Here is a 55,567-nt window from a genome sequence, read left to right as displayed (position 1 = left end):
CATGCCCGGCGGGTTTTTTCTTTTGGGCTGCCGCTGTGCGGAGGGCGACGGGATCGCTGTCGCCGCGGCTGGCAGGCTGACTGTCCTTGCAAAAACAAAACGCCGCATCCTCTCGGACGCGGCGCTTCCAGAAGCCGGGACGCAGGCGGATCAGTGCGTGACGCGCGTCACGCCGCCGGAGGTCAGCAACCGCACCTGCTCGCCGGGGCGGAACAGTTCGTCGGCTTCCTGCGTGATCGCGCGCATCTCGCCGTTTTCCAGGCGGACGGTGATCTCGAGCGCGCGCCGCTGGTTGACCTTGTTCTCCGTCGCGCTGCCGGCAATGCCGCCGAGCACCGCGCCGAGAATGCCGGCCGCCACGGACCCGTTGCCGCTGCCGATCAGGCTGCCCGCGGCCACGCCGCCAATGGCGCCGCCGGCTAGGGTGCCGGCGCCGGTCTGGCCGCCCTGGATCATCACGTCGCGCACGCCTTCGACCACGCCATAGCGCACGGTCTGTTCGCGCTGTGCCTGTCCGGTCGAGTAGACGCTGTTGGAGTTCGATTGCGTGGCGCAGCCGCTGACCAGTGCCGCGATGGCAGACACGGCGACGACACCGGTTCGGAGCTTGTCGTTCATTTCAGTTCCCGTAAAGGTGCCACGCCCGTGCCGCAGGTCAGGCGTAGCGGTAGCCGAATGCAGACTGGAAACGGTTGCCGATTTCGTCGAGCGGCAAGCCGTGGTTCTGCGGACCCTGCTGCGCGATCTTGAGCGATCCCATCAGCGATGCCAGGCGGCCAGTGGTGTCCCAGTCTAACCCGTTTTCGATGCCGAACAGGAGGCCACCGCGGAACGCGTCGCCGCAGCCGGTCGGGTCCACGATGCGCTCGGCCGGAACGGCCGGGATCGCGTACTGCTGACCATCGGCAAAGATGCTGGCGCCGCGCTCGCCGTGCGTGACGATGAAGGCACGAACCTTGGCGGCAACCTCGGCGCTGGTCCAGGCGGTGCGGGACAGCAGGACCTGCGCTTCGTAGTCATTGACTGTGACGTAGCTGGCGAGTTCAACGAACTGCCGCAGGTCCTCGCCGTTGAAGAGCGGCATGGCCTGACCCAGGTCAAAGATGAACGGAATGCCTGACTCGGCGAACTGGCGCGCGTGGTGCAGCATGCCCTCGCGGCTGTCCGGTGCGACGATGCCGAGCTTCGGCGCCGCGCTGCCGCCCAGCGCATCCTTCACGTTGGAGAGCTGCGACTGGCTCATCGCGCCGGGGTGGAAGGCGGTGATCTGGTTGTTGTCCAGGTCGGTGGTGATCATGGCCTGCGCCGTGAACGTATCGGGCAGCACGCGGATATGCGTGGTGTCGATGTTCAGGTCGCGCAGGTACTGCAGGTAGGGTTCGGCGTCCGTGCCCACCGTGGCCATCACCACGGGCTCGCCGCCCAGCAGCTTGAGCGTATAGGCGATGTTGCCGGCGCAGCCGCCGTACTCGCGCCGCATGCCCGGCACCAGGAACGAGACGTTCAGCATGTGGATCTGGTCCGGCAGGATGTGTTCGCGGAAGCGTCCGTCGAACGTCATGATGGTGTCGTAGGCGACGGAGCCGCAGATCAGGCTGGCCATGCTCTCTCCAGGTACTTTGGGATGGTCGGGCCGCGTGCGGCCCGAGGGGTTTCGTAAAACAGAAGCGGCCGCCCCGGGAATGCGGGCGGCCGGTGCGAGATGCCGGTGCTGCTTATTTCAGTGCGGCGAGCGCGGCGTCGTAGTCGGGCTCGTTCTTGATCTCCGGCACCAGCTGGCTGTACTTGACGATGTTGTTCTCGTCCAGCACCACCACGGCGCGCGCGGTCACGCCGGCCAGCGGGCCGGTCTTGATATCCACGCCGTAGTTGCCCTTGAATTCCGCACCGCGCATCGTCGACAGCGGCACCACGTTGGCCAGGCCTTCAGCGGTGCAGAAACGGCCCATGGCGAACGGCAGGTCAGCCGAGACGGTCAGGACCACGGTGTTGGCCAGGCCGCTGGCGGCTTCGTTGAACTTGCGCGTCGAGGCCTGGCACACCGGGGTGTCCAGGCTCGGTACGATATTCAGCACTTTGCGCTTGCCGGCAAAGTCGGCCAGCGTCACGTCCTTCAGGTCCTTGCCGACCAGCTTGAAGTCGGCGGCCTTGTCGCCGGATTGCGGGAACTTGCCTGCCACTTCAATGGCGTTGCCGCCGAGAGTCACGTTGCTCATCACTGCTCCTTCCTGTTCAGGATCTTCGGGGGGCGCAGCTTGCGGCCGGACTCGATTCGGCCCTTGGCAGCAAGCCTGCGAAATCCAGGGACCGTTCACGGTGAAAGGCATGCGCCGTGGGTGAACAGGCCCTATGGATAGAAAATCAGCACGCGGTAATTGGCCGCCGCCTGCTGAGTCCGGAATCGTACCCGAACCGGCAGCTCCGTGCCCGCGCGAAGGCCATGCGTGGCGAAGGCCTTCTGCGTCGGCTCCAGGTACTCGGATGGCTCCAATACACGCCGCAGCAGCAACTGGTCCTGCAGATCGGTCATGACCAGTTCGATGGCCGGCAGGGCGGTGGTGGCCCGTCCCTGGTTGCGCAGCGTAACCGCGAGCACGTAGGCATCGCTGCCTTCGTCCTGCTTCTGCAGCTGCGAGGTATCGATGCGCAGCGCATCGATGTCGCGCCACGGCGGCACCGTGCAGCCCAGCGGCCCGCACGCGGCTTCCAGTACCGGGCGCAGCACCGGGAACTGACCGGCGAGTTGTCCGCGCAGCAGGTACAGCCCTTGCAGGACTACGCCAACCGCCAGCACACCGGCGGCGATATGCCAGCCGAAGCGCAGGCGCGGCCGTGCCGGGGTCGCGGCGGTCTCGCGCGCGCGTTCGCGTTCTCGCTCGCGGGTCTGGCGCAGGAAATCGGGCGCGAAGGCCGGACCCAATTGCGGTTCCTGGCGTGTCCAGCGCCGCGCGACGTTCTCGCGCGCAATCGCGCCGGCGGTGGCACTGAAGGCATCGCCCGTGCTGGCGCCGCCAGGCCCGTAGCTCGGGCCATAGTTGAGACCGTAGTCGTGGCCCGGCTCGTGCGGCGTTTCGGCGGCGGCTGTTGCCGGCGTGTCCGTCCTGGCGGCCGGAGCTTCGGTGGTGTCACTGGATTCCGCGCGCAGGAACTCGCTGGCGCTGCGCAGCGCGGGTTCGGCGGCGGCTTCGCCTGCCGGTTCGTCCGGCGCCTCGACTGCGTGGGAAGCGGGTGCGCGCGCGGAGGCCTCTTCGTCTCCGAGCGCGGCGCGATCGAGCGTCGGCCACGGCGCATGAGCGGCCACGATGGCGGCCGATGCTTCGTCTGCCTCGTCGGCATGATGCATGCCGTTGGCCGTCGCGACAGGATTGTCGTCGGGGTGGCCTGCAACCTCTTGTGGCGCGTCCGCGGGTCCCGGTTCGGCGTGTTCAGCTGGTTCGGCTTGCGAGGGGCGCGTGTCGTCGGATTCGCCCGGCTCGGCAGGCGTCTCTGCCAGCGCGCTATCGCCATCGGCTGGCACGGCCGCGGAGGCTTGCTGCAGTGCCGGTTGTGCGATGTCTTGGGCGGCGAGCGACGGCTCGATGGAAGCTGCGTCCGCGTCCTGCCTGGCCAGTGCCTCATGCTCCTCCTCGGCGGAAGCATCTTCCTCCTCCGTGGGCATCATCATCATGGTGGGCGAATCGAGCGCGGGCACGTCGTACCCCGGGTCGTAGCCGGGATCGAAGTGATTGGAGGACGAAGCCGGCCTGGCTTCGCTTTCCGCTTCACGTGGTGCAGCGGGCATGGCCGCTGCGGGTCCGGGCGAGGGCTGCGGCGCGCGAGCGGCGGCCGGGGCACCCGGCACCGGCACTTCGATCAGATGCTCGCGTGCATCGAAGACCGTTTCACAGTGTCCGCAACGCACCAGTCCCTGGCGCAGGCGCAACTGGTCGGCCACCAGCCGGAAGGCGGTGCGGCAGGCCGGGCAGCGCGTGACAAGCTTGGCGGCGGCCATCGGCTCACCTCAGGGGCGCGTGCCGTGCAGGCAGACCCAGCCTTCCTCGCTGCGCCAGACCGTCAGCGGCAGCCAGGCGGCATAGGCGGCGGCCACTTCCTCGGCCTGGCGCTCGAGCACGCCGGACAGCACCAGGCGTCCACCCGAGCGCACGCGGGCGCTGAGCATCGCGGCCATCAGCTTGAGCGGGTTGGAGAGGATATTGGCGACGACGAGGTCGTAGGTCGCTTCCGAAACGGATTCCGGCAGCGCGAACTGCGCCTGGACGCGGTTGCGCTCGGCGTTGTAGCGCGACGCTTCCACGGCATTCGGATCGATGTCGATGCCGAGCGTATCGCCGGCACCGAGCTTCTTTGCCACGATGGCGAGGATACCGGAGCCGCAGCCATAGTCGAGCACGGTTTCGCCCGCCTTCAGGTTCTGCTCCAGCCACTGCATGCACAGCCGCGTGGTCGGGTGGCTGCCGGTGCCGAACGCCAGGCCCGGGTCGAGTTCCAGCACCACCGCATCGGGCTCCGGTGCCTCATGCCACGACGGCACGACCCAAAGGCGTTCGCCGACGCGGATCGGCTCGAACTGGGATTGCGTCAGGCGCACCCAGTCCTGGTCCTCGACATCGCGCAGCAGGTAGGCGGGCACCGGATCGATGCCAAGCGTATTCGACGCGGCCGCGACGACGAGCGCCGGGTCGGTGTCGTCACCGAACAGCGCCACCACGCGCGAGCGGTTCCAGGCGAGCCGTGTCGGCTCCATCCCGGGCTCGCCGAACAGCGGCTGCTCGTCCGGCGTATCGGCGTCGGCGTCTTCCACCGACACCGACAGCGCGCCAAGGTCGAACAAGGCGTCGGACCAGGCTTCGGCCCGGTCCTGCGCCACTTCGATCACACATTCCTGAAATGCCACGGGCTTCCTTTTCTACAGCAGTACAGCAGTGCGGCAGTTGCCGCGTCAGGCTTTCTCGCGCTGCGCCAGGCGGTGCTCGAGATAGTGGATGCTGGTGCCCCCTTCGACGAAGTTGGCGTCCATCATCAGCTCGCGGTGCAGCGGGACGTTGGTCTGGATACCGTCCACCACCATTTCCGACAGCGCGATCCGCATGCGGGCAATGGCCTGCTCGCGGGTGGCGCCGTAAGTGATGATCTTGCCGATCATCGAATCGTAATTCGGCGGGACGAAGTAGCCATCATACGCGTGCGAGTCGACGCGTACACCGGGGCCGCCCGGCATGTGCCAGGCGGTGATGCGGCCTGGCGACGGGATGAACTTGAAAGGGTCCTCGGCGTTCACGCGGCACTCGATCGCATGGCCACGGAACTGCACATCCTTCTGGCGGAAGCGCAGTTTTTCGCCAAACGCGATGCGGATCTGTTCCTGCACGATGTCGATGCCCGTGATCATCTCGGTGACCGGGTGCTCGACCTGCACGCGCGTGTTCATCTCGATGAAGTAGAACTCGTTGTTCTCATACAGGAACTCGAACGTGCCGGCGCCACGGTAGCCCATCTTGCGGCAGGCCTCGGCGCAGCGGTCGCCGATGCGCTCGATCAGGCGGCGCGGAATATGCGGCGCGGGCGCTTCCTCGATCACCTTCTGGTGGCGGCGCTGCATGGAGCAGTCGCGCTCGCCCAGCCAGATGGCTTGCTTGTGCTGGTCGGCCAGGATCTGGATTTCCACGTGACGCGGATTCTCCAGGAACTTCTCCATGTAGACCTCGGGATTGCCGAAGGCGCGGCCGGCTTCTTCACGCGTCATGTTGACGGCGTTGACCAGCGCGGCTTCGGTGTGGACCACGCGCATGCCGCGTCCGCCACCGCCGCCGGCGGCCTTGATGATGACCGGGTAGCCCACCTGGCGCGCGATGGCCAGGATTTCCTTCGGGTCTTCGGGCAGCGCGCCCTCCGAGCCCGGCACGCACGGCACGCCGGCCTTGATCATGGCCTGCTTGGCCGAGACCTTGTCGCCCATCAGGCGGATGCTCTCGGCGGTCGGGCCGATGAAGACGAAGCCGGATTTTTCCACGCGCTCGGCAAAGTCGGCGTTTTCCGACAGGAAGCCGTAGCCCGGGTGGATGGCCTGCGAGTCGGTCACCTCGGCAGCCGAGATGATCGCCGGCATGTTCAGGTAGGACAGCGGCGACGGGGCCGGGCCGATACACACGGCTTCGTCGGCCAGCTTGACGTACTTGGCTTCCTTGTCGGCCTCCGAGTACACCACTACGGTCTTGATGCCCAGCTCGCGGCAGGCGCGCTGGATGCGAAGGGCGATTTCACCGCGGTTCGCGATCAGAATTTTTTCAAACATGGTCTCTCTCTGCGAGAACGGGAGCGGTCCCGTCAGGTGCCGCAGCGGCACACCGGGTGCGCGGCCGGCAAACTGGCGGTGCCAGGGGCCGCTTCATGGCGTGGGATGCGGGCCACAACGTGCGAACATCCACGAGATCCGGAGTGCCGCGCAATGTTGCGCGGCACTCCGGACAGCATCAGCCGATGACGAACAGCGGCTGGCCGTATTCCACGGCCTGGCCGTTCTCGACCAGGATTTCCTTGATCACGCCGGCCTTGTCGCACTCGATCTCGTTGAGCAGCTTCATGGCTTCGATGATGCAGACGGTCTGGCCTTCCTTGACGGTGTCGCCCACGTTGACGAACGGCGCGGCGCCCGGCGACGGGGCACGGTAGAAGGTACCGACCATGGGCGAGGTGACCACGTGGCCGGCCGGGAGCTGCGCAGCGGCAGGCTCGGCGGCAGCGACCGGAGCGGTGGCGGCAGGAGCGGCGGCGCCGGGCATGACCGGCAACGCCTGCATTTGCGGCATGGCCATCGGTGCGGCGATGACTTGCGGCGGTTGCTTGACGATGCGTACCTTGCCGTCGCCTTCAGTCACTTCCAGCTCCGAGATGCCGGATTCGGCCACCAGGTCGATCAGCGTCTTCAGCTTGCGCAGGTCCATCTTCTTATCCTCCTGAATCAGGTTGTCCGGGCGTGCCCTGGCGGGGCAGCGGCGGAAAATCGTCGGTACGGCCACCGGCTGTCCGCGTCCGCAGTGCCGTGCTGCACAAACTGCGGGCGCGGCCGCCAGGCGGCGCGCGTCATGTATTCGGGTAAAGCCTTGTATGCCGGTGGGCCTCAGGCCCCTGGCGGCGGCTGCTCCAGCCCGAGGGCATAGTCCAGCGCCATCAGGTAGCCTTGCCATCCCAATCCGCAGATCACGCCGACGGCGAGGTCGGAGAAATACGAATGGTGACGGAAGCTTTCGCGGCGATGCACGTTCGAGAGGTGTACTTCGACAAACGGAATGGCCACGCCGGCCAGCGCATCGCGTATCGCCACGCTGGTATGCGTGTAGGCGGCGGGGTTGATGATGATGAAATCCACCCCTTCCGCGCGCGCGGCATGGATGCGGTCAACCAGCGCGCCTTCATGGTTGGACTGGAACGACGACAACACGATACCGGCATCTGCGGCATGCCGTGCCAGGGCGGCGTCGATATCGGCCAGCGTGGTGTGCCCGTACGTCTCCGGTTCGCGCGTGCCCAGCAGGTTGAGGTTTGGCCCGTGCAGGACCAGCACCTTGCGGTAGCGGGCTGAGCGACGATTGGAGCGGGTTGCAGTCACGGCGGCTCGACCAGTTCAACGAAATTGCGCGGAGATTACCGTAGCTTAGAGCGATTTGTCTAGCGGGCGATACAAGCCTTCACGCCCGGGCATGGCGATTACGCGCCGTTTAAGCCACATTGAGCCATTTCCGGCAATATGCGCCCGGTTACAGTGCATTTTCGGGACGGTTCGGCGAACTTGGGCGAAGAAGCGCCTTATGTCGCCGACTGCACCTAGGAACGGGGCAGAACAGCGCGCAATTCGTCCGACGTGATACGCCCCATCTTGCGGTACTTGACGGAACCGTCAGGGTCGATCACGACGGTATAGGGCAGGCCACCGGCGTTGTTGCCGAAGTTGCGGGACAGCTCCGTGCCCGCGAAGCCAGCCACCGCAAGCGGGTAGGCCACCGGCACCTTCTTGATGAACTGCTGGATGTTGGCGGCGGAATCGATGCCGATGCCGACGAACTCGACCCTGCGGGCCGCGTACTCCGCATGCAAGGCGGTCAGCTCCGGCATTTCTTCCACGCACGGCCCGCACCACGGTGCCCAGAAGTTGATCACCACGGTCTTGCCACGCAGCTTGCCCAGATCGAGATCGGTGCCGCTGGGGTCGGGCAGGCGGGCCTGGAAGAAGGTTTCGACGGCCTGTTCCGACGCGGGTTTCGGCGAGAACACGAAATGACCTGCCAGCGCGCCGCCGGCGCAGGCCGCCACGGCCACGGCAATCCACAGCCACAGGCGGGAACGGTGGACAGGTTTCTGGGTGGTAGCGTTCATGTTGTCTTCAGTAAGCAACGGCGGTATTGGCGCCGATACCGGCAAATGGTGAACTTCTGACCGGTCGGGTGCGCTTCAGTTCGACGTGTCGGCGTTCCCAGGCAGCGCGCGCACGGCTTGCAGGTCGGCCCTGGCCGCACGGCCGCTTGCATCGGTGCGCGCGGCGCCGCGCTCGTCGTCGGCATCATACAGAGCAATATGGATTCCGACCGGCGCGCCCAGTTCGGCGCGTACCTCGCCGGCCAGCAGGCGCGCTTCGCGGCGGTCGGGCCACTGGCCTTTCCACAGGAAGCTCAGGGTCTCCACGTCGCCGCGGCCGGCGAAATGGCGCGATTCGCTGGTCTCGAAGTCGACGCCCGCGTTGAGCAGGTGCAAGGTGGCGTCCTTGGGGCTGTCGCAGAAGCACTGCAGATAGATATCCGAATGCTCGGTGGCGGTGCCGTTGAGTACGGCGCCCACCAGGTATGGCCGGAAGCCGGCGAGGTCCTCCATCGCCAGGATGGCCACCCGGCGCAGCAGCGCCAGGATGCGCGGTTGCGTGTCGCCGTGGAAAAGTGCCTGATAGGCGCGGACTTCGGCCTCGATCATGTCGTTATCGGGCAGCCATTCGCCGGCCACGCGCTGGTCGCCGAGCAACTGGCGCGCGGCCTTGCGCTTCGCGGTGGCGTAGTCGGCGCCGTCTTCGGCAATCATGCGTGCCGCGGCCTGGGCGATCTCCTCGCGCAGGCGGGCGGGGTCGGAAAGGGCGTGTCGGGACATGTCCCGATGATACCGGAGCGGGGCGCGCAGCCGCTGCGCGCAGCGCTGCCGCAGTGCAGCGAAGCGCGCAAGCGCTCGGGTACAATCGGGGCCTTCCTGCCCGGCATGGTCCGCTGGACCCGCGCCGGCATGCCGACCGGCCCGGCCGGTCCCAAGTCTTTCCGGGAACCCCATGCATATTCATATCCTTGGCATCTGCGGCACTTTCATGGGCGGCCTGGCGGTCCTCGCCAAGCAGGCGGGACATCGTGTCACCGGCTGCGACGCCAATGTCTATCCGCCGATGAGCACGCAGCTCGAGGCCCAGGGTATCGAGCTGATCGAAGGCTTCGATCCCGCCCAGCTCGCGCTCGAGCCGGACCTGTTCGTGATCGGCAACGTGGTGTCGCGCGGCAATCCGCTGATGGAAGCCATCCTCAACCGCAACCTGCCTTACGTCTCGGGCCCGCAATGGCTGGGCGAGCACGTGCTGGCAGGCAAGTGGGTGCTCGCCGTGGCGGGCACGCATGGCAAGACCACCACCACGTCGATGCTTGCGTGGATCCTCGAAGATGCCGGCTACAACCCCGGCTTCCTCGTCGGCGGCGTGCCGCAGAACTTCGGCATCTCGGCGCGCGTGACGGAGTCGGATTTCTTCGTGATCGAGGCGGACGAGTACGACACCGCCTTCTTCGACAAGCGCAGCAAGTTCGTCCACTACCGTCCGCGCACGGCCATCCTGAATAACCTGGAATACGATCACGCCGACATCTTCCCGGATCTCGACGCGATCGAAACGCAGTTCCACCACCTGGTGCGCACGGTGCCGGGGCAGGGCAGGCTGGTGGTCAATGGCATCGAACCCAGCCTGGCCCGCGTGCTTGAACGCGGCTGCTGGAGCGAGGTCGAGCAGTTCGGCGTCGGTGACTGGCGCCAGAGCGACGCAGGCGATGCAGGCGGCGACGGCGGCAAGGACGCATTCGACGTCTGGTTCGGCGAGACCGTGCAGGGCCGCGTGACCTGGGACCTGCAGGGCACGCACAACCGCATGAACGCGCTGGCCGCGATTGCCGCCGCGCGCCATGTCGGCGTGCCGCCCGCGCAGGCCATCGAATCGCTGGGCCGCTTCGCCAACGTGAGGCGCCGCATGGAAGTGCGCGGCGTGGCGGGCGGCGTGACGGTCTATGACGACTTCGCCCATCATCCCACCGCGATCCAGACCACGCTGGAAGGCCTGCGCCGCCGCGTCGGTGGCGCGCGCATCCTGGCCGTGCTGGAGCCGCGCTCCAACACCATGAAGCTCGGCGTGATGAAGGCGCAGCTGCCGGCCAGCCTCGAACAGGCCGACCTGGTGTTCGGCTATGGCGCTCCGGGCGGCAAGGACGCGCTCGGCTGGGACCTGGCCGGCGCACTGGCACCGCTGGGCAAGAAGGCCGCGGCTTTCCACGATCTCGGCGCATTGGTCGAGGCCGTGCGTGCCGCGGCGCGCCCAGGCGACCAGGTGCTGGTCATGAGCAACGGCGGCTTCGGCGGCGTGCACCAGAAGCTGCTGGACGCGCTCGGCCAGGGCGCCGCCGGCTGAGGACGCGGACATGCTGCTGTACCTGCACGGATTCCGCTCCTCGCCGCAGTCGTTCAAGGCGCGGCTGGTGCAGGAGCGCATGCGCGAGTGGGGCGTGGGGCGCTACTACGCCTGCCCCTTGCTCAATGTCTCCCCCGCCCAGGCGATCGCCCAGGCCGAAGCCGCCATCAGCGCGGCGCGCGCGGGTGGCGACCAGGAAATCGCAATCGTCGGTTCCTCGCTCGGCGGCTTCTACGCACGCTGGCTCGGCGAGCGCCACGGCTGCCGCACGGTGCTGCTGAACCCGGCCATCCACCCGTGGACCGACCTGCAGCAATACATCGGCGAACAGCCGCTGTGGCACGGCGGTGGCTCCGTCACGGTCGAGCCGCGCCATATGCAGGAACTGATCGACCTGCGCGTGGACACCATTACCCGGCCCGAACGCTATTACCTGATCGCCGCCACGGGCGATGAAGTCCTCGATTACCGCGAGATGGTCGCGGCTTGCGCGGGCGCGCATATCCGCATCCTCTCGGGCAGTGACCACGGCATCGGCGAGTTCGCCAACTACGTCGACGACGTGCTGGCCTTTTGCGGCTACGGGCCCGGCGGCGTAGTGCCGGGCCGCGCGGCATGAGCGCGCAGTTCGCGCGCCGCTGCGGCTGGACCCGCCACCTGCCCTTCGACCCGGAGATCCCGCCGAACCTGCGGCATTGGGTCACGGGCGAAGGTTCGCTGACCGCGCGGCTGATGGCCGCCTCCGAACGCTTTCGCGTGCGCCGCCTGCGGCAGGCTTCGGCGCGGCCTTATCTGGACGAATGGCAGGCGCTCGGTCAATGCGGCCGTGAACCGGCGCTGACGCGCGAAGTGCTGCTGATCTGCGACGAGCAGCCGGCCATCTACGCGCACACCGTCGTGCGCGAGCGCCACGCGCGCCGTGACTGGCCATTCCTGCGCGGGCTCGGCGAGCGCCCGCTGGGCGGCCGCCTGTTCGTGGATCCGGCCGTGCGGCGCGATCCGTTCGAATTCGCGCGGCTGCTGCCGCACCACCCGCTGCGCCAGGCGCTGCAGCGGATCCTGCCGGCCATGGGGCCGGTACCAATGCTGCCGGCGCGCCGTTCCGTATTCCGGCGCGGCGCCGGCATCATGCTCGTGACAGAGGTCTTCTTGCCTGACCTGCTGGCACGGCCTTCACGGGGACCCCGGCAACGTAGCCCATCAGACCGGAGCCCCGACTGACTTACACACTACCCAGAATTACAGAAGAGAAGACATCATGAAATTGCAGGGTCGCGTTGCCATCATCACCGGCGCAGCTGCCGGTATCGGGTTTGCCACGGCCGAGCGCTTTGCCGCGGAAGGCGCCATTGTCATCCTGTGCGACGTCCAGGAAGCGCGTGTGCGCGAGGCCGCCGAGAAGCTGGCCGCCAACGGCGCCGTCGCCAAGGCCTTCCGCGTCGACGTGACGCGCCGTGACGAGGTCGACGCCATGGTCGCCGCCGTGCTGGCCGCGCATGAGCGCATCGACGTGCTCGTCAACAATGCCGGCATCACCAAGGATGCTCGCCTGGCAAAGATGACCGAGGTGCAGTTCGATGCCGTGATCGACGTCAACCTGAAGGGCGTGTTCAATTGCGCGCAGGCCGTGGCCGGCGTGATGACCGAGCAGGGCAAGGGCGTGATCCTCAACGCGTCGAGCGTGGTCGGCCTGTACGGCAACTTCGGCCAGACCAATTACGCGGCCAGCAAGTTCGGCGTGATCGGCTTTACCAAGACCTGGGCGCGCGAACTCGGCCCCAAGGGCGTGCGCGTGAACGCCGTGTGCCCGGGCTTCGTCAACACCGAGATCCTGCAGACCGTGCCGGAGAAGGTGCTCGACGGCATGAAGGAATCCTGCTGGATGCGCCGCCTGGCCGAGCCGTCGGAGATCGCCAGCGTGTACGCCTTCCTCGCCAGCGACGACGCCAGCTACATCAACGGCGTCGCTATCGAGACCAGCGGCGGCATGTCGCTCTGACGTCACCGGACGTCCCCGCCGTGCCCGCCGGCCTGTTCGCCGGCGGGCAGCGGGAACCAGTGCGGTATCATTCTGACTTTGGCACTTGCGGCCAGCCCGCCCGTCAAGGGCGCTCACACTTATCTCCCCGGAACCCGTGTCTTTGCCGCCTGAGCGGCAGGGTTCCCGGCATTTCTGAAAGTACCGATCGATGCAGTTGCTGTTCGAAGAAGGCGGCGAGATTCGCGCCGGCACCGTGCTGACCCAGCAGGGCGAGGCCTACCAGGTCGAATTGCCGGCCGGCAAGCGCACCAAGGTCAAGTCCCGCGACGTGCTGCTGCAGTTTGCGCAGCCGTCGGCGATCGAACTGGTGCGCCAGACCGGCGAGATGACCGCCGAGATCGACCTCGACTTCCTGTGGGAATGCGCGCCCGAAGCCGAGTTCGGCTTTCCCGAGCTGGCCGTCGAATACTACGGCGCGGATGCCGGCCCCGTGCAGCAGGCGGCGCTGGCCATGGCCCTGCATGCCAATCCGGTGTATTTCCGCCGCAAGGGCCGCGGGCGTTACCAGCGCGCGCCGGAAGACCAGCTGAAGGCCGCCCTGGCCGCAGTCGAGCGCAAGAAGCAGCAGGCACTGCTGCAGACCGAATACGAAGACCAGCTCAAGGCGCTGACGCTGCCGGAACCGTTCCGCAACAAGGTGCTGCAACTTCTGTTCAAGCCGGACAAGAACAGCCTCGAATACAAGGCGATGGATGCCGCCTGCACGGCGCTCGGCATGACGCCGATGCGCCTGATGGTGAGCGCCGGCGGCGTGGCCAGCGCGCGCGCGCTGCACGAGGCCAAGTTCCTCGCCGAATGCTTCCCGAAGGGCACGGGCTTCCCGGACATCGACGTACCCGAGCCGCAGGCCGACCTGCCCGTGGCCGACGTGCAGGCGTTCTCGATCGACGACGTGACCACCACCGAGATCGACGACGCGCTGTCGGTCACCGAGCTGCCGGACGGCAACCTGCGCGTGGGTATCCATATTGCCGCGCCCGCGCTGGGCATCCGCCGCGGCGATCCGCTCGACGTGATCGCGCGCCATCGGCTGTCCACGGTCTACTTCCCGGGCGACAAGATCACCATGCTGCCCGACGCCGTGGTCGAGCGCTACACGCTGCAGGAGGGCCGCCAGTGTCCCGCGCTGTCGCTCTACGTGACGGTCGAGACACAGTTCTGGCAAGTGGTGGGCAGCGAGACGCGCGCCGAGATGGTCATGATCGCGGCCAACTTGCGCCACAACCTGCTCGATGACGTTATCACCGAGGCGTCGCTGGCCGACGGCACCGGCGACTATCCGTTCCGCGCCGAACTCACGCGGCTGTGGCACTTTGCCGGCGCACTGCACGACGAGCGGCAGAAAGCCCGCCTGGCCAGCGGCCTGCGGCCCGAATCGCACAGCCGCGCGGACTTCAACTTCTACCTGGACGACCAGGCCGATGGCAGCCAGCGCGTGCGCATCGAGCAGCGCAAGCGCGGCTCGCCGCTGGACAAGATCGTGGCCGAGCTGATGATCCTGGCCAACAGCACGTGGGGCAAGCTGCTGGCGGACAACGGCGTGCCGGGTATCTACCGGACGCAGAAGGCCTGGGGCATGCACCGCACCCGCATGCAGACCTACCCGGCGCCGCACGAAGGCCTGGGCGTGGCGCAATACGCATGGAGTACTTCGCCGCTGCGCCGCTATGTCGACCTGGTCAACCAGTGGCAGATCCTGGCGGTGGCGCAGCATGGCATCACGGCCAAGCTGGTGGCGCCGTTCAAGCCGAAGGACGCCGACCTGCTGGCCGCGGTGGCGGATTTCGAAGGCACCTATGCGGCTTATGCCGACCACCAGTCCACCATGGAGCGCTACTGGTGCCTGCGCTGGCTGCAGCAGGAAAAACGCGAGCGCATGATGGCCAGCACGCTCAAGGAAGGCGCGGTGCGCTTCATGGAGATCCCGCTGGTCACGCGTGTGCCGGAACTGATGCAAGCGCAGCGCGGCACGCAGGTGCTGCTGGAGATTGGCGCTATCGACGAGATTTCGCTCGATGTGTCGTGCCGGGTGCTTGAAGTGTTTGCCGGGGAAGGCGCGTTGCCCGAGGAAGAACTTGAAAGCGACGAGGAAGCCGCTGAAGTCTCGGCGGAAGCCGCAGCCGAGATGGCGGCCGAAAACGCGGCCGAGCAGTCCGCGGAAGGCGCCGAGCCTGCCGCGGGCGAAGCCGGCGAGCCGGCCGGAGAGGGCAGTGGCGACGCGGCGTCTGCCGCGCGCGACACCATTTCGCCCGGCCAGGGCTGATCCCTTCGGAAAAGCTGGCGGCTCACATACAATGCCCTTCTGGCCCGGTGCCGCCACCGAGCCGGGGGCGCGTGGCTTCATGCTGCCCTGGCGGCTATTCCAAGCGATTTCCCCCAAGCCATTACCAGCCAGCTCTCCATCGTGAACGCCGCTCTCGTCGATCCCCGCCACTGGTGGCACGCCAGCAATACGCTGGTCAAGGCGCTGGCCATCTCGGTCGTCGTGCACCTGGTGCTGCTGATGGTACGGATCGCGGCGCCCGAGGTGTTCGAGATCAAGCGCACGGACGCGCCGCTGGACGTGGTGCTGGTCAATTCCAAGTCCGCGCAGAAGCCGCGCAACCCGACCGTGCTGGCGCAGGCCAACCTCGATGGCGGCGGCGACCACGACCAGCAGCGCGCCACCACGCCGCTGCCGGCGCAGACCGTGTCGCAGGACGGCGACCTGGTGCGCCAGGTGCAGCGCCGCGTCGAGCAGCTCGAGCAGGAACAGCAGCGCCTGATGACGCAGACGCGCGAAGCCGCCCCGTCGGTGCGCAGCCAGCCGCTCAAGCCGGGCGAGCAGCGCCAGGACACGCCGTTGCGCGGCCAGGACGAGCGTACCTCCACGGACGAGATGGCCAAGCTGGAGGCCGAAATCGGCCGCAACCTCGAACAGTATGCCAAGCGGCCCAAGCGCTACCAGCTCACCGCCACCAGCGCGCGCGAAGTCGACTACGCGCAGTACTATGACCGCCTGCGCCACCGGATCGAGGCGCGCGGCACCAGCGATTTCCCGCAGCGCAACGGCAAGCCGCTCTATGGCCAGCTGATCCTGGTGATCAACGTGAACCGCCTGGGCAAGCTTGGCTACAACCGCGACGGCTACAACGTCGACGCCATCGACGTGGTCAAGAGCTCGGGCGATCCGGCGCTGGACCGCCAGGCCGTTGCCATCGTCCGCGCTGCCGCGCCGTTCGGCCCGTTCACGGCCGAGATGGCGGCACGCCAGGACATCCTCGAAGTCATTTCCACATTCAAGTTCTCGCGCAGCGGTCTGGAAACCCGCTTGCAGGCCCGCTGATGACATCCACTGAATCCTCCCAGCTGGCCGACCGCTACGTCGTGGTCGGCAACCCGGTTGCGCACAGCCGCTCCCCATTCATCCACGCCGCGTTTGCGCAGCAGACCGGCGAGGCCGTCGAGTACAGCCGGCTGGAAGCACCGCTCGACGCGTTCGCCGAGACCGTGCGCGCGTTCCTGGCCGGCGGCGGCCACGGCTTCAACGTGACCGTGCCGTTCAAGCTGCAGGCCTATGACCTGGCCGATCGCCTGACGGAGCGTGCGGAAGCCGCGGGCGCGGTCAACACGATGTGGATCGAGGACGGGCTGATCCACGGCGACAACACCGATGGCATTGGCCTGGTGCGCGACATCCAGGACAACCTCGACACGCTGCTGGAAGGCAGGCGCGTGCTGTTGCTCGGCGCGGGCGGCGCGGCAATGGGCGCAATGCTGCCGCTGCTCGAATGCCGGCCGTCGCGCATCGTGGTGGCCAACCGCACGGCTTCGCGCGCGAGCGACATGCTGGAAGAGTTCGTGGAAGCCGCCGATTCCTTCGGCGTGGAGCTGTGGGGTGGCGGTCTCGATGCGCTGGAGCACTTGTCCGAGGACGAGGCCTGCGACGTGGTCATCAATGCGTCGTCCAGCAGCCTGCATGGCGAACTGCCGCCGGTGCCGGATTTCCTGCTTGGCCAAGGCGTGCTGGCCTACGACATGATGTACGGCGCCGAGCCGACCGTGTTCCTGCGCCATGCCGCGCAATGCGGCGCGCGCACGGCCGACGGGCTCGGCATGCTGGTCGAGCAGGCCGCCGAGGCCTTCTACATCTGGCGCGGCGTACGTCCGCGCACCGCGCCCGTGCTGGCCGACCTGCGCGCCGCGCTGCAGGCCGAGCGCAAGGGCTGAACCAACGCCTGCGCCCGTGGCCACCCCACAGCGCACCGTGCGCGCCGCCGGCACGGCATTCGCCCCGATGCGCTGGGTTGGCTACCTGATCGCCTGCGTAGCGGCCGGCATCCTGGCGATGCAGGCCTACTTTTTCCTGCAGATCGCGGCCTGGCAATACGTGGCGCCTTCGTCCACGTCATTCATGCGCGCCGAGCGCTGGCGCCTGTGCGGCTTCAAGCTCTGGAACTGCGAGATTGACCGCCGCTGGGTGCCGTACGACCAGATCTCGCGCAATCTCAAGCGCGCGGTCATCGCCAGCGAGGATGCGGACTTCGTCAACCATCCCGGCTACGAGATCGACGCCATGCTGGACGCCTGGGAGCGCAACAAGAAGCGCGGCCGCGTCGTGCGCGGCGGCTCGACCATCACGCAGCAACTCGCCAAGAACCTGTTCCTGTCGCCCGAGCAGCATTACCTGCGCAAGGGCCAGGAACTGGCCATCACGTGGATGCTCGAGTTCTGGCTGGACAAGCAGCGCATCTTCGAGATCTACCTGAATTCCGTCGAGTGGGGCGAGGGCGTATTCGGTGCCGAGGCCGCGGCCCAGCACTATTTCCGCACCAGCGCGGGCAAGCTCGGCGTGGGCCAGGCCGCGCGCCTGGCGGCAGCGCTGCCGGCGCCGAAATGCTTCGACAAGAAGCAGTACTGCGCGAACGTGCGCGTCAACTTCAAGGTGAAGGCGGGGATTATTGCGCGGCGGATGGGGGCCGCGACGCTGCCGGATTGAATCCGGTCGCGTAACGCGGCTTCTCAGCCAAGCCATCCCTTCCTGCGGAAATACACCAGCGGAATCGCCGCCGACACCGCCATCAGCGCGATCGCCCACGGATACCCCGCAGCCCAGTCCAGTTCCGGCATGAACTTGAAGTTCATTCCGTAGATGCTCGCGATCAGCGTGGGCGGCATCAGCGCCACCGACACCACCGAGAACAGCTTGATGATCTTGTTCTGGTTGATGTTGATGAAACCGACGGTCGCGTCCATCAGGAAGTTGATCTTGTCGAACAGGAAGGCGGTGTGGTTCTCGATCGAGTCGATATCGCGCAGGATCTGGCGCGCCTCGTCCTGCTGCTCGGCTGACAGCAACTGGCTGCGCATCAGGAACGACACCGCGCGGCGCGTGTCCATGACGTTGCGGCGGATGCGGCCGTTAAGGTCTTCCTCGCGCGCGATGGTTTCCAGCACGTCGGCGGCGGCAGCGTCGGTCACGTTCTCGGCCAGTACGCGGCGGCTCGCTTCTTCCAGGCGTTCGTAGACTTCCTCGATCGAGTCGGCCGAGTATTCCGCGTCCGTCGCGTACAGGTCCATCAGCACGTCCTTGGCGTTGCGCACCGAGCCCGGGCGCATGCGCGCGCGCAGCCGCACCAGGCGGAACACCGGCAGGTCCTCGTCATGGATGGAGAACAGCACGTCACGCGTGAGCACGAAAGCCACGCGCACGTTGCGCGACGCCTCTTCCTCATCGAGCAGGAAGTCGGTGCGGATATGGATGTTCTCGTCCTCGCCTTCGAAATAACGCGCGGACGCTTCCAGGTCGCCCAGGTCTTCCAGTTCCGGCAGGGCTACGCCGTAGGTTTCCTTGATCCAGGCAAGTTCCTCGTCGTCGGGGCTGACGACGTCGATCCAGATCGGCTTGTGCTGAAGCAGCTCGCTGCGCTCGTCGACCTGCTCCTGGGCAAGCCGGCCTTTTTGCAGGACGAACAGGTTGATCATCCCCGGAATTCCTTATTGCTAATGCTGATTGCGACGAAAAAACAATGACAAGCGCGAAGACAAGCGCAGGCAGGCTCGCCGCATCCCAGGTGGTCCGGACCGGTTCAGTGCGGAATCACGGGCAAGCGTGATCGCGCTGCGCGGACGGCATCAGGCCGGCGGGCGCAAGGCGATGGCGTTTGCCTGGGGTGGCTGGCAAGCCGGGAGAGGGAAGATCCGCAATGGCACGGCACGCGCTTCGGTGGCCGTCGGCGATACGGAAAAACACTCGCCCGCATGGATTCTGCGGGCGATGCGACGAGGCGGGAGCGCGTGGCGGCTCCGGCGGTTCGTCTACGCAGCCCGCAGTGACATGGCATCCGACGAAGCTGCGTTAACGGCATCAACTGCGTTATCGCGGCAACTCGAACACCCGATGCTACTGCCCACGTAGTTTCTCCGGGATTGTGATGGCCGCGAGTGTAGCCCAACGCGGGGGGGCTTGTTAAGTGAAATCTCCACGCGCGGCGCCCGCCTGCAGGCGTCGCCGCAACAGTGGCACCAGCATCACCGACGATAGTGCCGCGAACATCAGCGCAATCGCCGTGTAGTCCTGCCAGTGCGGCTGCTCGCCGAGCATCCACATGCCTGAAAACACGCCGACCACGGGAATGAACATGACCGACAGGCTCGATACCACCGGCGGCAGGTTGCGCGCCAGCGCGAACCAGACCAGGTGGCAGTAGGCGAATACCACCACGGCGTTGTAGGCGATGGCACCCCATTCGGCAGCATTCGGCATGCGCCAGCCGGTCTCCAGCAAGAGCGTGCCCGCGGCCAGGAAGGGCAGGGTGACCGTCAGCATCCAGAACGTGAGCGTGCCGATCGGGATGTCGATTTGCGTGCGCTTCATGAGCTGCGTGCCGAAGCCCCAGCCGGCTGCCGCCGCGAGCATCAGCAAGGTGCCGGCCGGGCTGCCGGTCAGCGCGCGGATCTCGCCGGACAGCAGCAGGACGGTGCCGGCCAGCGCGCAGCCGATGCCGACCCAGGCCGACGCGCCGATGCGGTCACGGTACAGGACCAGCCCCCACACCACGGCCCAAATCGGCATGGTGTAGCCGAGGATCGCGGCGCGTCCGGACGACAGCATCTTGACCGCGCAGATTGCCAGCAAGTGCCAGAACACCATGTTCGGGATGGCCAGCTTGACGATGGTGGCCCATTGCGCGCGCGGCACGCGCAGCGATTCACCGCGCACGCGCAGCGCCAGGCCCAGCGCCACCACGCCGCCGGCCATGCAGAGCAGCCGGAAGCCCATGGCGGGGAAATGCGCCACGCCGATTTTCATGATGGGCCAGTTCACGCCCCAGGCAATGGTCAGGATGACCAGCAGGATGAGGCCGCGGCGATCGAGAGACATGTCGTGAATGGCGGCTGCGTGTCACGCCGCTCTTTGTTTTGACTTTGAGCGCGAAACGATAGCATGCAGCGGGTAAAATTGCCGGAAACGACATATGCTGCGTACAGGAGGGGCCTATCCGTCCCAGCGCCCCAGCCCGCAGCGACCGGTCGCCCGCCCCGTGCAGGCGGCGCCGGAGCCAACAGGATATCGAGTAGCCCATGACCTTTATCGAGCAGCTGTCTGCCGCCTGGCAGCGCAACGATTCCCTCCTCTGCGTCGGACTCGATCCCGATCCGCAGAAGCTGCCGCTGTCCCTGACCGGGGCGGGCGGCGCCATCTTTTCCTTCTGCCGCGAGATCGTCGACGCCACCGCCGACCTGGTCTGCGCATTCAAGCCGCAGATCGCCTACTTCCATTCGCAGCGCGCCGAAGACCAGCTCGAGCAGCTGATTCACTATATCCATGACGCCCATCCGGGCATCCCGGTGATCCTGGACGCCAAGCGCGGCGACATCGGCTCGACCGCCGAGCACTATGCCAGCGAAGCGTTCGAACGCTACAAGGCCGATGCGGTGACCGTCAGCCCCTACATGGGCTTCGACTCGATGCAGCCGTACCTGGCCTATCCGGACCGCGGCGTGATCGTGCTGTGCCGGACGTCGAACCCGGGCGGATCGGATGTGCAGTTCCTTCAGGTGGATGGTAAGCCGCTTTATCAGCTGGTGGCCGAGGCGGCCAGGGAGCGGTGGAACACCACGGGGCAAATGGGCCTGGTGGTCGGCGCAACGTTCCCGAACGAGATCGCGCGCGTGCGCCAGATCGTCGGCGATATGCCGTTGCTGATCCCGGGCATTGGCGCGCAGGGCGGCGATATCGAGGCCACCGTCAAGGCCGGCCGCACGGCGGATGGCACCGGCATGATGATCAATTCGTCGCGCGCCATCCTCTATGCCAGTCGCGAAAAGGACTTCGCGACCGCGGCGCGCAATGTGGCGATGCAGACGCGGGATGTCATCAATCGCTATCGCCACGGCTAAACCGCGCCGGGCAGGCGCAAAACGTCGCGACAACTGAAAAGGCCGCGCCCCAACGGGCGCGGCCTTTGTCGTTTCAGGCTTCGTTGCGCACCAGGTCGAGCAGGCCGCGCATGGCGTGCTCCGCCGCCTGGCGGCGGATCTGCGCGCGGTCGCCCTTGAAGCGCTGGGTCTCGGTGCGCGTGGTAATGCGGTTGCTCCAGCCGAAGCAGACCATGCCGACCGGCTTGTCGGCGGTGCCGCCATTGGGTCCGGCCACGCCCGTGATCGACAGCGATACTTGTGCGCGGCTGTTGAGCAGCGCGCCCTCGGCCATCGCCCTGGCGACTTCCTCGCTGACGGCGCCGTGGTCGCGGATCAGCTTGGCGGGCACGCCGATCATCGTGCTCTTGGCCTCGTTCGAGTACGTGACAAAGCCGCGCTCGAACCATCCTGACGAGCCGGAGACATCGGTGATGGCCGCGGCCACCAGCCCGCCGGTGCAGGATTCGGCCGTGGCCAGCGTCAGCGATCTTTCGGCGAGGGCTACGCCAGCCTGGATGGCAAGTTGATCGAGCAAGCGGCTGATGGACATAGGTGAAAGTTGCCTGGCAATGGAAGGGGCTTGGCGGGTGAACCGTCGTGCAAGCGTGGCAAGGATGTCAGAACGAGCGCCACAACGCGAACACCAGCAAGGTGTAGAACGCCGCGAAGATGTCGTCGAACATCACGCCGAACGCGCCGCGCAGCCCCGGGCCCTTGAGCGAGCGGTCGTAATAGGCGATCGGCGCTGGCTTGGCGATATCGAACAGCCGGAACCACAGGAAGGCGGCGAACTGGCCCCAGAGGCCCGTGGGCATGACGAACGTCAGCACCAGCCAGAACGCGATGATCTCGTCCCAGACCATGCTGCCGTGGTCGTGCACGCCCATGTCGCGCGCGGTGCGTGCACAGGCCCACAGCCCGATCAGAAAGCCGGCGCCGATGATCCACAGCCAGGTGGTCGGCTCGATCCACAGCGAGATGACGGCAAAGGAGAGCCACCCGTAGAGCGTGCCCACGGTACCGGGGCTGACCGGCGACAGGCCGGAGCCGAAGCCGAGGGCGATCAGGCGCGCCGGATGCGCCAGCATGAAGCGCGCCGTGGGCCGGGTCACCTTGGCGGTTTGCCCGGCTTCGAGGGTCATGGCGGGGTCGCGCGGCGCGGCCGCGGGAGGGGAGGTCGACATCAGGATTTGGCTCGTGTGCTTATGTTTTATGTCCGCGGCGCCTTGCGTGCCAGTTTCCCGGGTTCCCTCCCCGGTTTGCCGGCGCTCACGATGCCGGCATCATGACACGGTCGTATGCCGCTGTCAGGACGAGGCGAAGTGGTCGAAGCTGGCGCCGGCATAGGTCACCGGGCTGCCATGGCGGTCGACCAGTCGTAATCCTGGCTCGGGCGTGATCGCGCCGACCCGGGTCAGTGGCAGTTCCAGGCGCTCCGCGATCGCGGCGATGGCCTCGCGGTTGCCGATGGGCGCGGTGAAGCACAGTTCGTAGTCGTCGCCCCCGGCCAGCACGCATTCGCGCTGCAGCGCTTCGGGCTGGCTGGCCAGCACTTCCGAGCGCGGCAGCGCATCGGCATCAAGCAGTGCGCCGACCTGCGAGCGCGCCAGGATGTGCCCGAGGTCGCCGATCAGCCCATCTGAAATATCGAGTGCGGCATGCGCCACGCCGCGGAGCGCCAGGCCTAGCGCGATTCGCGGGGAGGGGGTTTCCATGCGCGGGCGCACGCGGCTGAAGTCGGGTTCGGGGAGCAGCCACTCGCCACGGCAATCGCCGAGGGCAAGGCGGGCATCGCCGAGCGTGCCGGAAACCCAGATATCGTCGCCGGGACGCGCGGCGTCGCGCCGCAGCGCGGCGCGCGGCGGCACATCGCCGAATACGGTCAGGCTGAGCGTAAGCGGCCCGCGTGTCGTGTCGCCGCCGATCAGCTCGCATCCGTGGGCGTCCGCCAGTGCCAGCATGCCTGCAGCCAGTTCCTCCAGCCAGGCGGGATCGGCCTCGGGCAGTGCCAGTGCCAGCGTGAACGCGCGCGGCTCGGCGCCCATGGCTGCCAGGTCGGAGAGGTTGACCGCCAGCGCCTTGTGCCCGAGCGCCCGGGGCGGCACATCGGCAAAGAAATGCCGGCCACTGACCAGCATGTCGGTACTGATTGCGAGATGATGGCCGGGCCGCGGGTCAATCAGCGCGCAGTCGTCGCCCACGCCGAGCACAGCTTTGCGCACCGGCCGGGTGAAGAAGCGGCGGATCAGGTCGAACTCGGAGAGCTGCGCGCGGCGGATCGTGGACATTGGATTAAGCGGGCCAGGCCGGCGCTGGCGCAAAAAAGGCGGATCGGGACAAGGATGCTGCCTGCCAGGGGGCTCGGCAAGATACCGCAGCGGGCGGCAGCAGTGACTGTTGCTTGCTGTTCAAGGCCTGCGGCTTGGGGCATATTGTACCGAATCACAATGCTGGTCCTCGCAAAATGCTTATTGTGAAATAATATTTCACAATGTAAAATGCCGGGTCCAGAGGAAGAGATGGGCGGGCACGTGGAGCCGGTCCGCCATCATCCCGAAGCCACGTCAAATGACGGCTCCACCGATTGGAATATGCGCCGATGACCAGCCCTCAGCAGTCCCCGTCCCAAGACGATCTGAAACAGCAGCAGCGTGAGGCGCTGCGCAAAGCGGCGCTCGAGTACCACGAGTTTCCGACGCCAGGGAAGATCTCCGTTACGCCGACCAAGCCGCTGTCCAACCAGCGCGACCTGGCCCTGGCCTATTCGCCAGGCGTCGCGGCTGCCTGCGAGGAAATCGTCGCCGATCCGGCGAATTCGTTCCGCTACACCGCGCGCGGCAACCTGGTGGCCGTGATCACCAACGGCACCGCCGTGCTGGGCCTGGGCGATATTGGCGCCGCGGCGTCCAAGCCGGTGATGGAAGGCAAGGCCGGCCTGTTCAAGAAATTTGCCGGCATCGACGTCTTCGACATCGAAATCGACGAAAAAGACCCCGAAAAGCTGGTGCAGGTCATTGCTGCGCTGGAACCGACCTTCGGCGGCATCAACCTGGAAGACATCAAGGCGCCGGAGTGCTTCTACGTGGAGCGCACGCTGCGCGACAAGATGAAGATCCCCGTCTTCCACGATGACCAGCACGGCACCGCAATCGTGGTCGCCGCGGCCGTCATCAACGGCCTGACGGTGGTAGGCAAGGACATCAAGAAGGTCAAGCTGGTGGCCTCTGGCGCGGGCGCAGCGGCGCTGGCCTGCCTGGACCTGCTGGTGGACCTGGGCCTGCCCATCGAGAATATCTGGGTGACCGATCTGGCCGGCGTGGTCTATGAAGGCCGTACCGAGCTGATGGACCCGGAAAAGGCACGCTTCTGCCAGAGGACCGACAAGCGCAAGCTTGGCGAGGTGATCGACGGCGCCGACATCTTCCTGGGCCTGTCCGCCGCTGGTGTGCTCAAGCAGGACATGGTCCAGCGCATGGCCGACAAGCCGCTGGTGCTGGCGCTGGCGAACCCGAACCCCGAAATTGCACCGGAACTGGTCAAGGAAGTTCGCCCGGACGCCATCATGGCGACCGGCCGTACCGACTACCCGAACCAGGTCAACAACGTCCTGTGCTTCCCGTTCATCTTCCGCGGTGCGCTGGATTGCGGTGCGACCACCATCACGCGCGAGATGGAAATCGCCGCTGCCAACGCGATTGCCGAACTGGCGCGCCAGGAGCAGAGCGATATCGTCGCCTCGGCCTACGGTATCCAGGACCTCTCGTTCGGTCCGGAATACCTGATCCCGAAGCCGTTCGACCCGCGCCTGATCGTGTGGGTGGCCCCGGCAGTGGCGGAAGCCGCCATGAAGTCCGGCGTGGCCTCGCGTCCGATCGAGGACATGGACGCCTACCGCCTGCAGCTGCAGCAGTTCGTGTACCACTCGGGCACGCTGATGAAGCCGATCTACGCCGCCGCCCGCAAGGTCGAGATGGCGAAGAAGCGCATCGTCTTCGCCGAGGGCGAGGAAGAGCGCGTGCTGCGCGCCGTGCAGGTGATCGTCGATGAAAAGCTGGCCAACCCGATCCTGATCGGCCGCCCGGCAGTGCTGCAGCACCGCATCGAGCGTTTCGGCCTGCGTCTGCGCCCGGGCGTGGACTTCACCGTGGTCAACCCCGAGCACGACGACCGTTTCCGCGACTATTCCGATACCTACTATCGGACGATGGCGCGCGAAGGTGTCACGCCGCAATATGCCAAGCTCGAACTGCGTCGCCGCACCACGCTGATCGGCGCGATGCTGGTCAAGAAGGGCGAAGCCGATGGCATGATCTGCGGCACCGTCAGCAACACCGCCGCGCATCTGCGCTACATCGACCAGGTGCTTGGCGGCACCAACAAGGTCTACGCAGCCATGAACGGCCTCGTGCTGCCGGGCCGCCAGATCTTCCTGGTCGATACGCACGTGAACGTCGACCCGACTGCCGACGAACTGGCCGAGATCACCCTGATGGCCGCGGAAGAGCTCAAGCGCTTTGGTATCGAACCCAAGGTGGCGCTGCTGTCGCACTCGAATTTCGGCTCGTCCGAAGCGCCGTCGGCGCGCAAGATGCGCGATACGCTGGCCATCCTGCGCGAACGTGCCCCGGAACTCGAGATCGATGGCGAGATGCATGGCGACAGCGCGTTGGACCAGAAGCTGCGCGACAGCCTCGTGCCGGACGGCTCGCTCAAGGGCGAAGCCAACCTGCTGGTCTGCCCGAACATCGACGCGGCCAATATCTCCTACAACCTGCTGAAGGTTGCGGCGGGCAACAACGTCGCGATCGGCCCGATCCTGCTGGGCGTGAAGGCGCCCGTGCACATCCTGACGCCGTCGGCGACAGTGCGCCGCATCGTCAACATGACGTCGCTGGTGGTGGTCGACTCCGCCGCCAAGCGCTAAGCCGAATCCGGCTCAGCGGGGCGAAAAAGCCGGGCATGCCCGGCTTTTTTTGCGCCTTGGATTTTCCTGTTAGTATGCGCACACATCCTATTAACACATTGAAACAATTGAGGATTTTGCGCTGGCGGAGGGCCGGGATTGATTAATTTCCTGCATGCGCGTACCCTTACGCCTTTGATGCAGGCGCTCGCCACGAGCGCTCCGGTGAGGTCGGCGGCTAGCAAGCCGGCCAGGGTGGCCCGGACAACTTGTCTACCCAGCAGGCGGCAGGCTCGATTTCCGGTTCAACCAAGACAGACCAACGTGGGTTCCCAGATTCCCCTGATTCAGCAGCGGCAAACTTGGCCGTTGCGCGGCCGGCGCGCGCTGGCGAGCGCCCTGTCGGGCGTGGTCCTGGCGCTGGCATGTATTCAGCCGTCACTGGCAAGGCAGCAGGCCGAAGGGCTCCCGGGAACCATTGCCGTGCAGCAATTGCCCAATGAAGCACGGCAGACGCTGGAGCGCATTGAGGCCGGCGGGCCGTATCCCTATGAGAAGGACGGCTCGCGCTTCGGCAACTACGAACGTATCCTCCCTCAACAACAACGCGGCTATTACCGTGAATATACGGTCAAGAGCCAGAGCAGCCGGAACCGGGGAGCAAAGCGGATCGTTTGCGGTGGCGACCAGCGCGCGGCGAACGACTGCTATTACACAGAAGACCACTACAACAGCTTCAAACGGATAACCAAATGATGACTGACATTTTCGGATTGGGCGACGCCCTTGCCGCCCGCGAGGAGCGCGGCGCCGGAGATGGCTGGCAGCGGGCGCAGCAGCAGGCCCAGAACCTTTACGACAACGTGCTGATGATGCCGCGCCAAGAGCTCACGCACAAACTTCCGCCCGCCGCTCCGGCCGCCGTGCCGGCCATCGCGAGCTGGGCCGACGGGGCCGAGGGAGCCATGAACCTGTTCAAGTCGGTGCGCCCGAACATTGTCCAGTCGATCCGCGCTTTCCGCGTACCTGACCTCGCCCAGGCGGCCGCCGAGCTCGGCCAGCATTTCCTGTATGCGAACTGCGCCCATTGTGCGAGCAAGGCGGAGATCCTGGAAACCATCGCGACTTCGTTCACGTTCCCCAAGCATTTCGGCAAGAACTTCGACGCGCTGGCCGATTGCCTGACCGACATGATCCACAAGGCCGGCCAGCAGCCGGGCTTCGTGATCGTGCTGGAAGGCCTGCCGATCGCGCAGAAGTTCGATAAGGAAGCGCGCGAGGTCCTGCTGGACGTGTTCCGCGATGCGGCCGAGTTCTGGGGCGAGCGCAAGGTTCAGTTCCGCGTGTTCTATTCGTTTGCCTGATTAGCGGTTCGCCGCGCGGGGCCGAAGGCTCCCGTCGGACGTGAAGAAACGAAGCCCGCGATCGTCACCGACGATCGCGGGCTTTGGCTTTTTTTTACGGACCTGGCCGCGGAGCGTTCAGGATTGCGACGGCAAGTGCCCGTGCGGGGTCAGCCGGTCGATCAGTTCGGGCAGGCCTTCGCTGAGCTGAGCCGCCACGTCGTCCTGCGACATGCCGGTCGAGTTGGCCAGCGATTCGAGCACGCCAGTGTCGCCTAGCGCATTGCTCAAAGCTGATGGCGTCACGGGCTGGTTGCTGCCCGAGCCAATCCAAGAATCGACCTGTTCGCCGAGGCCAGACTGCGCGAGCACATCGCGCAATGCACCGATGCCACCGCTCGCGGCGCCGAGCGCCTGGCTGTTGGCCGGCGCGCCGCCCTGGCCGCCGAGCAGCCCACCGAGCAGCGAGCCGAGATCCAGGCCGCCGCTGGCGCCGCCGCCACCAGCGCCGCCGGCCAGCCCGCCCAGCAAGCCGCCGAGGCTTCCCAGTCCGCCAAGCCCGTCATCCTGCCCCGGCTGCGCCGTGCCTTCCGTTGCGCCGCCCCCCTTGTGCCGCATCGCCATCATGGCCAGCAGCCCGAGCGCCATCATCAGCTTCGGGTTCAGGCCGCCAGCGCTTTGGCCTTCGCCCTCGCCCTGGCGAGCGCCGCCGAGTTGCCCGAGCACTCCGCCCAGCACGCTATCGAGTAATCCCATGGTCGACTCCTCTTCAAGAAGGACGGCGTGCGCCGCCATCAAAATCCGCCAAGCAAGGCGTTCAGCGTGGCCAGGCAAGCCAGCCCGGCGGTTTCGGTCCGCAGGATGCGCGGGCCGAGTGACACGGCGGTGAAGCCGGCATGCAGCGCCGCCTCTTCTTCTTCCGGCGCCAGGCCGCCTTCCGGTCCGATCAGCAGCGTGGCGCCGCCGGCCAGCAGCGTTTCCCGGTTTGCCGCGGCGTAGGCGGGAAGCGACTGAACCGCGCGCGGCGACACCAGCAATCGCGCGCCTTCGCCCGGCGCGCGCAGCCAAGTATCCAAGTTAGCCACCGGCGCGACTGCCGGCAAGCGATTGCGTCCGCATTGCTCGCAGGCGGCTTCGACCAGGGCCTGCCAGTGCGCTTGCCGCTTCTGCGCGCGCTCGCCGCTCAGCCGCACGACCGAGCGCGCGGCCTGCAACGGCTGGATCGCCGCTACGCCAAGCTCGACGGCCTTCTCGATCAGCCAGTCCATCTTGTCGCCGCCGGCCAATCCTTGCGCCAGCGTGACGCGGAACGGCGGCTCGGCTTCAGTCGTGTCGTGATCGCCGACGCGCGCGAGCGCGTGGCGCTTGCCCAGTTCGGTCAGGGTGGCGGCATGGCTTCCCCCACGCCCGTCGAAGAGGGTCATGGCGTCGCCGGTCTCCAGGCGCAGCACCTGGACGTGGCGGACGACGGCTTCGGGCAGCTCGAAATCGGTACCGGCGGCAAGCGCCGCCTCGGCGCTGCCGACAAAGAAACGGGGTGGCATCAGCTTGTCTTGCCTTCCTGGTTGGCGGCTGCGGGTTTGGCGAAGCCCCAGCGGTAACCGTCCTGGTCTTCCACCATGCAGTAGCGGTCGCCCCAGAACTGGTCGGCCGGCTCCATCAGGCTGACAGCGCCGGCGGCGACGGCTTGCGCGTGCATGGCGTCGACGTCATCGCAATAGACGTAAAAGGTCTGCGGGCACTCCACGCCGAGCGAGCGCGGCGTGCGTGCCGTGCTGCCCCAGGCGCCCTCGGGCGCGAACATCACGATGAGTTCGCCGTGGTAGTGCATTTCGACGTGGGTGGGCACGCCGTTTTCATCGACCACGTTGGCCGCCGCGAAGCCGAAGGCGCGCTGGTAGAAGTCCAGGGCTGCGCGTGCGTTGCTGACGGTCAGGTAAGGGGTGAGCCTCGGGGTGTTGGCCGGTCTCGTCATGATCGTCTCCTGTCGGGAAACCTAGCGCTGCCAAACGGCACGCGGTGCGAGCGTGCATCTTACGCGTGCCGGAGAGCGCTGTCGAAGTCCGTACCCCCACGGGAAAAGTGCACCATGCGGGCGCCGCCGTACCTGTGCGATTACCGCCCCGCGCCCGACCTGGCTGCTCCCGCCGCTACGGCCGGATTTGCCCCCGGTATCTGTTAAAATTGCGGTTTTCCTGCCGCCAGGCCCAGCGCCATTACGCCCGCATGTCCGCCCTCGCTCATCCTGCCACAAGTCCTTTCGCTTCCCAGCCTGCCAAGCTGATGGCCGACGCCATTCGCGTGCTTGCCATGGACGCGGTCCAGCAAGCCAATTCCGGCCACCCGGGCGCGCCGATGGGCATGGCCGATATCGCCGTGGCGCTGTGGGGCCGGCACCTGAAGCACAACCCGGCCAACCCGCACTGGGCCGACCGTGACCGCTTCGTGCTGTCCAACGGCCACGGCTCGATGCTGATCTACGCGCTGCTGCACCTGACCGGCTATGACCTGCCGATCGAAGAGCTGAAGAACTTCCGCCAGCTCCACAGCAAGACCGCGGGCCACCCCGAATACGGCATTACCCCCGGCGTCGAAACCACCACCGGCCCGCTGGGCCAGGGCATCACCAACGCGGTTGGCATGGCGCTGGCCGAACGCCTGCTGGGCGAGGAGTTCAACCGCCCGGGCTTCGACATCGTCAACCACCACACCTACGTGTTCCTGGGCGATGGCTGCCTGATGGAAGGCATCAGCCACGAGGCCTGCTCGCTGGCCGGCACGCTGAAGCTGAACAAGCTCATCGCGATGTGGGACGACAACGGCATCTCGATCGACGGCGACGTGGTGCACTGGTTCAACGACGACACCCCGAAGCGCTTCGAAGCCTACGGCTGGAATGTCATCCGTGGCATCGACGGCCATGACGTGACCGCCGTCGACCTCGCCATCGCGCAGGCCAAGGCGAGCGACAAGCCGACCCTGATCTGCTGCCGCACCAAGATCGGCAAGGGCGCGCCGAACAAGGAAGGTGGCCACGATGTGCACGGCGCGCCTCTGGGCGGCGCCGAAGTGCTGGCCACGCGCGAGGCGCTGGGCTGGGCCCATGCCCCGTTCGAAGTGCCGGCCGACGTCTACGACGCCTGGGACGCCAAGGCCACCGGCCAGGCCCTGGAAAAGGCCTGGACCGCGCTGTTCGAAGGCTACGCTGACCGCCACCCGTACGAAGCCGGTGAATTCCAGCGCCGCATGCGCGGCGAACTGCCGGGATCCTTCGATGCCGCCGTCGACGCCTTCATCGCCAAGTGCGAGGAAAAGGCCGAGACCATCGCCACTCGCAAGGCCAGCCAGAACACCATCGAGGCCTTCGGCCCGGTGCTGCCCGAGTTCCTCGGCGGCTCGGCCGACCTGACCGGCTCGAACCTGACCAACTGGTCGGGCAGCCAACCGGTGCGCGTCGATGCCTGGGGCAACCACATCAACTATGGCGTGCGCGAGTTCGGCATGAGCGCCATCATGAACGGCATCGCGCTGCATGGCGGCTATATCCCCTACGGCGCCACGTTCCTGACGTTCTCGGACTACAGCCGCAACGCGCTGCGCATGGCGGCGCTGATGAAGATCCGCTCGCTCTTTGTGTTCACGCACGATTCCATCGGCCTGGGCGAGGACGGCCCGACGCACCAGTCGATCGAGCACGTCGCCAGCCTGCGCCTGATCCCGAACCTGGACGTGTGGCGTACCGCCGACACCACCGAGACCGCGGTGGCCTGGGCCCAGGCCGTGCGCCGCGAAAACGGCCCGAGCTGCCTGATCTTCAGCCGCCAGAACCTGCCGTTCCAGCAGCGTGACGGTGCCACTCGCGCCAATATCGCCCGCGGCGGCTATGTGCTGCGCGACGGTACCAACCCGAAGACCGGCCGCCCTGACGCGGCCATCCTCGCCACCGGCTCGGAAGTCGGCCTGGCTGTCGGTGCCGCTGACCAGCTGGCGATCGAAGGCGTGCATGTGCGCGTGGTGTCGATCCCGTCGACGAGCGTGTTCGACAAGCAGGACGCCGCCTACAAGGCCAGCGTGCTGCCCGCGGGCGTGCCGCGCGTGGCCGTGGAAGCCGGTGTGACGGATTTCTGGTGGAAATATCAGGTCCAGGCTGTTGTGGGCATCGACACCTTCGGCGAATCGGCTCCGGCGGGCGTGCTGTTCAAGCACTTTGGCTTCACCGTCGACAACGTGGTCCGGACCGTCAAGGACACGTTGCAATAACTTTCCGGCGGACAACCCGACGCCCCAGTTTTCTAGCATCAGGCATCTCAGGAGATATACATGACCATCAAGATCGGCATCAACGGCTTCGGCCGCATCGGGCGCATGGTGTTCCGCGCCGCCGCCGCCAACTTCAAGGACATCGAAGTCGTTGCCATCAACGACCTGCTCGAACCCGACTACCTGGCGTACATGCTGAAGTACGACTCGGTGCATGGCCGTTTCGACGGTGAAGTGTCGGTCGACGGCAACACGCTGGTCGTCAACGGCAAGAAGATCCGCCTGACGGCCGTCAAGGACCCGTCCGAACTGAAGTGGGGCGAAGTCGGCGCCGACGTGGTGATCGAGTCGACCGGCATCTTCCTGACCAAGGAAGGCGCGCAGAAGCACATCGACGCGGGCGCCAAGAAGGTGATCATGTCGGCCCCGTCCAAGGACGACACCCCGATGTTCGTGTACGGCGTGAACCACGAGACGTACAAGGGCGAAGCGATCATCTCGAACGCCAGCTGCACTACCAACTGCCTGGCTCCGGTAGCCAAGGTGCTGAATGACAAGTGGGGCATCAAGCGCGGCCTGATGACCACCGTGCATGCTGCCACCGCCACGCAGAAGACCGTTGACGGCCCGTCCAACAAGGACTGGCGCGGCGGCCGCGGCATTCTGGAAAATATCATCCCGTCGTCGACCGGCGCCGCCAAGGCCGTTGGCGTGGTGATCCCGCAACTGAACAAGAAGCTGACCGGCATGTCGTTCCGCGTGCCGACCTCGGACGTGTCCGTGGTCGACCTGACCGTCGAACTGGAAAAGTCGGCGTCGTACGAAGAAATCTGTGCCGAAATGAAGGCCCAGAGCCAGGGCGCGCTGAAGGGCGTGCTGGGCTACACCGAAGACAAGGTCGTTGCCACGGACTTCCGCGGCGATGCTCGCACCTCGATCTTCGACGCTGAAGCCGGCATCGCACTGGACGGCACCTTCATCAAGGTCGTGAGCTGGTACGACAACGAGTGGGGCTATTCGAACAAGTGCCTGGAAATGGCGCGCGTGGTGGCCAAGTAAGCCCGCTTGTCGTTAAAAACGCGCCTTCGGGCGCGTTTTTTTGTTTTGAGCGCGCCGCTGCCGACAGCGGCTGCGCGGCGGGCCCGCCGGGCACGGCTGGAGTTTCATGAAAGTAGGCGAAATTCGCTCATACTGGCGGGAAAACGCCGACCATTGTCAGGAGCGAAATGCCGAATCTGCTTTCCGCTGCCGTTTTTTCCACTTACACTGATAACGAGCCGTTGATATCTGATGTGCAGCCAGTGCAAGTCGCGGGGCCATCTTTGATGAGAATAAATCGGAACAGGGCCTGATCATGGTGAACGTGGACACCAAGCTTCTTGTGATTTTCACCGAACTGCTGAGCAAGCGGAACGCGACCTATGTCGCGGAGAAAATGCACATGACGGCCCCGGCCGTATCGCATTCGCTGGGCCGGCTGCGCGAGATCTTCGACGATCCGCTCTTTATCCGCGTGCCGCACGGTCTGACGCCGACGCCGCGCGCGCTGGAACTGGGCCCCAAGATCCGCGACATGCTGGACCTGTGGTCGTCGATCAACGAAGGCGACGCCGACAATTTCGACCCGGCGATCGCGACGGGCACCCTGAGCATCGGTTTCGCCGCCGAACTCGGCGATACGGTGTTCAATCGCTTCGTACTGCGCATCAAACAGCTGGCGCCCGAGTTGCATATCAAGCTGGTCGAATCGCATTCCTGGGAAAGCGACGTGGCGTCGATGCGCGCCAACGAGCTCGACCTGGCGTTTTCACCGTTCCCGACGCGGCACCCGGAAATCGTCGAGGAAATGGTCACGTCGCTGAGCCTGTGGGTCTGCGCGCGCAAGAACCATCCCCTGCTGAAAGGCCAGTGCACGCTGGAGCAGTATCTCGATTGCGGCCATATCTTCATGGCGCACTCGGGTGGCGCCGGCCGGCCTGCGCCGTCGCTGATTCCGCTGGACTACGCACTGCAGCAGCGCGGACTGAAGCGCAATGCCACGCTGACCGTGCACTCGTGGCGGGCGCAAGCCGAACTCGCCGCGCAGACGGACATGATTTTCACGGTCAATGCCCTGACCAAGGACATGGCTTGCGAAACCTATGGTCTCAAGGCGTTCCCGCTGCCAGCCGAGCTGAACACCACGGTAGGCCTGAATATGTTCTGGCACCGCAGCCGCAACACGCACCCGATGCTGGTCTGGGCGCGCGGCCTGTTCCGCCAGGTGGTCGGTGAATTCGTGGGGGTGCCCGCGGCCAAGCCGCTACGCGTGGTGACCGAACAGGACGTCGAAGCGCCCTGACCGGTGCCGCACGGCGGACCCATGAAAAACCGGCGCCTGGGCGCCGGTTTTTTTTTTCTTGCTCGGTTCCGCCGCACACGGCGACGCACGGCTTATCGTTTTGGTCTGTGGGGACAATCAATCTTGGTGCAATTGCCATACAGCGACAACGCATGTTCCTGCAGGGCAAAGCCGCGCTCGCGCGCAATGCTTTGCTGGCGTTGCTCGATCTCGCCATCGAAGAACTCTTCGACACGGCCGCAATCGAGACACACCAGGTGGTCGTGGTGCTTGCCTTCGTTGAGTTCGAAGATGGCCTTGCCGGATTCGAAGTTGTTGCGCGAAAGGAGGCCCGCTTGCTCGAACTGCGTGAGCACGCGGTAAACGGTCGCCAGGCCGATATCCATATGCTCGTTGAGCAGGATTCGGTAGACGTCTTCAGCGCTCAGATGGCGCTGTTCACTGGTCTGAAAAATCTCAAGGATCTTCAGCCTGGGCACGGTCGCCTTCAGGCCGATATTCTTGAGCTCCGCCGGACTCGGCATGGGCATGACTCCCTAGAGTACAATGTCTGGATAGTTGAATCATAAGGGTTTTGGCGACAAAAGTCGCCCGGTGCCAAGGCCAGCGAAGGCGGCTTCAGCCCGCCGGATGCCGTGGCAGATCAGGCAGCCGCCGCACGGCGGAAATGTCCCTGCCGGCACTTTCCTTTCCCTCTGGAAGCGAGATCAATGCGTTCATCCCGTTCGTCTGCCATGCGCCCGACGCTGGTGTTTTCTCTGCTGGCCGTCGCACTTCTGGCCGGCGCCTGCTCGACCTACGACTCCACCTCGCGCAAGGTCGCCAACGTCATCACGCCGTACAGGATCAATATCGTGCAGGGCAACTTCGTCTCGCGCGAGGCGGCTTCGCAACTGCACGAGGGCATGACCCGCGACCAGGTCAAATTCCTGCTGGGCACGCCGCTGCTGACCGATGTCTTCCATAGCGATCGTTGGGAGTACGTCTTCTCGTTCCGCCGCGGCAATACGCCGGTCGTGCAGCAGCGCCGCTTCACTGTCTTTTTCGATGGCGACAAGCTGGTGAAGTTTGGCGGCGACGAATTGCCGTCCGAATACGAGCTGATTGCCGAAATTGACGGCATGAAAAAGGCCCTGAAAGAACAGAAGCCCGGTATCGGCGGAAGCTCGGGCACGCAGGCGGCGGCGCCCGCGCCCGCGCCCGCGTCAGCACCAGCTGTCCCGCAAGAGACAACCGCGGCACCGGCCGACCAATCAAGTGCAGTGCCAGCCGCTCCGACAGCAACGCCCGCCGTATCCACGCAAGCGGAACCGGCAGCGCAGCCGAACTGACGCGCACCGCTGCGGCCCTGCCGCGCACCTAGATTGCCGGCCGGCGCTCTGCGACCGGCCGTTTTCCGATATCGCCAGGTAAAACACCATGAACATCGCCATTGCTGGCGCATCCGGCCGCATGGGCCGCATGCTGATCGAACACGTTCTAGCCACCGAAGGGATTTCGCTGTCCGGTGCGCTCGACCTGCCGGGCTCGCCCGCGCTGGGCCAGGACGCCGGGCTGCTGCTGGGCCGCCATACCGGCGTGGTGATCACGGACGACCTCGACGCCGGCTTGGCCGGCGCGGACTGCCTGATCGATTTCACCCGCCCCGAAGGCACGCTGGTCCACCTTGCGGCCGCCAAGCGCCTGGGCGTCAAGATGGTGATCGGCACGACCGGCTTCGATGACGCCGGCAAGGCTGCCCTGGCCGACGCGGCCAAGTCCGTCGGCATCGTCTTCGCCGCCAATATGAGCGTGGGCGTCAACGCCACCTTCAAGCTGTTGGAAGTGGCGGCAAAGCTGCTTTCCACCGGTTACGACATCGAGATCATTGAAGCGCATCACCGCTTCAAGGTCGACGCCCCGTCGGGCACGGCGCTGAAGATGGGCGAAGTCGTTGCCGATGCGCTGGGCCGCGACCTCAAGACGTGCGCCGTCTACGCGCGCGAAGGCCACACCGGCGAACGCGATCCGAATTCCATCGGTTTTGCCACCGTGCGCGGCGGCGATATCGTCGGCGACCACACCGTGATGTTCGCCGGCATCGGCGAGCGCATCGAGATCAGCCACAAGTCTTCGAGCCGCCAGTCTTATGCCGATGGCGCCGTGCGCGCGGCCCGCTTCCTGGCCGACAAGGCGAATGGCCTGTTCGACATGCAGGATGTGCTCGGCCTGAAGTAAGACCAGGCCCGGCGGCGTGGCCGTGATGGCCCGGCCGCACGGTTATAATCAGCTTCTTTCGCATTGCACGACTGGCGGGCGCCCTCAGAGCGGGCGCCCGCTGTCTGCCTTCCTGTCCCCCGGATGCGGGCCTTCCAGACGCCGCGCAGACCGTTGTCCTGAACGTTGTCCCCGACCATGCAAGACAAATATCTTCCTTCCGCCGTTGAACAAGCCGCCCAGCAGCACTGGCAGGCGATCGACGCCTACCGCGTGCCCGAGCATGCCACCGGCCCCGACGGCAAGGAGAAGCCCAAGTTCTACGCCTGCTCGATGCTGCCGTATCCGTCGGGCAAGCTGCACATGGGACACGTGCGCAACTACACCATCAACGACGTGATGGCGCGTTATCTGCGCATGAATGGCAACAATGTGCTGATGCCGATGGGCTGGGACGCCTTCGGCATGCCGGCGGAAAACGCGGCACTGAACAACGGCGTGGCGCCGGCCGCCTGGACCTACGACAACATCGCTTACATGAAGAAGCAGATGCAGTCGATGGGCCTGGCCATCGACTGGTCGCGCGAAGTCGCCACCTGCAGCCCGGACTACTACCGCTGGAACCAGTGGCTGTTCCTGAAGATGCTGGAGAAGGGCATCGCCTACCGCAAGACGGGCACCGTCAACTGGGATCCGGTCGACCAGACCGTGCTGGCCAACGAGCAGGTCATCGACGGCCGCGGCTGGCGCTCGGGCGCCGTCGTCGAAAAGCGCGAGATCCCGATGTACTACCTGCGTATCACCGACTACGCAGAAGAGTTGCTGGGCGACCTGGACAACCTCGGCTGGCCCGAGCGCGTCAAGATCATGCAGCAGAACTGGATCGGCAAGAGCGTGGGCGTGCGCTTCGCGTTCAAGCATGACATCCAGGGCGATGACGGCAAGCTGATCAACGACGGCAAGCTGTATGTGTTCACCACGCGCGCCGACACGATCATGGGCGTGACGTTCTGCGCCGTGGCCGCCGAGCACCCGCTGGCCACGCATGCTGCCGCGAACAACCCCGAACTGGCCGCCTTCATCGACGAATGCAAGCACGGCTCGGTCATGGAAGCCGACATGGCGACCATGGAGAAGAAGGGCATGCCGACCGGCCTGCAGGTCACGCATCCGCTGACCGGCGAGCAGGTCGACGTGTGGGTCGGCAACTACGTGCTGATGAGCTACGGCGACGGCGCCGTCATGGGCGTGCCCGCGCACGACGAGCGCGACTTCGCCTTCGCCAACAAGTATCAACTGCCGATCAAGCAGGTCATCGACGTCAAGGGCCAGCCGTATTCGACCGAAGCCTGGCAGGAGTGGTACGGCGACAAGGAAAACGGCGTCTGCATCGAGAGCGGCAAGTACAACGGCCTCGGCTACCAGGCCGCGGTCGAGGCGATTGCCGCCGACCTCGGCGCGATGGGCCTCGGCGAGAAGAAGGTGACGTGGCGCCTGCGCGACTGGGGCATTTCGCGCCAGCGTTACTGGGGCACGCCGATCCCGCTGATCCACTGCGACAGCTGCGGCGTGGTGCCCGTGCCCGAGCAGGACCTGCCCGTGGTGCTGCCCGAGGATCTGGTGCCGGACGGCACCGGCAACCCGCTGAACAAGGACCCGCGCTTCCTGCAGTGCACCTGCCCGTCTTGCGGCAAGCCCGCGCGCCGCGAGACCGACACGATGGATACGTTCATCGATTCGTGCTGGTACTACATGCGCTATACGTGCCCGGACGCGACCACGATGGTCGATGCCCGCAACGACTACTGGATGCCGATGGACCAGTACATCGGCGGCATCGAGCACGCGATCCTGCACCTGCTGTACGCGCGTTTCTGGACCAAGGTCATGCGTGACCTGGGCCTGGTCAAGTTCGACGAACCGTTCACCAACCTGCTCACGCAGGGCATGGTGCTCAACGAGACCTACTACCGCGAAGATGCCGCTGGCAAGAAGACCTGGTACAACCCCGCCGACGTCGACGTGCAGACCGATGAGCGCGGCCGCCCGCTGGGCGCCACGCTCAAGGCCGACGGCCAGCCGGTGGTGATCGGCGGCGTCGAGAAGATGTCGAAGTCGAAGAACAACGGCATCGACCCGCAGGCCCTGATCGACCAGCACGGCGCCGACACCGCGCGCCTGTTCGTGATGTTCGCCGCGCCGCCGGAGCAGCAGCTCGAGTGGAGCGGCTCGGGCGTGGAAGGCGCGTCGCGCTTCCTGCGCCGCGTGTGGAACTACGGCTATGCCAACGCCGCCGCCGTGCGCGATGGCGCCGGTGCCGCGCCGACCGCGGAAGACGCGGACCTGCGCCGCGAGATCCACAGCGTGCTCAAGCAGGCCAACTACGACTACCAGCGCATCCAGTACAACACCGTGGTGTCCGCCACGATGAAGATGCTGAATGCGCTCGAGGGTGCCAAGAGCGCCTCGCCGGCCGCGCGCCGCGAGTGCTTCGGCATCCTGCTGCGCGTGCTGTACCCGGTGGTGCCGCACATCACGCACGGCCTGTGGGAAGCGCTGGGCTATGCCGCCGCCGCCGGCGACCTGCTCGACGCCCCGTGGCCGCTGGTCGATGAAGGCGCGCTGGTGCGCAGCGAGATCGAACTGGTACTGCAGATCAACGGCAAGGTGCGCGGCAGCTTGACCGTGCCGGCCGATGCCGACCGCGCCGCCATCGAGGCCGTGGCCGCCGCCAGCGAGACCGTGGCCAAGTTTGCCGAGGGCAAGGCGCCCAAGAAGATCGTGGTCGTGCCTGGCCGGCTGGTCAACGTGGTGCTGTAAGCGCAGGGATCGGAAACCGATAAGCGGATGAAGGAATCGCCGAGAATGGATCGACTGGACAAGGGCCGCCGCAAGCTGCTCGCTGCCATGCTGGCTACCGGCCTGCTGGCGGGCTGCGGCTTCCATATGCGCGGCAATGCCGACTTCGCGTTCAAGCGGCTCTACATCGGCATTCCGCCCAATACGCTGATGGGTTCGGATCTGCGCCGCGCGATCCGCGGCGGTTCGGACACCGTGATCGTGGCTGACCAGAAAGAGGCCGATGCGCTGCTCGACGTGCTGCAGGACACGCGCACCAAGACCATCCTGTCGATCACGACCGAAGGCGTGGTGCGCGAATACCGCCTGACGCAGCGCTTCAGCTTCCGCCTGCGCGATGCCGCCGGCAAGGAACTGATTCCGCCGTCGCAGCTCATCCTCACGCGCGACCTGACGTACAACGAAGCCAACACGCTGGCCAAGGACTACGAAGAGCAGCAGCTCTACCGCGACATGCAACGCGACATCGTGCAGCAGCTGATGCGCCGCCTGGCCGCGGTCAAGGCCATCTGAGTACGGGCCATCGCACCGGCATGCAGCTCAAGCTAGACGGACTCGACGCCCACCTGCGGCAGGCCAAGGCCAAGGGCCTGGCACCGCTGTACGTGGTCCATGGCGATGAGCACCTGCTGGTGCTCGAGGCCGTCGACCGCCTGCGCCAGACCGCGCGCGAGGCCGGTTTCTCCGAGCGCGACGTGCTCGTGGCCGAGCGCAATTTCCACTGGAGCCACCTGGTCGAGGCGCAGCAGTCGATGTCGCTTTTCGGCGACCGCAAGATCGTCGAACTGCGCATTCCCTCGGGCAAGCCGGGCAAGGACGGCGGCGAGGCGCTGCGCGCCGTGGCCGCCCAGCCCTCGCCCGACGTGGTGATGCTGGTGACACTGCCGCGGCTCGATTTCGCCGCGTCCAAGTCGGCATGGTTCCAGGCGCTGGAAGGCGCGGGCGTATCGATCAAGGTCGATTCCGTGGACCGTACGCGCCTGCCGGCGTGGGTGGGGGAGCGCCTCGGGCTGCAGCAGCAGCGCGTGGAAGGCGGCGAGCCCGGCCGGCGCGCGCTGCAGTTCATCGCCGACAAGGTCGAAGGCAACCTGCTGGCCGCCCACCAGGAAATCCAGAAGCTCGGCCTGCTGTATCCGCCCGGCGAACTGACGTTCGACCAGGTGCACGATGCGGTGCTCAACGTGGCCCGCTACGATGTCTTCAAGCTGTCCGAGGCCATGCTGGGCGGTGACGTACCGCGCCTGGTGCGCATGCTCGAAGGGCTGCGCGGCGAGGGCGAGGCCACGGTGCTGGTGCTGTGGGCGCTGACCGAGGAAATTCGCGTATTATCCAAGGTCCGGCAAGGCATTGCGGCCGGCAAGCCCGCCGCCGTGCTGATGCGCGAGCTGCGCGTCTGGGGCCCGCGCGAACGCCTGGTGCCGCAGGCCGCGCAGCGGCTGACGCAGGCGCGGCTCGATGCGGCGCTGGCCATGGCGGCGCGGCTGGACCGGCAGGTGAAGGGTCTGTCCGACCTGCCGCCACCGGGCAGCGGCCCGTTGCCGGCGGAGCCATGGGATGGCTTGCAGCAGCTGGCGCTGATGATCGCGCGCTGATCCTTGCCCCGCTCTCCCGCTCGCGGGAGAGAAGAAACATTCTCAGACGGCCGTCGTCTGAAGGCCACGAACATGACCGAGCTCGACCTCAACCAATACATGGACCGCGTCGGCCGCCAGGCACGCGCGGCATCGCGCGCCATGGCGCGTGCCTCCACCGCCGACAAGAACCGCGCGCTGCTGACCATCGCAGCGGCGATCCGCCGTGACGCCGACAAGCTCAAGGCCGTCAACGCGCGCGATGTCGAGCGCGCCCGCGCCAATGGCCAGGACGCCGCCTTTGTCGACCGCCTGACGCTGTCGGACAAGGCCATCAAGACCATGGCCGAGGGGCTGGAGCAGATCGCCGCGCTGGCCGACCCGATCGGCGAGATCTCGAACATGAAGTTCCGCCCGACCGGCATCCAGGTCGGACAGATGCGCGTGCCGCTCGGCGTGATCGGCATCATCTACGAGTCGCGTCCCAACGTGACCATCGACGCGGCGGCGTTGTGCCTGAAGTCGGGCAATGCCACGATCCTGCGCGGCGGTTCGGAAGCGATCGAATCCAACACCGCGCTGGCCGCGCTGGTGGCCGAAGGCCTGGCCAGCGCCGGCCTGCCGCCCGAGGCCGTGCAGGTCATCGGGACCACGGACCGCGCAGCGGTCGGCCGCCTGATCACGATGACCGAGTATGTCGACGTGATCGTCCCGCGCGGCGGCAAGAGCCTGATCGCGCGGCTGATGGAAGAAGCGCGCGTGCCGATGATCAAGCACCTGGACGGCATCTGCCACGTGTTCATCGACGCCGACGCCGACCTCGACAAGGCCGTGCGCGTCTGCGACAACGCCAAGACCCAGCGCTACGCGCCGTGCAACACCATGGAGACGCTGCTGGTGTCGCAGGACATCGCCGCGCGCGCGCTGCCGCCGCTGTGCCGCATATACCAGGAAAAGGGCGTCGAGCTGCGCGTCTGCGCGGCCACCCGCGCCACGCTGGAGGCCGCGGGCTTTGGCGGTCTCGTCGATGCCACCGAGGACGACTGGCGCCTGGAATACCTGGCCCCGATCCTCGCCATCAAGACGGTGCCGGGGCTGGATGAAGCCGTCGCGCATATCAACGAATACGGTTCGCACCATACCGATTCGATCATCACCGAGAACTACTCGACCGGCATGCGTTTCATCCGCGAGGTCGATTCGGCCAGTGTGATGATCAATGCGTCGACGCGTTTTGCCGATGGCTTCGAATACGGCCTGGGCGCGGAGATCGGCATCTCCAACGACAAGCTCCACGCACGTGGCCCGGTGGGGCTGGAAGGGCTGACTTCGCTGAAGTACGTGGTGTTCGGCCACGGCGAGATCCGCACCTGAGAATCGAGGGCGGGCCAGCCTTGCCCGCCGCAAAGAACAACAACTACTGCCGCACGCGTCGCTGAATGCTCTGGGTCAAAGCGCTTCATATCGTCTTTGTCGTGTCCTGGTTTGCCGGCCTGTTCTACCTGCCGCGCATTTTCGTCAACCTGGCCATGGAGACCGAACCCGCCAGCACGCAGCGACTGCTGCTGATGGCGCGCAAGCTGTACCGCTTCATGACCATGCTGGCCGTGCCGGCGGTCGTGTTCGGGTTGTGGCTGTACCTTGGCTATGGCATCGGCCGTGGTCCGGGGCAGGGCTGGATGCATGCCAAGCTGGCGCTGGTGGTGGTGCTGATCGGCTACCACCACGGCTGCGGCAGGCTGCTGAAGAAGTTCGAGGCGGGCGGCAACACGCGCTCGCATACCTTTTACCGCTGGTTCAACGAACTGCCCGTGCTGGTGCTGCTGGCGGTGGTGATCCTGGTGGTGGTCAAGCCGTTCTGAAACCTGGTCCGTCGGGACTCTCCCAATCGAGCGAAAGATGAGCAAGCAGGTCGATTACTATTTCTCGCCGCAGTCTCCGTACGTCTACCTCGGGCATGAGCGCTTTGCCGCCGTCGTGGCCAGCCACGGCGCCCTGGTCAACCTGAAGCCATGCGATCTCGGCAAGGTGTTCTCGGTGTCGGGCGGCCTGCCGCTCGCGCAGCGTCCGCCGCAGCGCCAGGCGTACCGCCTGGTCGAGCTGGCGCGCTGGAGCGAGTTCCTGGGCAAGCCGCTGAACCTGCAGCCGACGTATTTCCCGGTGTCCGGCGACCCGGCCAGCAAGCTGATCATCGCGACCCAGCTCGCGCATGGCACGGCGCGCGCCATGCAGCTACTTGGCGCGATTGGCACGGCACTCTGGGCGCAGCAGCGCAATATCGCGGATGCCGCCACGCTCGCGCAGCTGGCCGACGAGGCGGGTCTCGACGGCGCCAGCCTGCTCAAGGCCGGCGACGGGCAGGCCGTGCTGGCCGCCTACGCGCAGAACACGCAGGACGCGATCTCGGCGGGCGTGTTCGGCGCCCCGTGGTACGTCTATGATGGCCAGCCCTACTGGGGTCAGGACCGGCTCGACTTCCTCGACCGCGCACTGGCGGCCGCTTGAACCGTCGCCTAGGCTAATTTGATTCCCGTCCGCCACGGCGGACGTTTTTGTTTGCAGGAAACCTGAATCCATGACCCAAGCTTTCTTTGCTCCCTGCCCGCGCGGCCTCGAGGGCGCGCTGGCCGAAGAACTGCGCGAGATCGCCGCGCGGCCCGGAATGGCGTCGGTGGCCCCGTTCGAGGTGCATCGCGAAGTGCCGGGCGGCGTCAGCTTTTCGGGCGAACTGGCGGCCGCGTATGCCGTCAACCTGCATTCGCGCATTGCCAGCCGCGTACTGATGCGCGTGGCCGCGCGCGGCTACCGGCACGAGGACGACATCTACGCGCTGGTGCGCAACCAGCGCTGGGAACAGTGGTTCTCGCCGGACGAGTCGATCCGCGTGGACCTGACCTCCACCAAGTCCCAGCTGCGCAGCCTGAACTTCACGGCGCTGCGCATCAAGGACGGCATTTGCGATGGCATGCGCGAACGCCTGGGCGCACGGCCCAGCGTGGATACCGTGAGCCCGGATGTGCGCATCTATGCCCACCTGACGGAGTACGACTGTACGCTGTACATCGATACCACCGGCGAGCCGCTGTTCAAGCGCGGCTGGCGCATGGAGAAGGGCGAAGCGCCGCTGAAGGAGAACCTGGCAGCGGGCATCCTGCGCCTGGCCGGCTGGGTGAAGGGACAGACCAACCGCCCGTTCTATGACCCGATGTGCGGCAGCGGCACATTCCTGATCGAAGCCGCGCAAGTGGCGCTGGATATCGCGCCGGGCGGCAGCCGCAGCTTTGCCTTTGAATGGCTCAAGGGTGCGGACACGAAGGCCTGGCAGAAGCTCAAGTCGGACGCGCAGCGCGCGCGCATGCTGGCATCGACCGAGGGCCTGCAGATTGCCGGATCGGACATTTCTACCGACATGCTGGCCATGGCGCATGCAAACTGGACGCGCGCCGGACTGCCCGACGAAGCCCGTACCAAGCAGGTGGATGCGCGCTTCGCGCAGCCGCCGTTCGCCGAGCCGGGCCTGATGCTGATGAACCCGCCCTATGGCGAGCGAATCGTGGTGCGCGGCGAGCGCCGCATGGCGCAGGACGAAATGCCGCGCGACGAGGCCGAGGAGGCCGCCGCCAACCAGTTCGCCAGCGCCTTCGCCACCACGCTCAAGCAGAACTTCGCGGGCTGGCAGGCCTGGGTCTTTACCGGGGATCTGTCGATGCCGAAGCGCCTGCGGCTGAAGGAGTCGCGGCGCACGCCGCTCTACAACGGCAATATCGAATGCCGCCTGTTCCGCTTTGACATGGTGCGGGGCGGCAACCGCGGGCCGCAGCAGCCGGCCTGACGGGCCGGCGCGATGGCCGCCTGAACCTCAGGGCCGCTTGCGGCCCGTCAGCGTGTCCGGGTTGCGCGCGAAGTCGGCCAGGAAGGCTTGCTGGCTGACCACCGGCTCCTGCAGCAGGTGGCGCGGCAGGTCGAACAGGGCGTAGACATATTCCTCGCGCCCCTCGCAGCGTTCGGCCGGCAGGCAATATTGCTCCCAGTCGACGCAGGCTGGCGTGTACATGCCGTTGCCGGGCCAGAAGAAGGGCACCAGGCGGCCTTCCCGCAGCCCTTCGATCAGCGCCGCCGGCGCGTCGTAGGCCTCGGCCGATTCCACCTGGCTCATCAGCCCTACGCGGGTTTCGATCACCATCAGCGTGGCATGGCCCTGCGCCGTCAGCATCAGGATGCCGACCGGATTGGGGTACAGGTAGTACTCGACAAAGCCATAGCGCGCGGTGATCTGCCGCACGCGCTCGGTCATGGCCGGATCCGACAGGAACGAGTACGAATGCCGCGTCAGCAGTTCGCGCAAGGTGCGCGACAGCGTGGCGAAGTACTGTTGCTGCAAGGCGTCAATTTCCTGGCTCAGGCGCTCGACCATATTGGCTTCGTGCTTTTTCACGTAGCGGTCGATCAGGCCATGGTTGAAGCCCTGCACGGCGATGCTTTCGTCCGCGGTGCCGGTCAGCAGGATGGTCTTGCACGGCAGGTCCTGCAGCGCCTGGCAGAATTCCAGCCCGTCCATCTGCGGCATCGAGTAGTCCACCACGATCACGCCCGGCTGCAGGAAGCGGTTGACGTCGTGGATCTGGCGGTGGATGCGGTCGATGTCGAGCTGCACGGTGCGCCGCTCGGTGAGGAAGGTCAGGTCGTCGTGCGTGACCCGCACCGGCAGGAAGGCGGGAAAGCGGGTGGCGTATGCGTCGCGGATCCACTGCAGCGCTTCGCGCGGGTCCGTGAACGTGACCACCGCGCGAGACGCGTCCATCTGGAAGGCCAGGCTGTCGATGAACGACTTGCTGTCATCGACCAGGACGGTCAGGATCGGGTGATGGAAAACCGACAGGTTCCGGTCGTGCGGGTTGAAGGTCATGGTGCGTTCGAGCCATGCGGCAACGCTGGGAATTCAGCGCAGGCCAGTATAACGCGCTGCCGCCACGGCGGGCGGCAACGCGTCGTATCCTGCACGGATTCCGGTCGATCGCGTGGTTAATCGACCGCCTTGAACATGTCCTCGACCACCTTCTTGGCGTCGCCGAACACCATCATGGTCTTGTCCATGTAGAACAGTTCGTTGTCCAGCCCGGCGTAGCCTGCGGCCATCGAGCGCTTGTTCACGATGATGGTCTTGGCCTTGTAGGCCTCCAGGATCGGCATGCCGGCGATCGGCGATTTCGGGTCGGTCTTCGCCGCCGGGTTCACCACGTCGTTGGCGCCGAGCACCAGCACCACGTCGGCCTGGCCGAACTCGCTGTTGATGTCTTCCATCTCGAAGACCATGTCGTACGGCACTTCGGCTTCGGCCAGCAGCACGTTCATGTGTCCCGGCATGCGGCCCGCCACCGGGTGGATCGCGTACTTCACGGTCACGCCCTTCTCGTGCAGCTTCTCGGTCAGTTCCTTGAGCGCGTGCTGGGCACGCGCCACGGCCAGGCCGTAGCCCGGCACGATGATGACCGTTTCGGCATTGCCCATCAGGAAGGCCGCGTCGTCGGCGGAGCCCGACTTCACGTTGCGCTGGGCCTGCGCGCCGGCCGCGCCCGCCGCTGCCGCTTCACCGCCGAAGCCGCCCAGGATCACGTTGAAGAACGAACGGTTCATCGCCTTGCACATGATGTACGAGAGGATGGCACCGGACGAACCGACCAGCGAGCCGGCGATGATCAGCATCGGGTTGTTCAGCGAGAAGCCGATGCCGGCGGCCGCCCAGCCCGAGTACGAGTTCAGCATCGACACCACCACCGGCATGTCGGCGCCGCCGATCGGGATGATGATCAGCACGCCGAGCACGAAGGCGATGGCCAGCATCACCAGGAACGGCAGCCAGTCCTGGGTCATGAAGAACGCGATACCGAAGCCGACCATCGCAACCGCCAGCGCCAGGTTCAGCATGTGCTGGCCGGGGAACACCACCGGTGCGCCCTGGAACAGGCGGAACTTGTAGCGCCCGGCCAGCTTGCCGAAGGCGATCACCGAACCGGAGAACGTGATGGCGCCAACGAAGCAGCCGATGAACAGCTCGATGCGGTTGCCGGTCGGGATCTCATGCGAGCCCGCAGGTGCGATGCCAAACGCCGAAGGCTCGGCCACTGCGGCCACGGCAATGAACACCGCGGCCAGACCGATCAGCGAGTGCATCGCCGCGACCAGTTCGGGCATCTTGGTCATCTCGACCTTCTTCGCCACATAGGCGCCGACACCGCCGCCCACCACCAGCGCGCCGAAGATCAGCGCCAGGCCCGAGGCGACCGAGGACTGCGCCGTGCCCGCCGCCAGGAACTCGTTCTTGAGCTTGATGATCAGCACCAGCGTGGTGACCACGGCAATGGCCATGCCGATCATGCCGAAGGCATTGCCCTTGCGGGCCGAAGCCGGATGCGAAAGCCCCTTGAGCGCCTGGATGAAGCACACCGAGGCGACCAGGTAGAGCAGGGTGACAAGGTTCATGCTGACGAGTTCGGTCATCACGCACCTCCCTTGGCACCGGCCTTGGCCTTGGGCTCTTTCTTCTTGAACATCTCCAGCATGCGCTGTGTCACCAGGAAGCCGCCGAACACGTTGACGGCGGCGAGAGCGACTGCCAGCGTGCCCATGATGCGGCCCGTGGCGCCCTCGGTGAGGCCGGCCGCCAGCATGGCGCCGACGATGATGATGGCCGAGATTGCATTGGTCACGGCCATCAGCGGGGTGTGCAGCGCGGGCGTTACCGTCCACACCACGTGGTAACCCACGTAGATCGCCAGCACAAAGATGATCAGGTTGATCACCGTGTGGTTCACCATCTCCATCGACTTCTCCTCCCTTGATTGAATCCTGGATGCCGCTTGCGTTGTCTGTTTTGGAATGCGAACGACCGGGATGTCGCGGGCCCTTAAGGCGCCTGCGCCCGCACTGGTGCCAGCGTTGCCGCCGCCGCGCCCGGGGCCGGGAACACACGGGCCCAGTCGCGCTTCATGCTCACCACGGTCCAGCCGCGTTCCGCCGCGGCTTTCAGCGACGCGCCGTCGTTTTCCGCATATGCGGATTCGCGCTCGGCGTCGTCATGGTTGACCAGCAGCTGGAACGACGGCCCCTTGCGCGCCTGCGAGTACGACAGCATGGCGATATCGCCCTTGCCGCCGACATTGCCGGCCGCGAACACCGGCCGCTTGCCGATCTGCAGCGCAATGTTGACCGGCTTCATCTGTTTGTCGTTGAAGCTTTCGATCTTCGGCTCGCGCCAGATTTCATTGTCGCGGCCACTTTCGCGGAACTGTGCGGCAAGCCGCGAACCGATCACCTGTTGCGGAGGAATGCCGTAGTACGACTGCGACACGGCGCGCATGAAGTCGGTCGTGCCGCCCGAACAGATCCAGGTCTGGTAGCCATGGGCACGCAGCAATGCCAGCACTTCCAGCATTGGCTGGTAGGTGCCTTCGCGCAGCGGCGCTTTGGATTTCGGGTGGCGCGCATTGGCGAAGTAGCGCCGCGCGTCTTCCTGGAAGGCGTCGAGAGAGGTGTTGCCGTAGAGCTCGTTGAGCAGGCGCACGGCGCCTGCCTCCCCGGTCGATTTGAAATAGGCCGCGGGGTCGGCCAGGAATTCCTTGTAGGGCGAACGACCGGCCAGTGCCGGTTCGGCCCGCGCGCGCTCCTGCGCGCGGCTGACCACAAACAGCAATTCCACCACCGGGTCTTCGCGCCACAGCGTGCCGTCGTTGTCGAAGACGGCGATGCGGTCTTCCGGCGCGACGAACTCGGGGCTGCCCGGCGTGGTGGTCTTGCTGACGAAATTCAGGATGGACTGCTTGGCTGCCCCATCGCGCCATGCGGGCAAGGGGTCGAGCAGCCTGGGGCCGCTGGTCGCGGCAGCGCTTGCGGAACCCGACGCACTGCCGCCGCCCGATGTCCCGCACGCCGCGCACAAGGCCAGCAGGCCGATGCCGGCCGCCTGCGCGAACCGCATGCCAAGACGGGCACGCCACGGTGCCGCCCTTGCTACGGAATTCCGACACAGGCTGGCCGTCATGGGCTTACACCTTCTTGATTTCCTTGATGCCGTTCTTCTCGTCGACCAGGATGATCTTCGGCTTGTACGTGGCGATCTGCTCCTCGGTCATCGGCGCGTAGGTGCAGATGATCAGATGGTCGCCGATATGCGCGCGGCGCGCGGCGGCGCCGTTGAGCGAGATCTCGCCGCTGCCGCGCCGGCCCTTGATGATGTAGGTGGAGAAGCGTTCACCGTTCTGCACGTTGTACAGGTCGATCTTCTCGAACTCCTTCATGTCGGCAGCTTCGAGCAGGTCCTCGTCGATGCCGCACGAACCCTCGTAGTGGAGGTCCGCCTGCGTCACGGTGACGCGGTGAAGCTTGGCGCGGAGCATGATGCGTTGCATGGGTGATACGTCCTTATCTTGATGCGGAATGCAGCCGGCGCCTGCGGGCGCCGGTAAGACTCACGCCGCCTTGCGCACGACTTCGCCGCTGTTGCACATCAGGCAGGCCGCGACGATGTCGTCTTCGAGGTTCAGCGTGAACTGGCCGTCCTTGTCGATGACCAGCTTGAGGAAATCCAGCACGTTGCGGGCATAGAGCGCCGAGGCGTCGGCCGCGACCATGCTGGCGAGGTTGGTGTGCCCGATCAGGGTGACGCCATTGCGCTCGACCACTTCGTCGGCCACGGTCAGCGGGCAGTTGCCGCCTTGCGCGGCGGCCAGGTCGACCACCACCGAGCCCGGCTTCATCTGCTGCACGGTGGCTTCCTGCAGCAGCACGGGCGCCTTGCGGCCCGGGATCAGCGCGGTCGTGATGATGATGTCGGCCTGCTTCGCCCGCTCATGCACCAGTTCGGCCTGGCGACGCATCCAGTCGGGCGGCATCGGGCGGGCATAGCCGCCGACGCCTTGCGCGATCTCGCGTTCTTCGTCGGTGATAAACGGCACGTCCAGGAACTTGCCGCCGAGCGATTCGATCTGTTCCTTCACGGCCGGGCGCACGTCCGAGGCCTCGATCACCGCGCCCAGGCGCTTGGCCGTGGCGATGGCCTGCAGGCCCGCCACGCCGGCACCGAGGATCAGCACGCGCGCCGCCTTGACGGTGCCCGCGGCGGTCATCAGCATCGGCATGAAGCGCTGGTAATAGTGCGCGGCGATCAGCACGGCCTTGTAGCCGGCGATATTGGCCTGCGAGGAGAGTACGTCCATGCTCTGCGCGCGCGTGGTGCGCGGCGCGGCTTCGAGCGCGAAGGCGGTGATCGATGCCGCCGCCATGCGCGCATTGTTCTCGACATCGAACGGATTGAGCATGCCCACCAGCACCGATCCCGGCTTCATCTGGGCCAGCTCCGCGGCTTCCGGCGCGCGCACCTTCAGCACCAGGTCGGCGCCAAGCGCCTCGGCGGCGCTGCCGATGGTGGCGCCGACGGCCTCGTAGGCGCTGTCAGGCTGGCTGGCCCGTACGCCGGCACCCGCCTGCACCACGACCTTGTGGCCCTGTGCGACATACTTCTTGACGGTTTCAGGGGTGGCGGCGACACGCGTCTCGCCGGCCCGCGTCTCCTGCGGGATGCCGATGTACATCGTCAATTTCTCCTTTGCTGGCGTCATATCTGATGGGCGGGCCGACGTCTGGCCCGTTGCGCGCCAACGGTTGTTGAAACCCGCAGCGCACAATTTTTTACGCAGCTTACAGGAATCCGACGATTATTGGTGACTGAGCGGTCGGGTATTGGAAGGGGGCCGCGAGAGGGTCGGACCGCCGCCGCCGCGCTGCACAATGCCCGCGCAACCGGTAAAATGCCGAATTGCCTAAAAAATGTGCATCATGCCACGTGACTGGAATGCCAGCGTGACGGTTGCCGCGGTCATCGAGCGCGGCGGGCGGTTCCTGCTGGTGGAAGAAGAAACCCGTGACGGCCTGCGGCTGAACCAGCCGGCGGGCCACCTGGATCCGGGCGAAAGCCTGATCCGCGCCGTCATCCGCGAAACGCTGGAAGAGACCGCGCACACCTTCGAGCCGCGCGCGCTTCTGGGCTGCTACATGGGCCGCGCGGCGTCGTCGCGCACCGATTCGGACGTGACCTATGTGCGCTTTGCCTTCACCGGCGACCTCGGCTCGCTCGACGCGGGCCGCCAACTCGATACCGGCATCGTGCGCACCGTCTGGATGAGCGCCGACGAGATCCGCGCCTGCCCCGAGCGCCACCGCACGCCGCTGGTGCTGGCCTGTATCGACGACTATCTGGCCGGCAAGCGCTTTGCGCTCGATGCGCTCTACACGCACCCGTCCGTCCTGGCCACCGGAGACGGATTGTGAGCGGCAAGCGGGTCGTGGTCGGCATGTCGGGCGGGGTCGATTCGTCGGTGACCGCGTGGCTGCTCAAGCAGCAGGGCTATGAGGTCATCGGCCTGTTCATGAAGAACTGGGAGGACGATGACGACAGCGAATACTGCTCCACGCGGCAGGACTGGCTCGACGTGGTGTCGGTGGCCGACCTGATCGGCGTGGATGTCGAGGCCGTGAACTTTGCCGCCGAGTACAAGGACCGCGTGTTCGCGGATTTCCTGCGCGAGTATTCCGCGGGCCGCACACCGAACCCCGACGTGCTGTGCAATGCCGAGATCAAGTTCAAGGCCTTTCTCGACCACGCCATGTCGCTGGGCGCGGAGACCATCGCCACGGGCCACTATGCGCGCGTGCGGCAGAACGCGGCGGGCCGTTTCGAGCTGCTCAAGGCGGTGGACCACACCAAGGACCAGAGCTACTTCCTGCATCGCCTGAACCAGGCCCAGCTTTCGCGCACGCTGTTCCCGCTGGGCGAGATGCCGAAGACCCGCGTGCGCGAGATCGCCGCCGAGATCGGCCTGCCGAACGCGAAGAAGAAGGATTCGACCGGCATCTGCTTTATCGGCGAGCGGCCGTTCCGCGATTTCCTGAACCGCTACCTGCCAACCAGGCCGGGGCCGATGAAGACGCCCGATGGCAAGGTGGTTGGCGAGCATATCGGGCTGGCCTTCTACACGCTCGGGCAGCGCAAGGGCATCGGCCTGGGCGGCAGCCGCGACGGCAACGGCGACGCGTGGTATGTGGCGCGCAAGGACATGGCCAGCAATACGCTGTATGTCGTGCAGGGCCACGATCATCCGTGGCTGCTCACGCGCACGCTGGCCGCGGCCGACCTGTCCTGGGTGGCGGGCGAGCCGCCTGCTGCCGGTGCCGCCATGGCGGCGAAGACGCGCTACCGCCAGAGCGATGCGCCGTGCGTGGTCGATGGGGTCGATGGCGAGACGCTCAGTCTCGCGTTTGCCAAAGCGCAGTGGGCGGTGACGCCGGGCCAGTCGGCGGTGCTGTATGACGGCGATGTCTGCCTGGGCGGCGGCATCATCCAGTCGGCGCAGTAAGCGTGCCCTGAAAGCGAAAAACGCTCGCGCAAGCGAGCGTTTTGCATTGGCGCCAGGTTCAAGCCGCCGGTGGCTCCGTGTCGATGAACGACTGGCGCTTGGCAAGTTTCTCCTGGTACGCCGCCAGGTTCGGATGGCGCTCGCGCCAGTGGATTTCCGGGAAGCGGAAATCCAGGTAGGACAGCGCACAGCCCACGGCCACGTCGGCGAGCGAATAGTGGTTGCCGCTGCACCACTGGCGATCGGCCAGGTCGTTCGACATGGCGGCCAGTGCGGCGTCGATCTTGCCAAGCTGGCGCTGCACCCAGCGCTCGCTGCGCTCGTGCGGTTCGCGCTGGGTGTTTTCCAGGCGCGCCAGCAGCGCGGCATCGAGCAGGCCATCGGCCAGCGCTTCCCAGCAGTGCACTTCCAGGCGTTCGCGGCCGCCTTGCGGAATCAGGCGGCTGACCGGCGTCAGCGTGTCGACGTATTCGACAATCACGCGCGAGTCATAGATCGAGCTGCCGTCCTCCATGACCAGGCAGGGCACCTTGCCGAGCGGATTGTATTGGCCGATCACCGTATCGGGTGACCAGACGTTCTCTTCGATCAACTGGTAGTCGATCTTCTTTTCCGCCATCACTACGCGCACCTTGCGCGCGTAGGGACTGGTCTGGGACGCGAACAGCTTCATTTTCTCCCCTCGAGCTTGTTATGAAGTGCATCGACGCTCGGCGGCAAGCGGCGCAGGAGTCCCTGGCTTTCAGCGCTTGCCCGATGCACTTCATAACAGGCTAGTGGAACGGCGAGCGCGAGTATACCCGCGCCGCATGGCGAACGAGGTCTCCCGCACGGATGCCCCATGGCCACGCTGTAGCGTTGCCCCGGGACGGCGGCATGGGTGGTAAAATCGCCCGTTGCGCGGCGCCGGCCCGTCAGCGCCGTTCGCCGCGGAACCCACGCGGTGCGGCGCATCGGCCGCTTGCCAGTTGCCCGCGGGGTGCCCCCCGCGCCTGGCGCGCTTGCGATCCAATCCCGTACTCCCCTCATTTTTCCCCGGTTGCCAGCATGTCCACCTCTTCGCTTTCGCCGCTCACCGCCCTGTCCCCCATCGATGGCCGTTATGCTTCCAAGGCCGATGCGCTGCGCGAATGGCTGTCCGAAGCGGCCTTCATGCGCAACCGCGTCAAGGTCGAAGTGCACTGGCTGATCGCACTGGCCCAGGCCGGCCTGCCCGACATGCCCAAGTTCTCCGCAGCCTCGGAAGCCGCGCTGCTGGCGCTGGTCGATAACTTCTCCGAAGCCGACGCAGCCCGCATCAAGGACATCGAAGCCGTCACCAACCACGACGTCAAGGCAGTCGAGTACTGGCTCAAGGAGCAGGTCAAGGGCAACGCCGAGCTGGAAGCGGCCAGCGAGTTCATCCACTTCGCCTGCACTTCGGAAGACATCAACAATACCTCGCACGGCATGATGCTCAAGGGCGCCCGCGAGGGCGTGGTGGTGCCGGCGCTCAAGCGCGTGCAGGCCCGCCTGGTGGAGCTGGCCAAGGCCAACGCCGCCCAGCCGATGCTGTCGCGCACCCACGGCCAGCCGGCCAGCCCGACCACGCTCGGCAAGGAAATGGCCAACGTGGCCGCGCGCCTGGCGCGCGCCATCGAGCGCATCGAACGCGTGGAGCTGCTCGGCAAGATGAACGGCGCCGTGGGCAACTACAACGCGCACCTGTCGGCCTACCCGACGTTCGACTGGGAAGCGTTTTCAAAGCAGGTCATCGAAACGCGCCTGGGCCTGACCTTCAACCCGTACACCATCCAGATCGAACCGCACGACTACATGGCCGAGCTGTTCGATGCCGTGGCGCGCGCCAACACCATCCTGCTGGACCTGAACCGCGACATCTGGGGCTATATCTCGGTCGGCTACTTCAAGCAGAAGACCAAGGCCGGCGAGATCGGCTCGTCGACCATGCCGCACAAGGTCAACCCGATCGACTTCGAGAACTCGGAAGGCAACCTGGGCCTGGCCAACGCGGTGCTGCGCCACCTGTCGGAGAAGCTGCCGGTGTCGCGCTGGCAGCGCGACCTGACCGATTCGACCGTGCTGCGCAATATCGGCGTGGCCTTCGGCTACAGCCTGCTGGCCTATGAGGCCTGCCTGCGCGGCCTGGGCAAGCTGGAAACCAACCCGGAACGCCTCAACGAAGACCTCGACAACTGCTGGGAAGTGCTGGCCGAGCCGGTGCAGACCGTGATGCGCCGCTTTGGCGTGCCCAACCCGTACGAGCAGCTCAAGGAACTGACGCGCGGCAAGGGCATCTCGCGCGAGGCACTGCAGACGTTCATCACCGGCCTGGCCATTCCGCAGGACGCCAAGGACCTGCTGCTGGCCATGACGCCGGCGAGCTACATCGGCAAGGCTATCGTTCTGGCCGAGCGGATCTGACGCGCCTCCTCGCTTGAAGCAAAAAAGCCACCCGATCGGGTGGCTTTTTTGCTTGTTTCGATCGGAATGGTGGGGGCATGCCCTGCGACAGAATGCCACTTCAAATCATTTGAATAACTTAATTAAGGACTGTCCTGCATCGGCGCACACTCCACCGCAATAATGCGAGAATCTGAAGCGCGGGGCCAGGTTTCCCGTTGCAGAGTTGCCCAAAGATTGTGAAATGCCCGCGACAAGGGCTGAGGAATTTGATGCGTTCGAACGCTACTGCTACCGGCTACGGTGCCACGGCCATCGGCCTGCACTGGATCATTGCCTTGCTGATCTTCGCCGCCTTCGGGCTCGGCTGGTACATGACCGGCATCCCCGGGCTGACGCCGACCAAGCTCAAGCTGTTCTCGTGGCACAAATGGCTCGGCGTTACCGTGTTCATCATCGCCGTGCTGCGCGTACTCTGGCGCGCCACGCATGCCGCGCCCCCGGTTGCCCCGGGCACGCCGGCATGGCAGGCCAAGGCCGCCGCGGGCGCCCATCACCTGCTTTACATGCTGATCATCGTGGTGCCGGTCACCGGTTACCTGTACAGCATGGCAGCGGGCGTCCCCGTGGTCTACCTGGGCCTGTGGAAGATGCCGGTCCTGATCGAGGCCAATGAAGAACTCAAGGCCGTCTTCAAGGTCGCGCATGTCGCGCTGAACTACCTGATGGCGGGCGTCGTGGCGGTGCACGCGGCCGCTGCCATCAAGCACCAGGTCGTCGATCGCGACGGCACGCTTGGCCGCATGCTGCCGTTCCTGCGCTAGGCCTCGCGACCGGAGCAGGTCGCTTCGGTCGTTGCTGTTCGGGAAATCCCTTTTCGGTTCTGATGCGCGGCGCAGGGCGCCGCCCACTGACAGGAGTCATTGATGAAACGCATTCCCCGCCCCGGTTCGCTGCTGCTGGCCGCCGTGCTGACCACCACCGGAGTCGCCGCCAACCTTGCCTGGGCGCAGATCGACACCGCCAGGAGCGCGGTGACCGCGGTGGCGCGCCAGATCGGCGTGCCCATGGAAGGCAAGTTCAAGAAGTTTGACGCCAACGTCGACTTCGATCCCGCCAGGCTCGCGACGTCGTCGGCCAAGGTCGAGA

Annotated in this window: 55 protein-coding genes (1 of these 55 cut by a window edge); 29 read left to right on the top strand and 26 right to left on the bottom strand. The window is 66.1% G+C overall.

What is annotated here, in order from left to right:
- Positions 1-150 precede the first annotated feature (150 nt).
- The 10 genes from AC3FKG_RS02590 to AC3FKG_RS02545 form a co-directional block, all read right to left on the bottom strand.
- Entirely contained in the window at positions 151-618 is a 468-nt protein-coding gene (locus AC3FKG_RS02590) for an outer membrane lipoprotein (RefSeq protein WP_488742339.1), read from the bottom strand.
- A gap of 37 nt (positions 619-655) precedes the next feature.
- A complete protein-coding gene (locus tag AC3FKG_RS02585; RefSeq protein WP_483709284.1) occupies positions 656-1,603 on the bottom strand; it encodes a carbohydrate kinase family protein in 948 nt (315 codons plus the stop codon).
- A gap of 112 nt (positions 1,604-1,715) precedes the next feature.
- Positions 1,716-2,216: a thiol peroxidase gene (gene tpx, locus AC3FKG_RS02580; protein ID WP_483709283.1), complete on the bottom strand. Its 501-nt coding sequence runs from the start codon at positions 2,214-2,216 to the stop codon at positions 1,716-1,718.
- A gap of 131 nt (positions 2,217-2,347) precedes the next feature.
- The gene (locus AC3FKG_RS02575; RefSeq protein ID WP_488742338.1) at positions 2,348-3,991 is read right to left on the bottom strand and encodes a zinc-ribbon and DUF3426 domain-containing protein; all 1,644 of its coding nucleotides are present in this window, start codon (positions 3,989-3,991) and stop codon (positions 2,348-2,350) included.
- 9 nt (positions 3,992-4,000) lie between these two features.
- Positions 4,001-4,894: a 50S ribosomal protein L11 methyltransferase gene (prmA, locus tag AC3FKG_RS02570; protein WP_488742337.1), complete on the bottom strand. Its 894-nt coding sequence runs from the start codon at positions 4,892-4,894 to the stop codon at positions 4,001-4,003.
- Positions 4,895-4,939: 45 nt separating this feature from the next.
- On the bottom strand, positions 4,940-6,292 hold the full coding sequence (gene accC / locus AC3FKG_RS02565; RefSeq protein ID WP_483709279.1) for an acetyl-CoA carboxylase biotin carboxylase subunit: 1,353 nt from the start codon (positions 6,290-6,292) through the stop codon (positions 4,940-4,942).
- A gap of 178 nt (positions 6,293-6,470) precedes the next feature.
- Entirely contained in the window at positions 6,471-6,941 is a 471-nt protein-coding gene (accB, locus tag AC3FKG_RS02560) for an acetyl-CoA carboxylase biotin carboxyl carrier protein (RefSeq protein WP_483709277.1), read from the bottom strand.
- A gap of 176 nt (positions 6,942-7,117) precedes the next feature.
- Positions 7,118-7,606, bottom strand: coding sequence for a type II 3-dehydroquinate dehydratase (aroQ, locus tag AC3FKG_RS02555; RefSeq protein WP_488742336.1), 489 nt, complete (start codon positions 7,604-7,606; stop codon positions 7,118-7,120).
- Between the two features lie 215 nt (positions 7,607-7,821).
- Complete coding sequence (locus tag AC3FKG_RS02550; RefSeq protein ID WP_488742335.1) at positions 7,822-8,370, bottom strand: TlpA family protein disulfide reductase; 549 nt, start codon at positions 8,368-8,370, stop codon at positions 7,822-7,824.
- Between the two features lie 75 nt (positions 8,371-8,445).
- The gene (locus AC3FKG_RS02545) at positions 8,446-9,129 is read right to left on the bottom strand and encodes a UDP-N-acetylmuramate--alanine ligase (protein ID WP_483709273.1); all 684 of its coding nucleotides are present in this window, start codon (positions 9,127-9,129) and stop codon (positions 8,446-8,448) included.
- 172 nt (positions 9,130-9,301) lie between these two features.
- Here AC3FKG_RS02545 and mpl point away from each other — a divergent pair, with 172 nt between their 5' ends.
- The 8 genes from mpl (at position 9,302) to mtgA (ending at position 17,709) form a co-directional block, all read left to right on the top strand.
- A complete protein-coding gene (gene mpl / locus AC3FKG_RS02540; RefSeq protein ID WP_488742334.1) occupies positions 9,302-10,690 on the top strand; it encodes a UDP-N-acetylmuramate:L-alanyl-gamma-D-glutamyl-meso-diaminopimelate ligase in 1,389 nt (462 codons plus the stop codon).
- Between the two features lie 10 nt (positions 10,691-10,700).
- The gene (locus AC3FKG_RS02535; protein ID WP_483709270.1) at positions 10,701-11,309 is read left to right on the top strand and encodes a YqiA/YcfP family alpha/beta fold hydrolase; all 609 of its coding nucleotides are present in this window, start codon (positions 10,701-10,703) and stop codon (positions 11,307-11,309) included.
- Positions 11,306-11,911 (top strand): chorismate--pyruvate lyase family protein, encoded by a 606-nt coding sequence (locus tag AC3FKG_RS02530; RefSeq protein ID WP_483709269.1) that lies wholly within the window; start codon positions 11,306-11,308, stop codon positions 11,909-11,911. The genes AC3FKG_RS02535 and AC3FKG_RS02530 overlap by 4 nt, the downstream gene beginning before the upstream one ends.
- A 37-nt stretch (positions 11,912-11,948) precedes the next feature.
- The gene (fabG, locus tag AC3FKG_RS02525; RefSeq protein WP_483709268.1) at positions 11,949-12,689 is read left to right on the top strand and encodes a 3-oxoacyl-ACP reductase FabG; all 741 of its coding nucleotides are present in this window, start codon (positions 11,949-11,951) and stop codon (positions 12,687-12,689) included.
- A 190-nt stretch (positions 12,690-12,879) separates the two neighbouring features.
- Positions 12,880-14,994, top strand: a complete 2,115-nt coding sequence (locus AC3FKG_RS02520) for a ribonuclease catalytic domain-containing protein (protein WP_488742333.1) — start codon at positions 12,880-12,882, stop codon at positions 14,992-14,994.
- A 192-nt stretch (positions 14,995-15,186) separates the two neighbouring features.
- The gene (locus tag AC3FKG_RS02515) at positions 15,187-16,056 is read left to right on the top strand and encodes an energy transducer TonB (protein WP_488742412.1); all 870 of its coding nucleotides are present in this window, start codon (positions 15,187-15,189) and stop codon (positions 16,054-16,056) included.
- Positions 16,056-16,940, top strand: a complete 885-nt coding sequence (gene aroE, locus AC3FKG_RS02510; protein ID WP_488742332.1) for a shikimate dehydrogenase — start codon at positions 16,056-16,058, stop codon at positions 16,938-16,940. The genes AC3FKG_RS02515 and aroE overlap by 1 nt, the downstream gene beginning before the upstream one ends.
- A gap of 67 nt (positions 16,941-17,007) precedes the next feature.
- Positions 17,008-17,709 carry a monofunctional biosynthetic peptidoglycan transglycosylase gene (gene mtgA / locus AC3FKG_RS02505; RefSeq protein WP_483711536.1) on the top strand — a complete coding sequence of 234 codons (702 nt, stop codon included), beginning with the start codon at positions 17,008-17,010 and terminating at the stop codon, positions 17,707-17,709.
- Between the two features lie 23 nt (positions 17,710-17,732).
- Here the strand turns inward: mtgA and corA are convergent, their stop codons facing one another.
- The gene (gene corA / locus AC3FKG_RS02500) at positions 17,733-18,695 is read right to left on the bottom strand and encodes a magnesium/cobalt transporter CorA (RefSeq protein WP_483709264.1); all 963 of its coding nucleotides are present in this window, start codon (positions 18,693-18,695) and stop codon (positions 17,733-17,735) included.
- A 484-nt stretch (positions 18,696-19,179) separates the two neighbouring features.
- Complete coding sequence (locus AC3FKG_RS02495; RefSeq protein ID WP_483709263.1) at positions 19,180-20,094, bottom strand: DMT family transporter; 915 nt, start codon at positions 20,092-20,094, stop codon at positions 19,180-19,182.
- A gap of 200 nt (positions 20,095-20,294) precedes the next feature.
- On the opposite strand from AC3FKG_RS02495, the gene pyrF reads away from it, so the two are divergent.
- The gene (gene pyrF / locus AC3FKG_RS02490) at positions 20,295-21,113 is read left to right on the top strand and encodes an orotidine-5'-phosphate decarboxylase (RefSeq protein WP_483709262.1); all 819 of its coding nucleotides are present in this window, start codon (positions 20,295-20,297) and stop codon (positions 21,111-21,113) included.
- Positions 21,114-21,186: 73 nt separating this feature from the next.
- Here pyrF and AC3FKG_RS02485 read toward each other — a convergent pair whose 3' ends face one another.
- The 3 genes from AC3FKG_RS02485 to thiL form a co-directional block, all read right to left on the bottom strand.
- Positions 21,187-21,684 (bottom strand): CinA family protein, encoded by a 498-nt coding sequence (locus AC3FKG_RS02485; RefSeq protein ID WP_483709261.1) that lies wholly within the window; start codon positions 21,682-21,684, stop codon positions 21,187-21,189.
- 67 nt (positions 21,685-21,751) lie between these two features.
- The gene (locus AC3FKG_RS02480) at positions 21,752-22,318 is read right to left on the bottom strand and encodes a phosphatidylglycerophosphatase A family protein (protein WP_488742331.1); all 567 of its coding nucleotides are present in this window, start codon (positions 22,316-22,318) and stop codon (positions 21,752-21,754) included.
- A 123-nt stretch (positions 22,319-22,441) separates the two neighbouring features.
- A complete protein-coding gene (thiL, locus tag AC3FKG_RS02475; protein ID WP_488742330.1) occupies positions 22,442-23,422 on the bottom strand; it encodes a thiamine-phosphate kinase in 981 nt (326 codons plus the stop codon).
- A 311-nt stretch (positions 23,423-23,733) separates the two neighbouring features.
- Between thiL and AC3FKG_RS02470 the strand changes: the two genes are divergently transcribed.
- From AC3FKG_RS02470 to AC3FKG_RS02460, 3 genes are all read left to right on the top strand, one after another.
- Positions 23,734-26,058, top strand: a complete 2,325-nt coding sequence (locus tag AC3FKG_RS02470; protein WP_488742329.1) for an NADP-dependent malic enzyme — start codon at positions 23,734-23,736, stop codon at positions 26,056-26,058.
- Between the two features lie 366 nt (positions 26,059-26,424).
- Positions 26,425-26,793, top strand: coding sequence for a guanyl-specific ribonuclease (locus tag AC3FKG_RS02465; protein WP_483711535.1), 369 nt, complete (start codon positions 26,425-26,427; stop codon positions 26,791-26,793).
- The gene (locus AC3FKG_RS02460) at positions 26,790-27,401 is read left to right on the top strand and encodes a barstar family protein (RefSeq protein WP_483709257.1); all 612 of its coding nucleotides are present in this window, start codon (positions 26,790-26,792) and stop codon (positions 27,399-27,401) included. Before AC3FKG_RS02465 ends, AC3FKG_RS02460 begins: the two co-directional genes overlap by 4 nt.
- Before the next feature lie 117 nt (positions 27,402-27,518).
- Here AC3FKG_RS02460 and AC3FKG_RS02455 read toward each other — a convergent pair whose 3' ends face one another.
- Genes AC3FKG_RS02455 through AC3FKG_RS02445 form a run of 3 tightly spaced genes read right to left on the bottom strand, consistent with a single transcriptional unit; the run spans position 27,519 to position 29,355 of the window.
- Positions 27,519-28,136: a YidB family protein gene (locus AC3FKG_RS02455; protein ID WP_488742328.1), complete on the bottom strand. Its 618-nt coding sequence runs from the start codon at positions 28,134-28,136 to the stop codon at positions 27,519-27,521.
- A 38-nt stretch (positions 28,137-28,174) separates the two neighbouring features.
- Positions 28,175-28,924 (bottom strand): 16S rRNA (uracil(1498)-N(3))-methyltransferase, encoded by a 750-nt coding sequence (locus AC3FKG_RS02450; protein ID WP_488742327.1) that lies wholly within the window; start codon positions 28,922-28,924, stop codon positions 28,175-28,177.
- Positions 28,924-29,355 carry a VOC family protein gene (locus tag AC3FKG_RS02445; protein ID WP_483709253.1) on the bottom strand — a complete coding sequence of 144 codons (432 nt, stop codon included), beginning with the start codon at positions 29,353-29,355 and terminating at the stop codon, positions 28,924-28,926. Before AC3FKG_RS02445 ends, AC3FKG_RS02450 begins: the two co-directional genes overlap by 1 nt.
- A gap of 251 nt (positions 29,356-29,606) precedes the next feature.
- On the opposite strand from AC3FKG_RS02445, the gene tkt reads away from it, so the two are divergent.
- The 3 genes from tkt to AC3FKG_RS02430 all read left to right on the top strand — a co-directional run bounded on the left by tkt (position 29,607) and on the right by AC3FKG_RS02430 (position 33,981).
- Positions 29,607-31,640: a transketolase gene (tkt, locus tag AC3FKG_RS02440; RefSeq protein WP_483709251.1), complete on the top strand. Its 2,034-nt coding sequence runs from the start codon at positions 29,607-29,609 to the stop codon at positions 31,638-31,640.
- 60 nt (positions 31,641-31,700) lie between these two features.
- Positions 31,701-32,699 (top strand): type I glyceraldehyde-3-phosphate dehydrogenase, encoded by a 999-nt coding sequence (gap, locus tag AC3FKG_RS02435; protein ID WP_211957310.1) that lies wholly within the window; start codon positions 31,701-31,703, stop codon positions 32,697-32,699.
- A 295-nt stretch (positions 32,700-32,994) separates the two neighbouring features.
- The gene (locus AC3FKG_RS02430; protein WP_483709249.1) at positions 32,995-33,981 is read left to right on the top strand and encodes a LysR family transcriptional regulator; all 987 of its coding nucleotides are present in this window, start codon (positions 32,995-32,997) and stop codon (positions 33,979-33,981) included.
- Positions 33,982-34,073: 92 nt separating this feature from the next.
- Here the strand turns inward: AC3FKG_RS02430 and fur are convergent, their stop codons facing one another.
- A complete protein-coding gene (gene fur / locus AC3FKG_RS02425; RefSeq protein ID WP_483709247.1) occupies positions 34,074-34,505 on the bottom strand; it encodes a ferric iron uptake transcriptional regulator in 432 nt (143 codons plus the stop codon).
- A gap of 186 nt (positions 34,506-34,691) precedes the next feature.
- Here fur and AC3FKG_RS02420 point away from each other — a divergent pair, with 186 nt between their 5' ends.
- From AC3FKG_RS02420 to AC3FKG_RS02380, 9 genes are all read left to right on the top strand, one after another.
- Positions 34,692-35,312 carry an outer membrane protein assembly factor BamE gene (locus tag AC3FKG_RS02420; RefSeq protein WP_488742411.1) on the top strand — a complete coding sequence of 207 codons (621 nt, stop codon included), beginning with the start codon at positions 34,692-34,694 and terminating at the stop codon, positions 35,310-35,312.
- An 88-nt stretch (positions 35,313-35,400) separates the two neighbouring features.
- Positions 35,401-36,198 carry a 4-hydroxy-tetrahydrodipicolinate reductase gene (dapB, locus tag AC3FKG_RS02415; protein ID WP_488742326.1) on the top strand — a complete coding sequence of 266 codons (798 nt, stop codon included), beginning with the start codon at positions 35,401-35,403 and terminating at the stop codon, positions 36,196-36,198.
- A 177-nt stretch (positions 36,199-36,375) separates the two neighbouring features.
- Positions 36,376-38,997 (top strand): leucine--tRNA ligase, encoded by a 2,622-nt coding sequence (leuS, locus tag AC3FKG_RS02410; protein ID WP_488742325.1) that lies wholly within the window; start codon positions 36,376-36,378, stop codon positions 38,995-38,997.
- Between the two features lie 45 nt (positions 38,998-39,042).
- Positions 39,043-39,549 carry an LPS-assembly lipoprotein LptE gene (locus tag AC3FKG_RS02405; RefSeq protein WP_276098459.1) on the top strand — a complete coding sequence of 169 codons (507 nt, stop codon included), beginning with the start codon at positions 39,043-39,045 and terminating at the stop codon, positions 39,547-39,549.
- Between the two features lie 20 nt (positions 39,550-39,569).
- Positions 39,570-40,628 carry a DNA polymerase III subunit delta gene (gene holA / locus AC3FKG_RS02400; protein WP_488742324.1) on the top strand — a complete coding sequence of 353 codons (1,059 nt, stop codon included), beginning with the start codon at positions 39,570-39,572 and terminating at the stop codon, positions 40,626-40,628.
- A gap of 72 nt (positions 40,629-40,700) precedes the next feature.
- Entirely contained in the window at positions 40,701-41,981 is a 1,281-nt protein-coding gene (locus AC3FKG_RS02395) for a glutamate-5-semialdehyde dehydrogenase (RefSeq protein WP_488742323.1), read from the top strand.
- 65 nt (positions 41,982-42,046) lie between these two features.
- Positions 42,047-42,469, top strand: a complete 423-nt coding sequence (locus AC3FKG_RS02390; protein ID WP_483709240.1) for a CopD family protein — start codon at positions 42,047-42,049, stop codon at positions 42,467-42,469.
- A 37-nt stretch (positions 42,470-42,506) separates the two neighbouring features.
- Complete coding sequence (locus AC3FKG_RS02385; protein ID WP_483709239.1) at positions 42,507-43,112, top strand: DsbA family protein; 606 nt, start codon at positions 42,507-42,509, stop codon at positions 43,110-43,112.
- Positions 43,113-43,182: 70 nt separating this feature from the next.
- The gene (locus AC3FKG_RS02380; protein ID WP_483709238.1) at positions 43,183-44,439 is read left to right on the top strand and encodes a THUMP domain-containing class I SAM-dependent RNA methyltransferase; all 1,257 of its coding nucleotides are present in this window, start codon (positions 43,183-43,185) and stop codon (positions 44,437-44,439) included.
- Positions 44,440-44,466: 27 nt separating this feature from the next.
- Here the strand turns inward: AC3FKG_RS02380 and AC3FKG_RS02375 are convergent, their stop codons facing one another.
- The 6 genes from AC3FKG_RS02375 to AC3FKG_RS02350 all read right to left on the bottom strand — a co-directional run bounded on the left by AC3FKG_RS02375 (position 44,467) and on the right by AC3FKG_RS02350 (position 50,194).
- Entirely contained in the window at positions 44,467-45,513 is a 1,047-nt protein-coding gene (locus AC3FKG_RS02375; RefSeq protein WP_483709237.1) for a response regulator, read from the bottom strand.
- A gap of 116 nt (positions 45,514-45,629) precedes the next feature.
- Positions 45,630-47,105 carry an NAD(P)(+) transhydrogenase (Re/Si-specific) subunit beta gene (locus tag AC3FKG_RS02370; RefSeq protein WP_483709236.1) on the bottom strand — a complete coding sequence of 492 codons (1,476 nt, stop codon included), beginning with the start codon at positions 47,103-47,105 and terminating at the stop codon, positions 45,630-45,632.
- Positions 47,105-47,428, bottom strand: a complete 324-nt coding sequence (locus AC3FKG_RS02365) for an NAD(P) transhydrogenase subunit alpha part 2 (RefSeq protein ID WP_211945740.1) — start codon at positions 47,426-47,428, stop codon at positions 47,105-47,107. Before AC3FKG_RS02365 ends, AC3FKG_RS02370 begins: the two co-directional genes overlap by 1 nt.
- An 83-nt stretch (positions 47,429-47,511) precedes the next feature.
- Positions 47,512-48,645, bottom strand: a complete 1,134-nt coding sequence (locus AC3FKG_RS02360) for an HAD family hydrolase (RefSeq protein WP_483709234.1) — start codon at positions 48,643-48,645, stop codon at positions 47,512-47,514.
- Positions 48,646-48,649: 4 nt separating this feature from the next.
- Positions 48,650-49,012 carry an aspartate 1-decarboxylase gene (panD, locus tag AC3FKG_RS02355; protein WP_483709233.1) on the bottom strand — a complete coding sequence of 121 codons (363 nt, stop codon included), beginning with the start codon at positions 49,010-49,012 and terminating at the stop codon, positions 48,650-48,652.
- Positions 49,013-49,072: 60 nt separating this feature from the next.
- Complete coding sequence (locus tag AC3FKG_RS02350) at positions 49,073-50,194, bottom strand: Re/Si-specific NAD(P)(+) transhydrogenase subunit alpha (protein ID WP_483709232.1); 1,122 nt, start codon at positions 50,192-50,194, stop codon at positions 49,073-49,075.
- Between the two features lie 244 nt (positions 50,195-50,438).
- On the opposite strand from AC3FKG_RS02350, the gene AC3FKG_RS02345 reads away from it, so the two are divergent.
- Both AC3FKG_RS02345 and mnmA read left to right on the top strand, forming a co-directional pair.
- On the top strand, positions 50,439-50,930 hold the full coding sequence (locus AC3FKG_RS02345; protein WP_483709231.1) for an NUDIX hydrolase: 492 nt from the start codon (positions 50,439-50,441) through the stop codon (positions 50,928-50,930).
- A complete protein-coding gene (gene mnmA / locus AC3FKG_RS02340) occupies positions 50,927-52,015 on the top strand; it encodes a tRNA 2-thiouridine(34) synthase MnmA (RefSeq protein WP_488742322.1) in 1,089 nt (362 codons plus the stop codon). Before AC3FKG_RS02345 ends, mnmA begins: the two co-directional genes overlap by 4 nt.
- Before the next feature lie 58 nt (positions 52,016-52,073).
- On the opposite strand, the gene AC3FKG_RS02335 is transcribed toward mnmA, so the two are convergent.
- The gene (locus AC3FKG_RS02335; protein WP_483709229.1) at positions 52,074-52,688 is read right to left on the bottom strand and encodes a glutathione S-transferase family protein; all 615 of its coding nucleotides are present in this window, start codon (positions 52,686-52,688) and stop codon (positions 52,074-52,076) included.
- A 374-nt stretch (positions 52,689-53,062) separates the two neighbouring features.
- Between AC3FKG_RS02335 and purB the strand changes: the two genes are divergently transcribed.
- The 3 genes from purB to AC3FKG_RS02320 all read left to right on the top strand — a co-directional run.
- Positions 53,063-54,439, top strand: a complete 1,377-nt coding sequence (purB, locus tag AC3FKG_RS02330) for an adenylosuccinate lyase (RefSeq protein ID WP_483709228.1) — start codon at positions 53,063-53,065, stop codon at positions 54,437-54,439.
- A 251-nt stretch (positions 54,440-54,690) separates the two neighbouring features.
- The gene (locus AC3FKG_RS02325; protein ID WP_483709227.1) at positions 54,691-55,242 is read left to right on the top strand and encodes a cytochrome b; all 552 of its coding nucleotides are present in this window, start codon (positions 54,691-54,693) and stop codon (positions 55,240-55,242) included.
- A 102-nt stretch (positions 55,243-55,344) separates the two neighbouring features.
- Positions 55,345-55,567, top strand: partial view of a YceI family protein gene (locus AC3FKG_RS02320; RefSeq protein ID WP_483709226.1) — the beginning only. The gene runs 350 nt beyond the window's last position; the window shows 223 of its 573 coding nt (coding positions 1-223); it begins with the start codon at positions 55,345-55,347; the stop codon falls past the right edge of the window.

This window comes from Cupriavidus sp. 22TCCZM04-2 (assembly GCF_057798895.1).
This window is presented reverse-complemented; position numbering and strand designations above follow the sequence as displayed.

Excerpts from the sequence above, each read along its gene's own strand:
- AC3FKG_RS02590 (WP_488742339.1), bottom strand. The coding sequence starts at position 618 with ATGAACGACAAGCTCCGAACCGGTGTCGTCGCCGTGTCTGCCATCGCG.
- AC3FKG_RS02585 (WP_483709284.1), bottom strand. The coding sequence starts at position 1,603 with ATGGCCAGCCTGATCTGCGGCTCCGTCGCCTACGACACCATCATGACG.
- tpx (WP_483709283.1), bottom strand. The coding sequence starts at position 2,216 with ATGAGCAACGTGACTCTCGGCGGCAACGCCATTGAAGTGGCAGGCAAG.
- AC3FKG_RS02575 (WP_488742338.1), bottom strand. The coding sequence starts at position 3,991 with ATGGCCGCCGCCAAGCTTGTCACGCGCTGCCCGGCCTGCCGCACCGCC.
- accC (WP_483709279.1), bottom strand. The coding sequence starts at position 6,292 with ATGTTTGAAAAAATTCTGATCGCGAACCGCGGTGAAATCGCCCTTCGC.
- accB (WP_483709277.1), bottom strand. The coding sequence starts at position 6,941 with ATGGACCTGCGCAAGCTGAAGACGCTGATCGACCTGGTGGCCGAATCC.
- AC3FKG_RS02550 (WP_488742335.1), bottom strand. The coding sequence starts at position 8,370 with ATGAACGCTACCACCCAGAAACCTGTCCACCGTTCCCGCCTGTGGCTG.
- AC3FKG_RS02545 (WP_483709273.1), bottom strand. The coding sequence starts at position 9,129 with ATGTCCCGACACGCCCTTTCCGACCCCGCCCGCCTGCGCGAGGAGATC.
- mpl (WP_488742334.1), top strand. The coding sequence starts at position 9,302 with ATGCATATTCATATCCTTGGCATCTGCGGCACTTTCATGGGCGGCCTG.
- AC3FKG_RS02535 (WP_483709270.1), top strand. The coding sequence starts at position 10,701 with ATGCTGCTGTACCTGCACGGATTCCGCTCCTCGCCGCAGTCGTTCAAG.
- AC3FKG_RS02530 (WP_483709269.1), top strand. The coding sequence starts at position 11,306 with ATGAGCGCGCAGTTCGCGCGCCGCTGCGGCTGGACCCGCCACCTGCCC.
- fabG (WP_483709268.1), top strand. The coding sequence starts at position 11,949 with ATGAAATTGCAGGGTCGCGTTGCCATCATCACCGGCGCAGCTGCCGGT.
- AC3FKG_RS02520 (WP_488742333.1), top strand. The coding sequence starts at position 12,880 with ATGCAGTTGCTGTTCGAAGAAGGCGGCGAGATTCGCGCCGGCACCGTG.
- aroE (WP_488742332.1), top strand. The coding sequence starts at position 16,056 with ATGACATCCACTGAATCCTCCCAGCTGGCCGACCGCTACGTCGTGGTC.
- mtgA (WP_483711536.1), top strand. The coding sequence starts at position 17,008 with ATGCGCTGGGTTGGCTACCTGATCGCCTGCGTAGCGGCCGGCATCCTG.
- corA (WP_483709264.1), bottom strand. The coding sequence starts at position 18,695 with ATGATCAACCTGTTCGTCCTGCAAAAAGGCCGGCTTGCCCAGGAGCAG.
- AC3FKG_RS02495 (WP_483709263.1), bottom strand. The coding sequence starts at position 20,094 with ATGTCTCTCGATCGCCGCGGCCTCATCCTGCTGGTCATCCTGACCATT.
- pyrF (WP_483709262.1), top strand. The coding sequence starts at position 20,295 with ATGACCTTTATCGAGCAGCTGTCTGCCGCCTGGCAGCGCAACGATTCC.
- AC3FKG_RS02485 (WP_483709261.1), bottom strand. The coding sequence starts at position 21,684 with ATGTCCATCAGCCGCTTGCTCGATCAACTTGCCATCCAGGCTGGCGTA.
- AC3FKG_RS02480 (WP_488742331.1), bottom strand. The coding sequence starts at position 22,318 with ATGTCGACCTCCCCTCCCGCGGCCGCGCCGCGCGACCCCGCCATGACC.
- thiL (WP_488742330.1), bottom strand. The coding sequence starts at position 23,422 with ATGTCCACGATCCGCCGCGCGCAGCTCTCCGAGTTCGACCTGATCCGC.
- AC3FKG_RS02470 (WP_488742329.1), top strand. The coding sequence starts at position 23,734 with ATGACCAGCCCTCAGCAGTCCCCGTCCCAAGACGATCTGAAACAGCAG.
- AC3FKG_RS02460 (WP_483709257.1), top strand. The coding sequence starts at position 26,790 with ATGATGACTGACATTTTCGGATTGGGCGACGCCCTTGCCGCCCGCGAG.
- AC3FKG_RS02455 (WP_488742328.1), bottom strand. The coding sequence starts at position 28,136 with ATGGGATTACTCGATAGCGTGCTGGGCGGAGTGCTCGGGCAACTCGGC.
- AC3FKG_RS02450 (WP_488742327.1), bottom strand. The coding sequence starts at position 28,924 with ATGCCACCCCGTTTCTTTGTCGGCAGCGCCGAGGCGGCGCTTGCCGCC.
- AC3FKG_RS02445 (WP_483709253.1), bottom strand. The coding sequence starts at position 29,355 with ATGACGAGACCGGCCAACACCCCGAGGCTCACCCCTTACCTGACCGTC.
- tkt (WP_483709251.1), top strand. The coding sequence starts at position 29,607 with ATGTCCGCCCTCGCTCATCCTGCCACAAGTCCTTTCGCTTCCCAGCCT.
- gap (WP_211957310.1), top strand. The coding sequence starts at position 31,701 with ATGACCATCAAGATCGGCATCAACGGCTTCGGCCGCATCGGGCGCATG.
- AC3FKG_RS02430 (WP_483709249.1), top strand. The coding sequence starts at position 32,995 with ATGGTGAACGTGGACACCAAGCTTCTTGTGATTTTCACCGAACTGCTG.
- fur (WP_483709247.1), bottom strand. The coding sequence starts at position 34,505 with ATGCCGAGTCCGGCGGAGCTCAAGAATATCGGCCTGAAGGCGACCGTG.
- AC3FKG_RS02420 (WP_488742411.1), top strand. The coding sequence starts at position 34,692 with ATGCGTTCATCCCGTTCGTCTGCCATGCGCCCGACGCTGGTGTTTTCT.
- dapB (WP_488742326.1), top strand. The coding sequence starts at position 35,401 with ATGAACATCGCCATTGCTGGCGCATCCGGCCGCATGGGCCGCATGCTG.
- leuS (WP_488742325.1), top strand. The coding sequence starts at position 36,376 with ATGCAAGACAAATATCTTCCTTCCGCCGTTGAACAAGCCGCCCAGCAG.
- AC3FKG_RS02405 (WP_276098459.1), top strand. The coding sequence starts at position 39,043 with ATGGATCGACTGGACAAGGGCCGCCGCAAGCTGCTCGCTGCCATGCTG.
- holA (WP_488742324.1), top strand. The coding sequence starts at position 39,570 with ATGCAGCTCAAGCTAGACGGACTCGACGCCCACCTGCGGCAGGCCAAG.
- AC3FKG_RS02395 (WP_488742323.1), top strand. The coding sequence starts at position 40,701 with ATGACCGAGCTCGACCTCAACCAATACATGGACCGCGTCGGCCGCCAG.
- AC3FKG_RS02390 (WP_483709240.1), top strand. The coding sequence starts at position 42,047 with ATGCTCTGGGTCAAAGCGCTTCATATCGTCTTTGTCGTGTCCTGGTTT.
- AC3FKG_RS02385 (WP_483709239.1), top strand. The coding sequence starts at position 42,507 with ATGAGCAAGCAGGTCGATTACTATTTCTCGCCGCAGTCTCCGTACGTC.
- AC3FKG_RS02380 (WP_483709238.1), top strand. The coding sequence starts at position 43,183 with ATGACCCAAGCTTTCTTTGCTCCCTGCCCGCGCGGCCTCGAGGGCGCG.
- AC3FKG_RS02375 (WP_483709237.1), bottom strand. The coding sequence starts at position 45,513 with ATGACCTTCAACCCGCACGACCGGAACCTGTCGGTTTTCCATCACCCG.
- AC3FKG_RS02370 (WP_483709236.1), bottom strand. The coding sequence starts at position 47,105 with ATGACCGAACTCGTCAGCATGAACCTTGTCACCCTGCTCTACCTGGTC.
- AC3FKG_RS02365 (WP_211945740.1), bottom strand. The coding sequence starts at position 47,428 with ATGGAGATGGTGAACCACACGGTGATCAACCTGATCATCTTTGTGCTG.
- AC3FKG_RS02360 (WP_483709234.1), bottom strand. The coding sequence starts at position 48,645 with ATGACGGCCAGCCTGTGTCGGAATTCCGTAGCAAGGGCGGCACCGTGG.
- panD (WP_483709233.1), bottom strand. The coding sequence starts at position 49,012 with ATGCAACGCATCATGCTCCGCGCCAAGCTTCACCGCGTCACCGTGACG.
- AC3FKG_RS02350 (WP_483709232.1), bottom strand. The coding sequence starts at position 50,194 with ATGTACATCGGCATCCCGCAGGAGACGCGGGCCGGCGAGACGCGTGTC.
- AC3FKG_RS02345 (WP_483709231.1), top strand. The coding sequence starts at position 50,439 with ATGCCACGTGACTGGAATGCCAGCGTGACGGTTGCCGCGGTCATCGAG.
- AC3FKG_RS02335 (WP_483709229.1), bottom strand. The coding sequence starts at position 52,688 with ATGAAGCTGTTCGCGTCCCAGACCAGTCCCTACGCGCGCAAGGTGCGC.
- purB (WP_483709228.1), top strand. The coding sequence starts at position 53,063 with ATGTCCACCTCTTCGCTTTCGCCGCTCACCGCCCTGTCCCCCATCGAT.
- AC3FKG_RS02325 (WP_483709227.1), top strand. The coding sequence starts at position 54,691 with ATGCGTTCGAACGCTACTGCTACCGGCTACGGTGCCACGGCCATCGGC.